We start from the raw sequence: 56255 nt of genomic DNA, 5'->3' as shown, positions 1-56255 counted from the left end.
CCGGCCGCGTACACCCTCAGCACGGTGGACTCGGCGCACACCGGCTCGATCCCGACGGCCGGTCCGGCGGGCGCGAGCACGATGGGCTTCGGCGGCGGCCGCCCGGGCGGCGGCGACGGCGGCGGCATGCCGGGCGGCCTCGGCGGCGGAATGCCGGGCCGGGGACAGCAGGGACAGCCCAACGGGAACGGGAACCCGCCGGGGCAGGGTCAGGGCTTCCCCGGCGGGGGGATGCCGGGCCGGAACGGCAGCACCCAGGGCCAGGGTCAGGCGCCGCAGAACGGGAACCGCTTCCCGGGCGGCGGCGCCATGGGCGAGGGCGGTCGCACGGGCGCCGGCGGTCTGCTGAACGGCGCTCAGGTCGGCTCCGCCGCCAGGAAGCTGCTGGAGGAGGACGCGGGTGACTACACCTGGGCAGCCGCCGCCATCGGCTCCCAGAACTCCGCGAGCTACCAGCTCGCCACCGGCGACCCCGTGATGGCGATCGGCGGCTTCAACGGCACCGATCCGTCCCCGACCCTGGCCCGGTTCAAGGAGTACGTGGCCGCAGGGAAGATCCACTACTTCATCGCCGGCGGCGGCATGGGCGGTGGCATGGGCGGCGACGGCAGCGGGTCGGCGTCGAAGATCAGCTCGTGGGTGCAGGCCAATTTCAAGAAGGTGACGGTCGGTTCGGCCACCTTCTACGACCTGACCCGGAGCGGCTGACGAAGGACGGCCGGGGCGGACCCGCCGTGCACCGCGGGGCCCCGGCCGTGCGGTGCACGGCGGGTCCGCCCACCCCGGCCGGCACATGGACCGCCTAAGAGCTCGCGACCCTGGGTATGCGTGGCGCTGCGGGCGGTGTGCGGCCGGCCGCGCCCACGCGGTGGAGCCCCGTACCGACACGGCCGCGCGCCCCGCGTCCGGGGCGGTGACCGGAGTTCGAGAGAGGTGCGTCGGTGGCCAGGACCGGTGACGGGTCGGCGCGGGGCAGTGTCTGGCTGGCGGCGAGGACACGGCGCGGCGGACGGGGCGGCCAGCCCTCGGGCCTGGACCGGGAGCGGATCACCGCGGCCGGCGTGCGGCTGCTGGACGCCGAGGGCATGGCGGGGTTCTCCATGCGGCGGCTGGCCGCCGAGCTGAACGTCACCGCGATGTCCCTGTACTGGTACGTCGACACCAAGGACGACCTCCTCGAACTCGCCCTGGACGCCGCCTACGGCGAACTCGTGCTGCCGGACCCGGAGGACGGCGGCGCCGACTGGCGCGAGCAGCTGCGGGCACTGGCCGGCGAGTACCGGGCGCTGCTGGTGCGCCACGCCTGGCTGTCGCCGCTGGCGGGGCGCTACCTCAACATCGGCCCCAACTGGCAGGCGTTCTCCCACGTGGTCCAGCGGGTCGTCCGCCGCGCCGGACTGCCCGCGCACGGCGTCACCGGCGCCATCTCGGCCGTCTTCCAGTTCGTGTACGGCCACGGCACGGTCGAGGCCCACTTCCGGGCCCGGACGGCGGACACGGGGCTGACCGCGGACGAGTACTACCGCCAGGCCGTGAGCCTGGTCGAGCAGGACCCGGGGACCGCCGAGATGTTCCGGGAGTCCCGGGAACTGATGGCGGCCCGGGGCGGCGACACGGTCGACGAGATGATGGACCGGGACTTCCGTTTCGCCCTCGACCTGCTGATCGCCGGCATCGAGGCGATGGTCGCCAGGGGCTGACCGCGACCGGCCGGCCGCCGCCGGCGGGCCGGTCGCGGGCGCCGGCTAGTCGCCCTCCACCAGCCGGGCCGGGAAGCCGCCGGTCGCCACCGGGCCCCAGCGTTCCGGCGTCACCCGGATGATCGACTTGCCCTGCTTGCGCATCGCCTCGCGGTACTCGTCCCAGTCCGGGTGCTCACCGGCGATGTTGCGGTAGTACTCGACCAGGGGCTCGACCGAGTCGGGGGTGTCGATGACCTCGGCCGTGCCGTCGATCTGGACCCACGGCCCGTTCCACTCGTCGCTGAGGACGATCAGGCTGACCCGGGCGTCCCGCTTGGCGTTGCGGGTCTTGGCGCGCTCGGGGTAGGTGGAGGCCACGATCCGGCCCGAGTCGTCCACCCCGCAGGTGAGCGGGGAGCCCTGGGGGCTGCCGTCGGCCCGGCGGGTGAGCAGGATGGCGCGGTGCCGGGGGCGTACGAAGTCCAGCAGCTCGGCCTGCGATACACGGGTGTTCGTCGCGATGTTCGGTGCCATGGAGGCAGCCTAGGGCGAGCGGGGCCCGGTGAGCCTGACCCTGTCGGGCACAGGCTCGTCCGGGCGTCACTTCACCGCAACGGAGCAGCTAAAGTGCTGTTGTCGTGTGCTCGCAGTCAGGAATGTGCTGCGGAGCTCTCCTGAGCATGGCCGTATGGCCGTGACATCCGAGAGGTTCGTGGTGGCTTCCCCTGACTTTTTCGACGTGACCCGCTCTCCGGCCGGCCTGGAGCTGGCGGAGGCGCTCACGCTGGCGGCTCGGCAGCTGCACGAGACCACCACCCCGCAGGCCACGCTGCGCACCGCCGTCCGGCTGGCCGTGGAGCTGCTGCCCGGCGCCGAGCACGCCGGCGTCCTGGAGATCGACCGTGGTGAGGGCCGCCGTACGGTCGCCTGGACCGACGACATCGTGCGGGACGCCGAGGCCCCCGAGCTGCCGCACTGGGAACGGCTGTGGACCTCGCCGGTGGTGCGGCTGCCCGAGGGCGACGGCGACGGCGGCGACGACGAGAGCGGGAGCGAGGACGAGCGGGGGCCGGGACCGCTGTCGGACCTGGGGCTGCGCTCGGTGCTGTCGCTGCGGCTGCGCGCCGACCGGCGCCGGCTCACCGTGCTCACCGCCTACTCCGGCAAGCCGAAGGCCTTCGACGACACCACCGCCCGCCTCGGCCGCCTCTTCACCGCGCACGTCAGCCTCGCCCTGAACTCGGTGACCGTGCAGGAGCAGCTCACCGAGGCCATGCACACCAGGGACCTGATCGGCCAGGCCACCGGCGTGCTCATGGAGCGCCTGGAGATCGACGCGGCGGCGGCCTTCGAGAGCCTGGTGCGCGCGTCCCAGCGGGAGAACGTCAAACTGCGGGACCTGGCCCGGCGCATCGTGGGCGCCACGGAGAACTGAGCCGCCCGGAACGACGCCGACGGCCCGCCGCCACTGCGAGTGGCGGCGGGCCGTCGGCCGTTCCCGTCAGGCGGCGGGCAGTGCCTCGCCCTGGACCGCCTGGATGTCCAGCTCGACCCGGAGGGTCGTGCCGATGGCGGCGATGCCCGCCTGGAGGACCTGGTTGTAGTTCATCGCGAAGTCCTCGCGGTGCAGTTCGGTGGTCGCGCGGAAGGCCGCCCGGGTGCCGCCCCACGGGTCGGCGCCGGTGCCGAGATAGGCCAGGTCCAGGTCGACCGGCCGGATCACGCCGTGCATCGACAGCTCGCCGTGCACGGTCCAGCGGTCCGGGCCGGCCACCGTCACGCCCGTGGAGCGGTAGCTGATCTCCGGATGCCGTTCGACGTCGAGGAAGTCCGCGGAGCGCAGGTGCGTGTCCCGCATGCCGTTGCCCGTGTCGACGGACGCGGCCCGGATGACCGCCTCGACGCGGGACTTGGTGACGTCGTCCGGCGCGATCTCGATGGTCCCGCCGAACTCCGTGAACCTGCCGTGCACGCTGGAGATGCCCAGGTGCTGGGCGACCGCGGCGACGGAGGAGTGCGCCGGGTCGATGGTCCACGGGCCGGGCGGCGGCAGTTCGGCGCCGTCCTGCCGGGCCAGCGTGACGGTGCCGACCTCGGCCCGCCCGCTCGCGGTGACGATGGCGCTGGAGGCGGCGGGCGCGTAGCCGACGGCGGTCACGATCACCGTGTACGCCCCCGGCGCCAGCTCGGTGACGTCCCGTACGGCGCCCTCGGCGTCCGCCTCGGCCCGCAGCACCTGCGCACCGGTCATGTCGGTCATCGTGACGACCGCGTGCGACACGGCCCATCCGTCCCGGGTACGGATCCTCGCGGACAGTCCCATCCCGTTTTCTCCCTGAAAAGCCAGATAATTCGGTCGTATGAGGCCGGCCCGTGACGGGCGCGTCTCCGCTCAAGGCGCGCGCCGTCACGGGCCGGGGGTCGAACTATTCGCCGGGGTGGGCGAGTTCGATGTCGTGGTCGTCGACTCCGGTGCCGTGCACCGACAGGGCGGTGGCCACCGGCGGGTAACCCGTCGCGATGACGGTGTAGTCGCCGCCGTCCAGGTCGGTGAAGGCGTACGCCCCGTCCGTCCCGGTGGTGGCCGTGCCGACCACGTTGCCCGCCTGGTCGACCAGGGTCACGCGGGCGTCGGCCAGCGGACCGTGCGGGGCCCGCACGACACCCTGCAGCCGGGCGCCGGCGTCCAGGTCGACCTCGATCCGGGTGATCCCGGCCGTGGCGACCTCGACCGGCAGGGCGCGCGGCCGGAAGCCGCTCGCGTTGACCGCGACGGTGACCGCGCCCGGCACCAGGTCGGTGAAGGCGAACTCGCCCTGCTCACCGCTGGCGGCGGTGGCCAGCAGGTCGCCGCGCACGTCGGTGACGATGACCATCGCGTCCTTGACCGGCAGCGCGTTGCCGGCCGAGCGGACCACACCGGTCAGCCCGCTGGTGCCGCTGAGCAGGATGTCGTAGGACAGCGGCTCCTCGCCGACCACGATCGTGGAGGCCTGCGGCTGGAAGCCGTCGGCGGAGGCGATCAGGACGTACGAGCCGGTGCCCGGCGCGTCCACCGCGTAGGAACCGTCGGCCTGGGCGACCGAGCGGCCGAGCTGGCGACCGGACAGCGAGATCAGCGTGACCGCTGCCTGCGGGACCGGGGCGCTCTCGGCGCCGCGGACGAATCCGTGCACCGGGGTGCCGCCGCCGGCGCCCGGCTCCGCGACCGTGGCGACCGCGGTCACCGGCTGCGCGGCGGCCGCCGGAGCGGCGCCTTCGGACCCGGTGCCGGTGGTCGCGGCGACCGCGGCCGGAACGGCCTGCGCCTCGGCGACGACCGGGGCGGCGGCCGGGTCCAGGGCGGGCGCGTCGGCGTCCGCGGCCTGGGCCAGGGCGCCCTTGGTCTTCAGCGGGACCTCCTTGATGAACAGCGTGATCAGGAAGGCGACGGCGGCGAGGGCGGCCGCGATGTAGAAGACGTCGGCGATGCCGTGGCCGTAGGCGCTCTCCAGCAGCGTCCGGATGGGCAGCGGCAGCTTGTCCATGTCCGGGATGGTGTCGGTGGAACCCGAGCCGGCCATGGCGGCCTGGTACTTGGGGCTCAGGGACCCGATGCCGTCCGTGACGTAGTGGGTGATCCGGCGGGACATCACCGCGCCGAGGGCGGAGACGCCGACCGCACCGCCGAGGGAGCGGAAGAAGGTGACCGTGGAGCTGGCCGAGCCGAGGTCCGAGGGCGCCACCTGGTTCTGCGTGGCGAGGACCAGGTTCTGCATCATCATGCCGATGCCGAGACCCAGCAGGGCCATGAAGATGGCCATCTTCCAGTAGTCGGTGTCGTACCGGATGCCGCCCAGCAGGGCCAGGCCGGCCGTCACCAGCACGCCGCCGCTGACCAGCCAGGCCTTCCAGCGGCCGGTGCGGGTGATGAACTGACCCGACACGGTCGAGGAGACGAACAGGCCGCCGATCATCGGGATGGTCAGCACGCCCGACATCGTCGGGGACTTGTCGCGGGCGAGCTGGAAGTACTGGCTGAAGAACACGGTGCCGGTGAACATCGCGACACCGACGAACAGCGAGGCGAGCGACGCCAGGGTGATGGTGCTGTTGCGGAACAGGCGCAGCGGGATGATCGGCTCCTTGGCCTTCGCCTCGACGAGGACGAAGAGCGCGCCGAGCACGACCGAGCCGCCGACCATCGCGTAGGTCTGCCAGGACACCCAGTCGTACTTGTCACCGGCGAAGGTGACCCAGATGAGCAGCAGGGAGACGGCCGCGGAGATGAGCGTCGCGCCGCCCCAGTCGACCTTGACCTCGCGCTTGACCACGGGGAGGTGCAGGGTCTTCTGCAGCACGATCAGCGCGATGACGGCGAAGGGGACGCCGACGTAGAAGCACCAGCGCCAGCCCAGCCAGGAGGTGTCGGTGATGACACCGCCGAGCAGCGGGCCGCCGACGGTGGCGACGGCGAAGGTGGCGCCGAGGTAACCGGAGTAACGGCCCCGCTCACGCGGGGAGATCATCGCCGCCATGACGATCTGGGCCAGGGCCGACAGACCGCCGACGCCGATGCCCTGCACCACGCGGCAGACGATCAGCATGCCGGGGTTCTGCGACAGGCCGGCCGCCATCGACGCGACGACGTAGATGACCAGGGCTATCTGGACGAGCGCCTTCTTGCTGTACAGGTCGGCGAGCTTGCCCCACAGGGGAGTGGCCGCGGTCATCGACAGCAGGGCGGCCGTGACCACCCAGGTGTAGGCGGACTGACCGCCGCCGAGGTCGCCGATGATCTCCGGCAGGGCGTTGGAGACGATCGTGGACGACAGGATCGCCACGAACATGCCGAGCATGAGCCCGGACAGGGCCTCCATGATCTGCCGGTGGGTCATCGGGGCTTGACCTGTGCCTCCCCCGTGCTTGGCGTGAGCCCGCACACCGGCTGGTGTGGTCGTTGCCATGGGCTTCCTTTACTTACGTGCTTGCGGGTGTACGGGTGGTCTCTTCGACTACGGGCGCGGGGATCCGGACCGGCGTCGAGCGGCAGTCGCCGAAGGACGCGCGCAGGCGCGCCATCAGCTCGATGAGCAGGCCGACCTCGTCGTCGGTCCAGTCGGCCAGCCGCTCCGCCAGCAGGTGCGTGGTCCGCCGGGACAGCTCGTCCAGCTGCTCCAGGCCCTCGGGCGTCAGGCGCAGGATGCGCGAGCGCTTGTCCGCGGGGTCCGGGAGCCGCTCGATCCAGCCGCGCGCGACGACGTGCGCGACGTGCCGGCTGGTGACGGACATGTCCACGGAGAGCAGCTCCGCGAGCTTGCTCATGCGCATGTCGCCGTGACGGCCGAGCAGGGTCAGCACGGCGGCCGCGCCGGCCGGGCACTCCGACGGCAGTATCCGTCCCAGGTCCCGTTTCACGGCGCCGAAGGCGCTGAACTGACGCACCAGCTCCTCGTACTGCGCCCGCTCGGCCATCGCACCTCCCGTATTCGTTGCTTAGGGCAACCATAGAGCCGGTTGGTTGCTGCAGGCAAACAAGTAGGGGCCCGTCGGCGCAAAAACTTGGCAAAGGCAAGTATTGCGAACGTAAACACGCTGGTCGGAGTGGCCGCCCGTGCCCCGTCCGTCCTGGTGGACCCCCACTTGGGTCGCACCCCCGGATTCGCTAGTGTCTCGGGCCATGGCTAACACCCAGGGCCCTCAGGGCAATTACGACCCCGCAGGCAGCACCCAGATGTTCCGCGCGTTCGTCGACGAGGGCCCCCAGGGCCGGCAGCAGCAGCAGCCCGCCTCGTCCGGACCCCGGGTCGGCCTGATCATCGGCATCGTGGCGGCCGTGGTCGTCGTCGCCGCCGTCGCCTGGCTCGCGCTCAAGTAGGACACCCGGCAGCCCGGACACACGAAGGCCGCCGACGCTGCCGCAACGGCGCGTCGGCGGCCCTGTCCGGGTGCCCGTCAGTCCGAGATGAGGCCCTCCCGCAGCTGGGCCAGGGTCCGGGTCAGCAGCCGGGAGACGTGCATCTGGGAGATGCCGACCTCCTCGCCGATCTGCGACTGGGTCATGTTGGCGAAGAAGCGCAGCATGATGATCCGGCGCTCCCGGGGCGGGAGCTTGGCCAGCAGCGGCTTCAGGGACTCCCGGTACTCCACGCCCTCCAGCGCGGTGTCCTCGTAGCCGAGGCGGTCGGCGAGGGAGCCCTCGCCGCCGTCGTCCTCGGGGGCCGGGGAGTCGAGCGAGGAGGCGGTGTAGGCGTTGCCGACCGCGAGGCCGTCGACCACGTCCTCCTCGGAGACGCCGAGCACGGCGGCCAGCTCGGTGACCGTCGGGGAGCGGTCCAGCTTCTGGGACAGCTCGTCGCTGGCCTTGGTGAGGGCCAGGCGCAGCTCCTGCAGCCGGCGCGGGACGCGCACCGACCACGAGGTGTCACGGAAGAACCGCTTGATCTCGCCCACGACCGTCGGCATCGCGAACGTCGGGAACTCCACGCCCCGTTCGCAGTCGAAGCGGTCGATCGCCTTGATCAGGCCGATGGTGCCGACCTGGACGATGTCCTCCATCGGCTCGTTGCGGGAGCGGAAGCGGGCCGCCGCGTAGCGCACGAGGGGGAGGTTGAGCTCGATCAGGGTGTCCCGGACGTAGGCACGCTCGGGGCTGCTCTCGTCGAGTGCGGCGAGCCGCAGGAACAGGGACCGGGACAGGGTCCGGGTGTCGATGTCCGCCGCGACCGGCGGGGCCGGGGCAGGAGCGGCGGCCGGGTCGGCCTGGGCCGGCACGGCGTCGAGGGCCGTGACGCCCTCGATGCCGTCGAGGACGTCGAGAGCGTGGAGCTCCTTGGGCGCTGCCTCGCTCGTGGGCGTGAGGACCTTCGAGCTGCCCTGGTCTGCGGACATGCCACCCCCTTTGGGTCGCGGGACGGTCGCGGCGGCGTCGCCTTTCGAGCAACGCAGCCCTCACCTGAATACCGGAGCCGGAGCTCCGGCAAACGCTCTTCCCGCAGAATGTCACATGTCGGCAACACGCTGTAGTGACATGTCGACATGCCAGCCGTGAATCGGCCCTGGAAAGAAGGGGTCTGACGGTCTTTCGGCGCACAACTGTCGGGATCCGCACCGATGGGGGATTCGCTCTTCCCGGTGAGTGATCGATCCCGCTTTCGATCCGCCGTGGGCTGGCCTTTTCCGGAGTGTGCTCCCGTGCGCCGGTTATGCCTCGATGCGATTCGCGGATCGCAGCCGCTGGAAGCTACGCGCGAGTAGCCGGGACACGTGCATCTGGGACACACCGAGTTCCGCGCTGATCTGCGACTGGGTCAGATTGCTGTAGTAGCGCAGGAGCAGAATTCTCTGCTCCCGTTCGGGGAGCTGGACCAGGAGGTGGCGGACCAGGTCGCGGTGCTCCACGCCGTCCAGCGCCGGGTCCTCGTAGCCGATGCGGTCCAGCAGGCCGGGCATCCCGTCCCCCTCCTGCGCGGCCTCCAGGGAGGTGGCGTGGTACGAGCGTCCCGCCTCGATGCAGGAGAGCACCTCGTCCTCGCCGATCCTGAGCCGCTCGGCGATCTCGGCGGTCGTCGGGGAGCGTCCGAAGGCCGTGGTGAGGTCCTCGGTCGCGCTGTTGACCTGCACCCACAGCTCGTGCAGCCGGCGCGGTACGTGGACCGTGCGGACGTTGTCCCGGAAGTACCGCTTGATCTCGCCGACCACGGTCGGCATCGCGAAGGTCGGGAACTGCACCCCCCGCTCCGGGTCGAAGCGGTCGATGGCGTTGATGAGGCCGATGGTGCCGACCTGGACGACGTCCTCCATCGGCTCGTTGCGGGAGCGGAAGCGGGCGGCCGCGTAGCGCACGAGCGGGAGGTTGGCCTCGATCAGCGCTCCGCGCACCCGGTCGTGCTCCGGCGTGCCCGGCGTCAGGTTCTTCAGCTCGGCGAAGAGCACCTGGGTCAGGGCGCGGGTGTCGGCGCCGCGGCGCTTCTCGGGGGTCGGAGGGGCGGGGCTGGGCACCTCGTCCTGGGGCGGCGCAGTACTGGCCGACACGGTCAACGCCACCTCTTCATCGGTCAGTCATCCGTCAAAAGCGGTCATAGCATCACAAGACATGTGCACTGTGTGCAAGCACCGTATAACGCCGTGTTGTGGCCAAGTAGCGCTCGGTTCGGGGCCCGAGACGCGCAAGAGCCCCCCGTCCTCGCGACGGGGGGCTCGGGGCGTGCGGGGGTCAGAACTCGTAGTCGGCGATCACCCACGTGGCGAACTCCCGCCACAGCGCGACGCCGGCCTGGTGGGCCGGGTGCTCGAGGTAGCGCCGCAGCGCGTCCCGGTCCTCGACCGCCGAGTTGATCGCGAAGTCGTAGGCGATGGGCCGGTCGCTGATGTTCCAGGCGCACTCCCAGAACCGCAGCTCCTCGATCCGGCCGCCGAGCGCCCGGAAGGCCGCCACGCCCGCCACGACCCGCGGATCGTCGCGCTCGACGCCCTCGTTGAGCCTGAACAGGACCAGATGACGGATCATGGGGTGTACCTCAGCTCTGTGCTCCGTCGGCGACCCAGGTCATGAAGTCGCCCACGGCCTTGGCCGCGTCCGATATGCCCTCGAAGCCTATCTGGACGTAGTCGGCCGCCTTGGCCGGGTCGGTGATGATCACGTACAGCGCGAAGACCGCGAGCACGTACACGGCGATCTTCTTGGCGTTCACCGCCACCGCGGCCTCCCCTGCCCCTGCTGCGACTCTTCGGCTGTCCTGTTGTCGGCGGTGAGTTTATCCGCCCGCTCGTGTGTTCAGGCCTGGTAATCGTGTGCGAGTCGTGACGGACCGGAACACGGGCCGGTGTCCGGGGAGTTGGGAATGCGACGAGAGGCCCGGTCCATCGGACCGGGCCTCTCGTGCGAAGCGGTAGCGGAGGGATTTGAACCCTCGGTGACTTGCGCCACACTCGCTTTCGAGGCGAGCTCCTTCGGCCGCTCGGACACGCTACCGAGGGAGACCTTACAGCAAGGTGGGGCGTGGTTTGAAATCGGAATTCAGCGGTCCCGGAAGAACTCCGTGAGCACCCGGGCGCAGTCCTCGGCCAGGACGCCCTCGACGACCTCCGGGCGGTGGTTGAGCCGCCGGTCGCGCACGACGTCCCACAGCGAGCCGGCCGCTCCGGCCTTCTCGTCCCGGGCGCCGTAGACCACCCGGTCCACCCGGGACTGGACCAGCGCGCCCGCGCACATCGTGCAGGGCTCCAGCGTGACGACCAGCGTGCAGCCGGCCAGCCGCCACTGCCCGAGCAGCGCGGCGGCCCGCCGGACGGCCAGGACCTCCGCGTGCGCCGTCGGGTCGCCGGTGGCCTCGCGCTCGTTGTGCCCGACGGCCAGCACCGTCGTGCCGTCCGGGGACAGCAGGACGGCGCCGACGGGGACGTCGCCGCCCTCCACCGCCCGCCGGGCCTCCTCCAGGGCGAGCCGCATCGCGGGCCGCCAGGGATCGCGCACCGGGTCCGGTGCGCCGGTGGTGTCCTCGGTGCTCAGCGGACGGTCTCCAGCACCTCCGAGGCGCCCAGGGCCTCGGCGATCGTGCCCAGGGCGTCGTCGGCCTCCAGGGTGCGCAGCTCCTTCTCCCCGATGCCGAGGTCGTCGAGGATCTCGCTGTCGCCCACCGGGCTGTGCGGCACCGCGTCGGAGGCGACGGCGTCCCCGTCGTCCTCGGCGTCGTCGGACTCGCCGTCCTCCGTGCCGTCGAGATCGAGCGAATCCAGGTCGGGGACGTCGTCCGCGCCCGGCTCCCGGCCCAGCAGCTCGTCGGTGAGCAGCAGCTCCCCGTAGGCGCTGCGGGCGGCGGCGGCCGCGTCCGAGACGTAGATGCGAGGGTCCTCCTCGCCGTCCACGCGGACGACACCGAACCAGGCGTCCTCCTGCTCGATCAGGACCAGCACGGTGTCCTCTTCGGGAGAGGCTTCCCGGGCCAGGTCGGCGAGATCCGACAGGGTCTCCACATCATCGAGCTCTGTGTCGCTCGCTTCCCACCCGTCTTCGGTGCGCGCGAGCAGTGCGGCGAAGTACACCGTGACTCTCCCACTGGTCATAGGCGTGCCGGTTGGGGGTCCCCCCGGCGGAGGTCTCTGAGCGGCCGGAGCCCGTGCTCCGGGCTCCGCCCAATCGGAATCGTGGCAGAAACAAGACGTTCAGGGGACGTCTTCGGCTCCCTGTGTCCGGCAGTTTCGATCGTGGATCCGTGGCCGGTCCACGCGTACGTCCGTTGCCGCCACCTGCGGATCGTACGCGGCCAGACCGGCGCTCACGCACGTCCACCCGGGCAACACCGGTTCGTTCACCGGTCTTTCCCACCGGCTGTCTTCCCACGGGTCTCTTCCCACCCGACCGTACGACGGAATCCCCCTACCAGCGGAAGGTTCGCATCCGCATGGCGTGGCGCAACCGGGCCGCCTTGGCCCGCCGGGGCTGGACGCGGTCGCGCAGTGCCCGGGCCTCGGCGAGATCGCGCAGGAACTGGGCGCGGCGGCGCCGGCGCTCGGCGTCCGTCTCGGGCCGCCGGGGGCCTGTGCTCCCGGCGTCCACGGCGGCGTCGGTCTCGTGATCAGGCAGGTCAGGCACAGTCACACCACCCCGGGTCCGTCCCTCCCACTTTCCCTCCGTCGGGCGGTTTGATGCCAGCGCGGAGTGCGGCCGAGCGCGGTTACTGTTAGGGACATGCGTCTCCACGTCGTCGACCACCCCCTGGTCGCTCACAAGCTCACCACGCTGCGCGACCAGCGCACCGACTCCGCGACCTTCCGCCGGCTCGCCGACGAACTGGTCACCCTGCTCGCCTACGAGGCCACGCGGGACGTGCGCACCGAGGCCGTCGACGTCCAGACGCCGGTCGCCCGGACCACCGGCGTCAAGCTCGCCCGGCCGCGCCCGCTGGTGGTGCCGATCCTGCGCGCCGGTCTCGGCATGCTGGACGGCATGGTCCGGCTGCTGCCGACCGCCGAGGTGGGCTTCCTGGGCATGATCCGCAACGAGGAGACGCTGCAGGCCTCCACGTACGCCTCGCGCATGCCGGAGGACCTCTCCGGCCGCCAGGTGTACGTCCTCGACCCGATGCTGGCGACCGGCGGCACGCTGGTCGCGGCCATCCAGGAGCTGATCAAGCGCGGCGCCGACGACGTCACCGCCGTGGTCCTGCTCGCGGCGCCGGAGGGCGTCGAGGTCATGGAGCGGGAGCTCGCGGGCACCCCGGTCACGGTCGTCACGGCGGCCGTGGACGACCACCTGAACGAGCAGGGCTACATCATCCCCGGCCTCGGGGACGCGGGCGACCGGCTGTACGGCGCGGCCGAGTAGAACCCGTCCGGCGTTCCGGGCCCGCCCCGGCCGGCGCCTCCCCGCCGGTGCGGGTGGGCGAGCCGGGGTCCGGGCCGCCGGCGTGATCCGCCGGACGGGCCCTGGACAGGGCCCTGTTCAGCAGCCCTTCTGCGACGCGGCGGTCGTCCGCTTCGGTTCGGTCAGCCGGGCCAGGGCCTGGTCGGCGGCGGCCCGCTGGGCCAGGCTGCCGAACTTGTCGCCGATGATCAGGTCGAGGCCGGCCCCCTTGCGGCCGGCCTCGGTGCGGCGCTCGGCGCCGGGCAGCTGGGTGGCGAGCACCGGCAGCGAGGTGTCCAGCGCGGTGGCGGGGCCGAGGAGCACTCCGGCGCCCTTGACCTTCTTGTCGTACTCCTTGGGCGCGTTGCCCACGTCGCCGATCTTGAAGCCGCGCTTCTTCAGCTCGTCCGCGGTGGCCTTGGCGAGACCGCTGCGGGTCGTCGCGTTGTAGACGTTCACGGTGATCGTGCGGGGCTCGGGCAGGGCCCTGGCGGGCGCGGCGGAGGCCTTCGCGACCGGGCACTCGGCCTTGGTGCCGGCCGCCGCGGACTTGTCGCCGCCGGTGAAGACGTCGATGAGCTGCAGGGTGCCCCAGCCGATCAGCCCGAGCGCGGCGACGGAGGCCACCGCGGCGGCCACCAGCCTGCCGCGCCGCCGGGGAGGGCGCATCCGAGGGTATTTGCCCCCCGTGATCCGGTACTGGCCGCCCATGCCGGGAGGAGTCAGCATGCTCATGAACGCAGCGTAGTGCGCCTGGGCGGCGATGCCTATTAGATGATCACCAGATGCAGCACAGCGGAACCCGAAAGGGGCAACGGGCGTGTCGTGCGGCTCAGTCGAGTTCGAGCACGCGCGCGTGCAGCACCTGGCGCTGCTGGAGGGCGGCGCGCACCGCTCGGTGGAGGCCGTCCTCCAGGTAGAGATCGCCCTGCCACTTCACGACGTGCGCGAAGAGGTCGCCGTAGAACGTCGAGTCCTCGGCCAGCAGGGTCTCCAGATCGAGCTGCTGCTTGGTGGTCACGAGCTGATCGAGGCGGACCGGGCGCGGCGCGACGTCCGCCCACTGCCGGGTGCTTTCCCGGCCGTGGTCGGGGTACGGCCGGCCGTTTCCGATGCGCTTGAAGATCACACGGAAAGCCTACCGGTCCAGACGTTCCGGGCGCAGCCATGGCGGCGCAGTGCGACGCTGGAAATGCCGGAGCGAAGAGGCTCATAACGGGTGCTATCGGAGACAGGGGCCGTGGATGAGTGACAGCGAGGCGCTGCCCGCCGAGGCCGAGCGGATCCGCGCCGGATACGGCTTCACCGGTCCCGCCCTCGATCTCGGCGCCCTGCTCTGGGACGGCCGGTGTCTCCCGGAGGCGCCGGTGCGCGTCCCGCTGCCCATGCTCAACCGGCACGGACTGGTCGCGGGCGCCACGGGCACCGGCAAGACCAAGACGCTCCAGCTGATCGCCGAGCAACTGTCCGCGCAGGGCGTGCCGGTGTTCCTCGCGGACGTCAAGGGCGACCTCTCCGGGATCTCCCGGCCGGGCGTGTCGAACGACCGGGTCCGGAGCCGCGCGGCCGAGACGGGCCAGAGCTGGACGCCGGCGGGGTTCCCCGCGGAGTTCCTCGCGCTCGGCGGGCTCGGCCACGGCATCCCGGTGCGGGCCACGATCACGAGCTTCGGGCCGGTGCTGCTGTCCAAGGTGCTCCGGCTCAACCAGACCCAGGAGCAGTCTCTCGGCCTGATCTTCCACTACGCCGACACCAAGGGCCTGGAGCTGGTCGACCTCAAGGACCTCAGGGCCGTGGTCGCCTTCCTCACCTCGGACGAGGGCAAGGCCGAGCTGAGGGACATCGGCGGGCTCTCCACCGCCACGGCCGGGGTGATCCTGCGTTCCCTGACCGCCTTCGAGGCGCAGGGCATGGCGGACTTCTTCGGCGAGCCGGAGTTCGACACGGCCGAGCTGCTGCGCACGGCGCCGGACGGGCGGGGCGTCGTCTCCGTCCTGGAACTCCCCGCCGTGCAGGACAGACCGCAGCTCTTCTCCACCTTCCTGATGTGGCTGCTCGCCGACCTCTTCCACGACCTGCCCGAGGTGGGCGACGCCGACCGGCCCAAGCTGGTCTTCTTCTTCGACGAGGCGCACCTGCTGTTCAGCGGCGCCTCCCGGGCGTTCCTGGAGTCGATCACCCAGACCGTGCGCCTGATTCGCTCGAAAGGGGTCGGCGTCTTCTTCGTCACCCAGACCCCGAAGGACGTGCCGTCCGACGTCCTCGGCCAGCTCGGCAACCGGGTCCAGCACGCGCTGCGGGCCTTCACGCCGGACGACCAGAAGGCCCTGAAGGCGACCGTGAGGACCTTCCCGGACTCCGCCTACGACCTGGAGGAGCTCCTCACCGGCCTCGGCACCGGTGAGGCCGTGGTGACCGTGCTCAGCGAGACCGGCGCCCCCACGCCGGTCGCCGCGACCCGGCTGCGCGCCCCGGAGTCCCTGATGGGCCCGGTGGACGGGCCGGAACTCGACCGGGCCGTGCGGGAGTCCGCGCTCCACGGACGTTATGCACAGGCTGTGGACCGCGAGTCGGCGTACGAGCGGCTGAGCGAGCGGCCGGCGCCCGGGGCGCCGGAACCGGGCCGGGCCCAGGAGGCCGGGGGCGCTGCGGAGGCCGCGCGCACCCGGGGGAAGAAGGCCCCGAAGGAGGAGCCGTCGCTGGTCGAACAGGTCGTGGGCAGCGGGATGTTCAAGTCGCTGGCCCGCTCGGTCGGCACCCAGATCGGCCGCGAGATCAGCCGCTCCCTGTTCGGTACCGCACGGCGGAGGCGGTGACCGCCTCCGCCGGCTGATCAGCGGCCGTCCTCCTTCGCCGGCCCCTGCGGTCGCGTGTCCGTCTTCTCCGGCCGGGCCGGCGCGCTGCGCCTGGCCTCCGCGCGCAGCAGGGCGCGCAGGACCGCGTACGGGTCTGTGGGCATGGTCGTTCCTCGCGTAGTGCTGACTGGACCGGGGGGAAGGGCCCGGTCAGCAGCGCAGGACCACCGTGCGCAGCAGGGAGACGGCGCCGGGCGGCCGCGGCACGGCGGGGCGCGCGGGCGCCGCCGTACGGGCGGGCGCCGGTGCGGGCAGGGGCGAGGGGCGTTCGTGGGCCCCGGCCGGGTGGGAGACGCGGGCGGCCGGGCGCGGCAGGGTGTCCAGGTGGTCGTGCTCCGAGGCGCCGGCCGACGCGGCCGACGCGGCCGGGGCGGGCACCGGCTGGGCCTGCACATGGGCGCCGGGCACCCACACCGCCAGGAGCAGCACGAGCACCCGCAGCCAGATGCGGCTGCGGGATTCACGTACGGTCCTGCTCACACCGGGTCTGTGCCCGCCCGGCCGCCCCGCCGCAGCACGCGCCGCCCGGGATACGCCCGTTCGGCCCACCGCCCCCGGTCTCACACCGTGCGCGGGACCTGCCGGGCCATGCCCCGGACGCGGATCGCGGTGACGATCTCCACGATGCCGACGATCACCAGCCACCAGCCGGCGAGCAGGGTCAGCACGGCGACCGAGGTGAAGGGCGAGTCGATCAGCACGATCCCGGCGACGAAGGTGACGATGCCGAGGAAGATCTGCCAGCCCCGGGCGGGCATCCGGGAGTCGGAGGCGGCGGCCAGGGTCTGGGTGATGCCCCGGATCAGCCAGGCGATGCCGATCCACAGGGCGAGCAGCAGGGACGACTGCATCGGCCCGCGGAAGCAGAACAGGCCCAGCAGGATCGACAGGGCGCCGCTGACGAAGGCGAGCACGCGCAGCGAGGTCCGCTGATGGGTGCCGAAGGCGGCGGCGAGCTGGAAGACGCCGCTGACGACGAGGTAGATCCCGAACAGCACCCCCGCGACGAGCAGGGAAGGGCCCGGCCAGACCAGCACCAGGACGCCGAGGACCAGGGAGGCGATCCCGGTGCCCAGGACGACCTGCCAGGCCGCCCGGGACAGGGCGTGCAGAGGCCCTTCCAGGGGCGGTTCGGGTTCGTGGTGGCCCTGGGGGGCGTGCCCCCCGTGGACGCTCCGGTCGTCGGGGGCGTGCCCTCCGTGGACGCTCCGGTCGTCGTACTCACGGTCCCAGGAGGGGCCGCCGCTGGGTGCCTCGGTCATGCTTCATGCTCGGATCGTCCCGGGCGGCCCCGCCACCCGGACTGGACCATCCGGCTGAGGCGCTACTTCCCCGCGGACTTCGCCGCCTTGGCGGCCTTGGCCGCCGCCTTCGCCTCCTGCTTGTGCGCCCGCACCCGGGTCAGCGACTCGGGTCCGGTGATGTCGGCGACGGACCGGAAGGAGCCCTCCTCCCCGTACGCCCCGGCGGCCTCCCGCCAGCCGGCGGGCCGCACGCCGAGCTGCTTGCCGAGCAGCGCCAGGAAGATCTGCGCCTTCTGCCGGCCGAACCCGGGCAGGTCCTCCAGCCGCTTCAGCAGCGCGGCCCCGTCGCCGGCGTCCCGCCAGACGGCCTCGGCGTCCCCGCCGTAGTGCTCGACCAGGAACTGGCACAACTGCTGGATCCGCTTGGCCATCGAGCCGGGGTAGCGGTGCACGGCGGGCTTCTCGGAGAGCAGCGCGGCGAACGCCTCCGGGTCCATGGCCGCGATCTCGTGGGCGTCCAGGTCCCGGGCGCCCATCCGGCCCGCGATGGTCGCCGGGCCCTTGAAGGCCCACTCCATCGGGATCTGCTGGTCCAGCAGCATCCCGGTCAGGGCGGCGAGGGGGCTGCGCCCCAGCAGCGCGTCGGCCTCGGGGTCCTGGGCGAGGTGCACGGTCGCGTCCATGGCTCGATGGTGCCCCGGCGGCGCGCCGGGCGCAGCCGGGCGCGGTCGTGCGGGCCGCTCCCCTCGGGCCGGCGGGGTGTCACGTACGATCTCCTTGACTTAGGCAAGGCTTACCTAAAGAGAAGAGGTGCTCCGAGGTGACCAGCGAGATCCACCGCGATGCCTGGGGCATCCCGCATCTGCGGGCCGCCGACGCCCGCGCCCTGGCCCGCGCCCAGGGCCGGGTGACCGCCCTGGACCGCGCCTGGCAGCTGGAGGTCGAACGGCACCGGGCCCGGGGCGCCTCGGCCTCCTTCCTGGGCGCGGCCGCCCTGCCCTGGGACGTGTTCGCCCGCCGCGCCCGCCTCGACGACACCGCCCGGCGCTGCTTCGTCGCGCTGGAGAGCCGGGACCCGGAGACGGCGGACTGGGTCCGGGCGTACGTCGACGGCGTCAACGAGGGACTGGCCGACGGCGCCCGCCGGGCGCCCGAGTTCGCGCGGTCCGGCCTCGCCCCGGGCCGCTGGGAGCCCTGGACCCCGCTCGGGGTCTGGCTCGCCACGCACATCCTGTTCGCCGGCTTCCCGGCCAAGCTGTGGCGCGAGGAGGCGATACGGCACCTCGGCCCCGAGTCGGTCGGCCTGTTCGCCACCGACGGCCCCGGCACCGCGGGCAGCAACAGCTGGCTCCTGTCCGGCGACCGCACCGGCACCGGGCGGCCCGTCCTCGCCGGTGACCCGCACCGCTTCATCGAGGACCCGGGCGTCTACCAGCAGATCCGCCTGGCCTGCCCGGAGTTCGACGTCGTCGGCCTCGCCGTCCCCGGCGTGCCCGGCGTCGCCCACTTCGGCCACACGGGCACCGTCGCCTGGGCCATCACCAACGCCATGGCCGACTACCAGGACGTCTACCGCGAGCGGCTGCGGCGCACCGGCGCGGGCGTGGAGGCCCTCGGCCCCGACGGGGTCTGGCGCCGGGCGCTGCGGCACACCGAGACCGTGGAGGTCGCCGGGGAGGCCCCGGTCGAGATCGAGGTGATCGAGACCGCGCGGGGGCCGGTGATCGCCGGCGGCCCGGAGGGCCTGGAGGCGGGCGTCACGGCCGCTCCGCCGCCGGGCCGCGGCGCCGGCGACGGGACCGGCCCGGCCGAGCCGCCCGTCGCCCTCGCCCTGCGCTATCCGCCCCGCGTCACGGAAGACCTCGGCTTCGGCTGTCTGCTCCCCCTCCTGCGCGCCCGCCGGGCCGGCGACGTCGACCGGGCGCTCGACGGCTGGGCCGAGCCGGTCAACGTCGTGCTGGCCGCCGACACCGAGGGCGGGCTGCTGCACCGGGTCGCCGGCCGCGTTCCCGTGCGCGCCGACGACAACCGGCTCCGGGTGGTCCCCGCCTGGCGGCCCGGCCACGAATGGCGCGGCTGGCACGAGACGCCGTACGCCCGACCGGACGGCGACGGCATCGCCGTGATGGCCAACCAGCGGCGGGGCCCGGCCGCTCCGCTCGGCGTCGAGTTCGCGCCGCCGCACCGCGCCGACCGCATCCGCGCCCTGCTCCGGGAACGGCCCACCTGGTCAGCCGCCGACCTGCACACCGTCCACACCGACACGTTCCTCGCCTCGGCCGGTTCGCTGCTCGACCGCGTCGCCGCCCTCGACGGCCTCGGCCCCGAGGCGGCCCGCCTCCGCGACCGGCTGCTGGCCTGGGACCGCCGCATGGACGCCGGCAGCACCGGCGCCGCCGCCTACGCGGCGGTGCGCACCGCGGTCGTCCGCCGGCTCGCCGCGCACCCGGCGTTCGCCGCCCTCACCGAACCGCCCGCCTACCCCGAGGTCCTGCTCCCCTGGCTGGCCCTCGTCCCGCGCGTCGGCCACGCCCTCGAACACCTGCTGGCGGCCGAGGAGCTGTACGGCGTCGACCGGGACGCCGTCGTACGGGACGCCTTGACGGAGACCGCCGCCGCGGAGCCGGCCGGCGCCTGGTCGGACACCCACCGGCTCGCCCCCTGGAGGGCGCTGCCGGCGCGGGAGCCGCACCCGGAACCGGGCCTGGCCGGCGACCACGACTGCGTGCTGTGCACCTCGGCCGTCCCCGGCCTCACCGACCTCGCCGCCCGCGGCCCGGCCGCCCGCTACGTCTGGGACCTCGCCCGCCGCGAGGACAGCCGCTGGGTGGTCCCGTTCGGCGCCGACGGCGTCCCCGGCGCACCGCACCACCGCGACCAGCTCCCCCTGTGGCTCGAGGGGGAACTCGCCCCGGTCGTCACCGACTGGGCCCTGCTCACCCCCGAGGAAACCCAGGAGAACGATGTCTGACTTGTTCGAACGGCACATCGACGGCTACGGCACCGTCCGCGTCCGGCCCCTCGATCCGGCGGGCGACGCGCGGGTCGTGCACGCCTGGGTGCGCGAGGAACGCGCCGCGTTCTGGGGCATGACCGGTCTGACCCGCGCTCAGGTGACCGAGGTCTACGCCCACATGGCGACCCTCGACACCCACCACGCCCACCTCGTCACCAAGGACGGCGCACCGGCCGCCCTGCTGCAGACCTACGAACCCGGCGCCGACCGGGTCGGCGAGTGCTACCCGGTCCGCCCCGGCGACATCGGCGTCCACGTGCTCCTCGCCCCCGCCGGACCCGCCGGGCGGCGCCCCGGCTGGACCTCGGCCCTGCTCACCGGGATGACGGCGTACGCCCTGCTGGGGCTCGGCCGCCGCCGGATCGTGGTCGACCCGGACGTCCGCAACACCGGGGCGGTCGAACGCTTCCGGCGCCAGGGCTTCACACCCGGCCCCGAGGTCGTGCTGCCCGAGGTCGTCCTCCCCGACGTGCACCTGCCCGAGAAGCGCGCCCGGCTGGCCTTCCTGGAACGGGAGGCGGCCTTCCCCGGCGATCCGGTGTGATCCGCCGGCCGGTGCGGTGAGCACGGCGGCCGATCGCCGCGTACGTATGTGGAGGGCTGACGTGACCCGGAGCGCATGCGGCCGCCCGGGCCGGGGGACGGAGGGCTGAAGTGCGCGACGCACACCGGTGGCTGCGGCGGCTGACGGTGCTCGGCACGGGCCTGCTCCTGCTCCTGCTCGGCACCGCGGTCCCCGCCTCGGCCCACGCCGCCCTGCGCGGGACCGACCCCGCCGACGGGACCGTCCTGAAGTCCGCCCCGCGCCGGGTCACGCTGACCTTCACGGAGTCCGTCGGCCTGCTCACGGACTCGTTCCGCGTCTACGACCCGGAGAACCACCGCCTGCGCACCGGCGAGGCGGACCACGCCCCCGGCCGCTCCGACACGGCCCGCGTCCCGCTGCCCGCCAGGCTCGCGACCGGCACCTACACGGTGACCTGGCGGGTGGTCTCGGCGGACAGCCACCCGGTGTCCGGGGCGCTCACCTTCTCGGTGGGCGAGCGCACGGCGGCGCCGGCCGCCCCGCTCCCGGACCGCGTGGAGAACCGGGCCACGACGGGCCTCTACGACATCGCGCGCTACCTCGCCTACCTGTCCGTGACGCTCCTGCTCGGCACGGCGGCGTTCACGGCGTACTGCCGGCCGCCCGGCCGCGCCCGGCTGCGCCGTCCGGCACTGGCCGCCTGGGGCGTCCTGCTCGTCTCGACCGCCGCTCTCTTCCTGCTGCGGGCGCCCTACGAGGAGGGCACCTCGCCCACGGGGGCGTTCGCGCTGTCCTCGCTCACCCGCACGGCCACGACCCGGCCCGGTGAACTCCTGCTCGCCCGCCTGACCCTGCTGCTCCTCGCGGCCGCCTGCGTCCCGGCACTGCGCCGGGGCGCGTGGCGGCGCGTCCCCCGCCGGGCCCTGCTGGCCGCGGCCGCCGTCTTCTCCGTGGCCCTCTCCCTGACCTGGGCGGCGGCCGAACACGCCTCCGCGGGGACGCAGGTGCCGGTCGCCATCGCGTCCACGGCCCTGCACCTGCTGGCCATGGCCGCCTGGCTGGGCGGCCTCGCGGCCCTGCTGCTGACGCTGCGCCGGGACCCGGCGGCGGAGCCGGCCCCCGTGGGCACGCCGGAGCCGGTGGCGCGGACCGTCGCCCGCTTCTCCCGCCTGGCCTTCGCCTCGGTGACGGTCCTCGCGGTGACCGGCGTCTACCAGTCCTGGCGGGGACTGGGCTCCCTCCAGGCGCTCACCGGCACGACGTACGGACACGTCCTGCTGGCCAAGCTGGCGGCGGTGGCCCTGCTCCTCGCGGCCGCCTCCCGCTCCCGGCGCTGGACGGCCCGTCTGATGAGCCCGTCCCCGGCGGCCCGTCCGGCCCGCGTCCCCGAGCCGGCCACCGGCCCGCCGCTGCCGCCCGGGCCCCGGCCGGCGCCCGGCCCGGACACCCCGCCGGCCCCCGCCCCGCATCGGCTGCGCCGCACCGTGCTGGCCGAACTGGCCACGGGTGTCGTCGTCCTCGTCCTGACCACCCTGCTGACCAGCACCCTGCCGGGCCGGGCGGCGGCCGAGGCGGCGCGGTCCGACGCGGCGCCGGCCGGCATCCCGGCCGCCTCGGTCACCACGATCCCGTTCGACGTCGGCACCGCCGGCGGCCACGGCAAGGTGCAGATCACCCTCGACCCCGGAAGGGTCGGCACGAACTCCGTGCAGGCGGTGGTCTACGGCCCCGACGGCGGCCTGGCCTCCGTCCCCGAACTCCGCCTCACGATGACCCTCGCCGCCCAGCGGGTCGGCCCCCTGGACGCCCGGGTCACCGACCGCGGCGGCTACTGGGCGGCCGACTCCTTCGCCCTGCCGATGCCCGGGACGTGGACCATGAGGGTGACGGTCCGGGTGTCGGACGTGGACCAGGTGACCGTGTCGAGGACCGTACGGGTGGTGCGGTGACCGACCCGGGGGAGAGGGCGACATGGAGCACGGCGAGCGCGTGGACATCGAGCGGGTGGTCATCGAGGGTGTGGAGTTCGAGGCCGCTCTGACCGTCCGGTCGGACATCGGCCTGCTGGCCCTGCACGGCGGCAAGGAGGGCGGCACGGCGGAACTGGCCCGCGAGGCGGCGGCCCGCACCGGAGCGACCGCACTGGTCTTCACCCAGCCGGCCGGCACCCCGGTCCACATCCCCTCGCACCGGATGTCCGAGGCCCCGAGCGAGGCCCTGCGGGAGTTCCTCTCGCACGTGTCCCTCGCCGTCTCCCTGCACGGCCACCTGCGGCCCGACGCCCCCCGCTCGGTCTTCCTGGGCGGCGCCAACCGCGCGGCCGCGCTGGTTCTCGGCCGCCCGCTCGCCGTGCTCGCCCCCGCCTTCGAGACCGTGACCGCCCTGGAGCTGATCCCGGCCGGACTGCGGGGCCTCAACCCGCGCAACCCCGTGAACCTGACCCGCGCCGGAGGCGTCCAGGTGGAGCTCCCGCTGGCCGCGCGGACCTCGCGCCCGGAGGAGGACCGGGGAGCACCCGAGACACCCCCGCGGGCGGTGGCGGACGCCCTGGCCGCCGGCGTCGCGGAGCTGACGGCGCGGCGGCCCGGCTGACCGGCGGCGCGAGCACCGGGCCGGGTTCACGGCTCCAGGTCGTCGAACCGGGTTCACGGCTCCAGGTCGTCGAACCAGGTTCACGGCTCCAGGTCGTCGAACTGTTCGAGGAGGAAGTCGACCGGCGTGTGCCCGGCCGCGGCGGTGGCGCCGTCGTGCAGCTGCTGCTCCGTCCAGATCACCTTGCCGCGGCTGGTGTACCGGGTGCCCCAGCGCTGCGCGAACTGCGCGACCAGGAACAGGCCCCGACCGCCCTCGTCCATGGACGCCGCCCGCCGCAGCCGCGGCGAGGTGCTGCTGCCGTCCGACACCTCGCAGGTCAGACCGCGGCCGTGCAGCAGCCGCGCGGTGACCGGCGGCGCGCCGTACCGGATCGCGTTCGTGACCAGCTCGCTGAGGATCAGCTCCGTGGTGAAACCGGCCTCCTCCAGCCCCCACTGCGCCAGCGTCTCCCGGCAGCGCGCCCGCACCGAGGGGACCAGCGCCGGGTCCGACGGCACGTCCCACTCGGCCACCCGCGAGGGCGGGAACCGCCGGGTGCGGGCCGCCAGCAGCGCGATGTCGTCGGAGGAGTGGGCCGGCTTCAGGGTGTCGATCACCGTCCGGCAGGTCTCCTCCGGGGAGCGGTCCCCGGCCCCGTCCAGCGCCCGGCGCAGCCGCTCCATGCCGACGTCGATGTCCTGGCCGCGGTCCTCCACCAGGCCGTCCGTGTACAGCAGCAGCTGAGCGCCCTCCGGCAGGTAGAGCTCGGCGGTCTCGAACGGGTAGCCGCCCAGGCCGAGCGGCGCCGACGCCGGTACGCCCGGGCAGTCGACCGTGCCGTCCGGCTGCACGAGCACCGGTTCCGGGTGCCCCGCGCGGGCCACCGTGCAGGCCCCGGTCACGGAGTCGTAGACCGCGTACAGGCAGGTCGCCCCGGTCACGCCCTCGCCCTCCAGGCCCTCCGCCGCCCTGCTCTCCTCGTTGTCCATGCGGACGACCAGGTCGTCCAGATTCCCGAGCACCTCGTCCACGGGCAGGTCCAGCGTGGCGAAGTTGTGCACCGCGGTGCGCAGCCGGCCCATCGTCGCCGCCGCGTGCAGCCCGCGCCCCACGACGTCGCCCATGACCAGCGCCACCCGGGCGCCGGACAGCGGGATGACGTCGAACCAGTCGCCGCCCACCCCGCCCTCCGCGGGCAGGTACCGCCAGGCGACCTCCAGCGCGTCCTGCTCCGGCTGTCCGCGCGGCAACAGACTGCGCTGCAGCGTCACCGCCATCGCGTGCTCCCGGGTGAACCGGCGGGCGTTGTCGACGGCGACCGCCGCCCGCGCGGCCAGTTCCTCGGCGAAGGAGAGGTCCTCCGGCTCGAACGGCTGCGACTCGGCCCTGCGGTAGAAGTTGGCCACGCCGAGCGGCACGCCCCGGGCCCGCAGCGGCACCGACAGCAGCGAACGCAGCCCGCACTCCAGGGACTTCCGGGCCCGCTCCGGATCCTGCTCCCACCAGCCGGAGGCCTGCCGCAGGTCCGGCTCCAGCATCCCGTGCCCCTCCTGCAGGGTCCGCATCTGCGGGGCGAGAGGCGAGAAGCTGATCAACTCGCCGAGCCGGTACACCGGCACCTCTCCCCGGTCTCCGGCGATCGCCGCACGCCGCAGATGCCGCCAGCCCTCCGCCGTCGGCTCCCACCCGCGCAGCACCGCGTCCAGCAGGTCCACCGTCACCAGGTCGGCGAACCGCGGTACCGCCACATCGGCCAGCTCCTGGGCCGTACGCCCCACGTCCAGCGTCGTGCCGACCCCCACCCCGGCGTCGTACAGCAGGTTCAGCCGCTGCCGTGCCACATCGGCGCGGCCGGTGATCGCCGCCAGCTCCGTGGTGTCCCGCAGCGTCACCACGCTGCCCCCGCGTCCGCTCCGCGGGTAGGTGGGCCGCTTGTTCATCGCCAGCAGCCGGTCCCCCACGAGATGCACCGCGTCGGTGACCGCCTCCGGCGAGGCCAGCAGCCGCCGGACCGGCTCCGGCAGGTCCAGCTCCCGCACCGGACGGCCCCGGGCGTGGTCCGGCAGCCCGAGCAGCCTGGTCGCCTCCTCGTTGGCCAGCAGCAGCCGGCCCTCGGCGTCGGTGATCAGCACGCCTTCCCGCACCGCGTGCAGCACCGCCTCGTGGTGCTCGTACAGCTCCGCCAGCTCCCCGGGGGCCATGCCGCGCGTCTGCCGCAGCAGCCGCCGGGACACCAGGGTCGTCCCGGTCACGGCGAGCGCCAGCGCGACGGCGCCGGCGCCCAGGGTGATCGGCAGCTCCGGCATCGCCGTCACGTTCTTGACCGTGATCCCGGCGGAGACCAGGCCGACGATCTTGCCCTGGGCGTCGGTCACCGGGACCACCGCCTGCACGGCCATCCCCCGGCCCGTCGGCAGCGGCGGTCCGCCGGCCCGCTCGACGACCGTTTTGCCCTGCAGCGCCGGCCCGATGGTGCCGACGAACTTCTTGCCGATCTCGCTCGGGTAGGGATACGTGTAGCGGATGCCCTTGGTGTTCATGGCGACGACGAAGTCGACGCCGGAGCGCTTGCGGGCCGCCTCTGCCTTCGGCTGGAGCAGCACCGTCGGGTCCGGGCTGCGCAGCGCCCTGGCCACGCCGGGGGCGCTCGCGAACGACTGCGCCGCGACGACCGACTCCCGGCTGCCCTCCCGCAGCGCGTCCCGCTCCGCCTGCAGCACCACGGCCGTCACCGCGGCCACGACCAGCAGCACCACGATCACGACCTGCAGCAGGAGCACCTGACCGGCCACGCTGCGCAGATCCAGCAGGGAGGTACGGCGCCGTCGGGGACGTCCGGCGGACCAGTGCTCCGCCGAACCCTCAGGCTGCCCGGAAAATCCCTCCATATCCCCTTGATAGCACCACTGCCCGATCCCGGAGCGAGCGAGGCCGACGCGTCCCGGCCGAACCGCGCGTCACAGTGGTCGCGCCGCGCCCCGGGGACGCCGCGCCCGCCCGTCCGGTCCCCGGCGGAGTACGGTCGAGGTCCCCGAGGCGCCGTCCCGGCGCGACGGCGCCGTCCGGTGCCCGCCGCCGAAGGGCGGGGAGAGGGACCTTGCGATGAGCCGGGCGAGCAGCGCGCGGTCCGCGTCGGCCCGGCGGATGTGGCCGCTGTACGCGGCCGGGTTCACCACGGCCTTCGGCGCGCACGGGATCGCCGCGAGCCTCGGCAGCGACACCGAGGGCGCGGTCACCTCCCTGCTGGTGCTCGGTGGACTGCTCGCTCTCTACGACGGCGCCGAGGTCGTCCTCAAGCCGGTGTTCGGCACCCTCGCCGACCGGATCGGCGCCCGTCCGGTGCTGCTCGGCGGGCTCGCGGCCTTCGCCGCCGCGTCCGCGCTGTACGCGGCGGCGGACAGCCCGGGCTGGCTCTGGGCGGCGCGCCTCGGGCAGGGCGCCGCGGCCTCCGCGTTCTCGCCGTCCGCCTCCGCGCTGGTCGCCCGGCTGAACCCGGCGGCCGGACACGGCCGGGCGTTCGGCGGCTACGGCTTCTGCAAGTCCGTCGGCTACACGCTGGGCCCGCTGCTCGGCGGCGTGCTGGTCCGGGCCGGCGGCCTGCGGCTGCTCTTCGCCGTCCTCGCCGTGCTGGGCGCCGCGGTCGCCGTCTGGGCCGCCGCAGCCGTGCCCGTCGTGGCCCCGCTGCCCAGGGCCCGGCAGACGGTGCTCGACCTCGCCCGGCGGCTCGCCGACCCGGCGTTCCTCGTCCCGACGTCGGCGCTGGCCGCGGCGACCGCCGCGCTGTCGGCCGGGGTGGGATTCCTGCCGGTCTCCGGCCGGACCGCCGGGCTCGGACCGGTGGCCACCGGTGCCGCGGTGTCGGCGCTGGCCGGGTGCGCGGCGGTGGTCCAGCCGAAAGCGGGGCGGGCTCTGGACGAGGGGCGCCTCACCGCACGGGGCGGACTCACCGCGGGTCTGCTGCTGGCGGCCGCGGGCCTGGGCTGCGCCATGCTGCCCGGCCTCGCCGGCGTGCTGTCCGCGGCGGTCCTGATCGGCGCCGGCACCGGCCTGATCACTCCGCTGGGTTTCGCCGCCCTCGCCTCCTCGGCCCCGCCGGAACGCCTGGGCCAGACCATGGGCGCCGCCGAGCTCGGCCGGGAACTCGGCGACGCGGGAGGCCCGTTGCTGGTCGCGCTGGTCGCCTCGCGCACCACCCTCGACCACGGCTACGCGGCCCTGGGCGCCCTGCTCGCCCTCGGCGGGGCCCTGGGGCTCGCCCGCCGCCGCGCTGGCACAGAAAATCGAACACATGATTGAATTCGGTCATGCGAACGTTTCCCGACGACCTCGCGCAGGCGCAGAAGGAGTGGAGTGCCACGTACCGGCAGCTCGCCGAGCATCCTGGCCGCACGGATCTGCGCCGGCGTCTGTACCGGCTGTCGACCCGGACGTTCTTCCATCCGTACTGGCGGCACCGGCGCCCCGGCCCCGCCGCCTGGTGGGAGCTTCGGGAGCTGGGCCGGGCGGACGGGCCCATGAGCGAGCGGTACCGCCGATGACCGGCTGGGGCACGGGCGCCGACGCCCCGGACGACGCCGAGGGCATGCCGTCCGGACCGGTCCGCGTGACCGTGCATCCCCCGGCGCCCTCCGGCGGCCGGCGCGTCCGCGTGAACGGCGAGTTCCTGGGCCTCGCCCACAACGCGACCGACATAGCGGAGTTCCTCCGCCGGGCCGGCCTGGAGATCGACCCGTCGGACGTGCCCGGCGCCCCGTGGATCGACTGGCGCGGAGCCGGACCGGAAGGCTGGGACCCGGACGCGACCGCCTGACCCGGCGAAGCCGAGGGGCCGGCGCGGGCGGCCGGGACCACGGCGACGACTTCCCGGACCTGCCGCGCGTTCGCAGGCACGGTCGTCGACGGAAACCCGGCCGAAGGCCACTCGCCTGTCCTCGACGCCGCGGGCCCGGCCCCGGCGGCCGACCGGGCGGACAACGTCGAAGGGCCCCACTGCGAGCAGTGGGGCCCTTTGACATCGTGCCCGGTGAGGCACTGGCGGAGGATACGAGATTCGAACTCGTGAGGGGTTGCCCCCAACACGCTTTCCAAGCGTGCGCCCTAGGCCTCTAGGCGAATCCTCCGCCGGAAACATTACATGACCGAGGGGAGTGCTCGCGAACTCGTTCTCGCAGGCCGCCATCGGGTACTGTGGGCGCAGCCCCTCACGCGGCGCTATCTGACTGAACTCCCCCAGGGCCGGAAGGCAGCAAGGGTAGGTCGGCTCTGGCGGGTGCGTGGGGGGCGCTTGCGTTCCCGGGCGGGGCGGGCCGGTCCGGGGCGGGAACCTTGGGCGGGGTTGGTTGTCAGTGGACGCCTATAACCTCGTATGCGTGTCGTCTCTCGCGCTGTACCGCCGCTATCGCCCGGAGACCTTTGGCGAGGTCATCGGGCAAGAGCATGTCACCGACCCGCTGCAGCAGGCGCTGCGGAACAACCGGGTCAATCACGCGTACCTGTTCAGCGGGCCGCGTGGCTGCGGCAAGACGACCAGCGCGCGCATCCTGGCCCGCTGCCTCAACTGTGAGCAGGGTCCCACCCCGACGCCCTGCGGCGAGTGCCAGTCGTGCCGGGACCTCGCCAGGAACGGGCCGGGCTCGATCGACGTCATCGAGATCGACGCGGCCTCTCACGGTGGTGTGGACGACGCCCGTGAGCTGCGCGAGAAGGCCTTCTTCGGACCCGCGAGCAGCCGGTACAAGATCTACATCATCGACGAGGCCCACATGGTCACGTCGGCCGGTTTCAACGCGCTGCTGAAGGTCGTCGAGGAGCCCCCGGAGCACCTCAAGTTCATCTTCGCCACGACCGAGCCCGAGAAGGTCATCGGGACCATCCGGTCGCGGACCCATCACTACCCCTTCCGGCTCGTCCCGCCGGGCACCCTGCGGGACTACCTGGGCGAGGTGTGCGGACGGGAGGACATCCCGGTCGAGGAGGGCGTGCTGCCGCTCGTCGTGCGGGCCGGCGCCGGTTCCGTGCGTGACTCGATGTCCGTCATGGACCAGCTCCTCGCCGGCGCCGCGGCGGACGGTGTGACGTACGCCATGGCCACCTCCCTGCTCGGGTACACCGACGGGTCGCTGCTCGACTCCGTCGTCGAGGCCTTCGCCACCGGTGACGGGGCCGCCGCCTTCGAGGTCGTCGACCGGATCATCGAGGGCGGCAACGACCCGCGCCGGTTCGTGGCTGACCTGCTGGAGCGGCTGCGGGACCTGGTGATCCTGGCGGCGGTCCCGGACGCCGTCGAGAAGGGCCTCATCGACGCCCCGGCCGACGTGCTGGAGCGCATGCAGGCGCAGGCCTCCACCTTCGGCGCCGCCGAGCTGAGCCGCGCCGCCGACCTGGTCAACGAAGGCCTCACCGAGATGCGCGGCGCCAACTCCCCGCGCCTCCAGCTCGAACTGATCTGCGCCCGGGTGCTGCTCCCCGCCGCCTACGGCGACGAGCGGTCCCTCCTGGCCCGCCTCGACCGGCTGGAGCGCGGCGTCGCCTTCTCCGGCGGTGGCGGTGCGCCCGCCATGGGCTACGTCCCCGGTCCCGACGCCCACGCGGGCATGGCCCCGGGCGGTGCGCCCGCTCCGGCCGGCGGCGGTCCCGCCGCGGCCCGCGCGGCCGTACGGGGACCGGGCGGACAGCCCGCCGGCCCCGGCGTCCACGCCGGCCCGGGCGCCGGGGAGCCGCCGGCCCCCGCTCCCGCATCCGCTCCGGTTTCGGCCCCCGCCCCGGCGGCTCCCGCACCCGTGGCGCAGGCGCAGGCCCCCGCACCCGCTCCGGTGTCGCCCCCCGCCGCTCCCGAACCCCCGGCCCCCGCCGCCGCCCCGGCCCCCGCCGCCGCCCCGGCGCCCGGCGCCTGGCCGACCGCCGCTGCGGCCGGTGGCGGCCGGCGGCCCGGCGGCTGGCCCACGGCGGCCGCGACGGGCCCGCAGCAGGGTGGCGCCGCTCCGGCCCACTCCCAGCCGCAGCGCCCGGAGCCGACCGCGCCGGCGGCCGCCCCCGCGATGAGCGCCCCCGCCCCGGCGGCCCCCCAGGCCGGCGGGCTCGACCCCCGCGTGCTCTGGCCCAACATCCTCGAGGCCGTCAAGAACCGCCGGCGCTTCACCTGGATCCTGCTCAGCCAGAACGCCCAGGTGGCCGGCTTCGACGGCACCACCCTCCAGATCGGCTTCGTCAACGCCGGCGCCCGGGACAACTTCGCGAGCAGCGGCAGCGAGGACGTGCTGCGCCAGGCGCTGGCCGAGCAGTTCAGCGTGCAGTGGAAGATCGAGGCGGTCGTCGACCCCTCGGGCGGCTCCGCACCCCCGCCGTCCGGCGGCGCGCCGGGCTTCGGCGGAGGCGGCGGAGGCGCGGGCTACGGCGGCGCTCCCGCCGGCGGCTACGGCGCCCCGGCCGCCCCCCGTCCCGCGGCGCCCGAGCCTGCCGCGCCCGCGCCCGGCGCCTCCCGGGGCGGCGGCCAGCCCGCCCCGGCGCGGCCCGCCCCCGCTCCCCAGCCCGCCCGCGCCCCCGAGCCGCCCCCCGTCGCGCCCGAGGACGACATCCCCGAGGACGACGATCCCGACCTGGACGAGTCCGCGCTGTCCGGCCAGGGCCTGATCGTGCGGGAATTGGGCGCGACGGTGGTGGAGGAGTTCACCCACGAGTAGCGGGGCCCGTCCGGCGGCGGGTCCGGCCCGGCGTTCGTAGGAACCCACAGGAAACCCGCCCGGCGGGCTTCGGCGACCTTGCCAGTAGGCTGAGCCCCGTGAAGGTCCTCGTCATCGGCAGCGGTGCCCGCGAACACGCCCTGTGCCGCTCCCTGTCCCTCGACCCCGACGTCACCGCCCTGCACTGCGCTCCCGGCAACGCCGGCATCGCCGAGGTGGCGGAGCTGCACCAGGTCGACGCGCTCGACGGCAAGGCCGTGGCCGCGCTGGCCGCCGACCTCGGAGCCGGCCTCGTCGTCGTCGGCCCGGAGGCCCCGCTGGTCGCCGGGGTGGCCGACGCGGTGCGCGAGGCGGGCATCCCGGTGTTCGGCCCCTCCGGGGAGGCCGCGCGGCTCGAGGGTTCCAAGGCGTTCGCCAAGGACGTGATGGCGGCGGCCGGAGTGCCGACCGCCCGGTCGTACGTCTGCACCACCGAGGCCGAGGTCGCCGAGGCCCTGGACGCCTTCGGAGCGCCCTACGTCGTCAAGGACGACGGCCTCGCCGCGGGCAAGGGCGTCGTGGTCACCTCCGACCTGGACGCGGCCAAGGCGCACGCGGCGGCCTGCGACCGTGTGGTCATCGAGGAGTTCCTCGACGGCCCCGAGGTGTCGCTGTTCGCCGTCACCGACGGCCGGACCGTCGTACCGCTCCAGCCCGCCCAGGACTTCAAGCGGGCCCTGGACGGCGACGAGGGCCCCAACACCGGTGGCATGGGCGCCTACTCGCCGCTGCCGTGGGCGGACCCCAAGCTGGTCGAAGAGGTGCTGGAGACGGTGCTGCGGCCGACCGTGGACGAGATGCGGCGCCGGGGCACCCCGTTCTCCGGGCTGCTGTACGCCGGTCTCGCGATCACCTCGCGCGGCGTGCGCGTCATCGAGTTCAACGCCCGCTTCGGCGACCCCGAGACCCAGGTCGTGCTGGCCCGCCTGCGGACCCCGCTGGCCGGCGTGCTGCTCGCCGCCGCGAACGGCACCCTGGCCGACCTAGAGCCGCTGCGCTGGAGCGAGGACGCGGCCGTCACCGTCGTCGTCGCCTCGCACAACTACCCCGGCGCCCCGCGCACCGGCGACCCCATCACCGGTCTGGACGAGGTGGCCGCCGAGGACGCCCCGCACGCCTACGTCCTGCACGCCGGGACGAAGCGGGACGGCGACGCGGTGGTCAGCGCGGGCGGGCGGGTGCTCTCCGTCACGGCGACCGGCGCGGACCTGGCCGCCGCCCGTGAGCGGGCGTACCGGGCGGTGGACCGCATCCGCCTCGACGGCTCCCAGCACCGCACGGACATCGCGGCGCGGGCGGCGGGCGCCTGACCGGCCCCGCACCCTCCCGCACACCCAGGCCCCGGACCCCGAATCCGGGGCCTGTTCCTTGCTGTCTGTCGCCCACCTTTGACCAGAGCCATTCCATCGAGTGAGCAATCCCCCATACGGCTGACGGCGGCGGGGGCCCCAACTATGGTGCGGCGCAAGCGTTCCGGCACTTGGCCCACCGGCATTGCGATGTCAGTGACGGGTGCCACAGTGGGGGAGTGAGCAACGCCAGGACAGCGCGGGACCGGCAGGGAGGGGGTGAGGTCCGATCATGACCGGAACCGGAGTCGAGTTGGGCGCGCAGGCAGCGCGCTCGCGGGCCCTTGCCGTGCTGCGCGTCCGCGGCCGGGCCCTGGGGGTTGCCCTGCTGCCCGCGGCCGTCGAGGTGGTCCTGCTGACCGGCGGCGCCACCGGCCGGCTCACCGGCCCGGGCTGGGACACCGCCCGCTGGGCGGTGGGTGTGCCGGCCGCGCTCGTGCTGCTGGCCGCGACCGGCGTAGCGCTGGTGGTGGCCCGTGCCCGGCCGGCCGTGAGCCCCACGGTCCCGGTCGCCGAGAAGTCGGCCCCTGACCTGTACCGGCTGGTGCGCGACCTCGCCGACCGGCTCGACGTCCCCGCGCCCTCGGCCATAGCGCTGACCCCGGACTGCGACAGCTGGCTGGAGGACCGGGCCCACCCGGCCCACGGCCCGCCCCAGCGCCCGGCGCACGACAAAGCCGCCGGCCCCGGTCCCGGACCGGGCCCCGACGGCCGCCGGCGGGCCGCCCCCACCCCCGTCCTCGTCATCGGCTCCCCGTTCCTGTGGTGGATGCGCGTCGGCGAGCTGCGCGCGGTCCTCGCCCCGGTCGTCGCCGGTACGGGCCCTTCCGCGCACCCGGACATAGCCGCCGCCCGGCGCTTCGTCCGTGGTCTCGACGCGGCGGTGGCGGTCGCCTCGACGCCCGGCCGCTGTCCGCTGACCCGGGTCGTGTGCGCGACCCTCGGCTGGGTCGCCCGGCTGATGCTGCGCGGCTGCCGCGAGCACGCGGCCCTGATGGAGCGCGGGGTCGCCGCGGCCGCCGCCGAGCGCGCGCAGGCCGTGGACTACGGCCTGCGGATCGTCGCCCAGGAGCAGGTCGGCCTCGCCTACGCGGGCTGGGACCGGCTGCTGACCAAGGTGGCGCTGCCCGCCTGGCGCATGGGCCGCTGGCCCTCCCGGCTGGACGCGGGCGTGGTGTCCGCCCTGACCGAGCTGTCCCGGCGCGACCGTCTGGCCGAGGGCTTCGCCTCCCGGCTCGGTGAGCGCCCCGCCTGCGACCTGCTGGAGGAGCCCGGCACGGTGGACGAGGCCGCCTCCCTGCTCGCCGCCCGCCTGTTCCACGGCGGCCCGGCCGAGACCGGCCCGGACTGGGCGCCGGTGGACTGGCAGGCGTACCCGGAGGAGGTCGTCGACCGCACCTGGCGCGCCCACGCGGCCCGCCTGCACCGCGTCCTGGACACCCTCGGCGTCCGGCCCGCCCCTGCCGCCCCCGGCCAGGGAGGCCCCACGCTCGCCCGGGTCCTGGACCACCTCACGGAACACGGCCACCCGCCCGCCGGCTCCGCCTGCGACCCGGCCGGGAGCCCGGACGGCGGCCGGACGACGGCCTTGGAGCCGGACGCCGGCGACGAGCCGCCCGGGCCGGCCGCCGCCGCGGACGCGGGCACCTCCGCCGACGCCGGCACCCCCGTCGACACGGACCCCGTGCCGACCGGCCGTCCCACCGCGCCCGCCGAACCGACCGGCACCTCGGACCACGTCCTCCCCGCCGCCGAGGACCCCGCTCCCGGCACGGAGGACGACGCTCCCGGCACGGAGGACGACGACGACTCCGACCCCGGCACCGAGCGCAGCGCGGTTCTCGCCGCCGGGCTGAGTGCGGAGCTGGCGCGGGAGGAGGCCGCCGCGCCCAAGGGCGCGACCGCCGCCGGGCTGTTCCCGGACAGCTCGCTCTGGGACGACGGCGCCCTGCCGCTGTTCCCGCTCCAGCCCCCGCGCACCGGACGCGACCTGCTCGCCGATCACGTCACGGCGATGGTCTGCTGCGCCGCCGTGGACACGGCCGGTGCGACCCCCGCCCTCGACTGGCTGGACGGCCCCTCCCTGCTGCTGGACGGCGAGCGGGCCGCCGACCTCGGACCCAAGGTGCTGCACCTGATCGAGGAGGGCGACCCCGGCCCGCTCCGGGACTGGCTGAGCGCGTCCGGGATACGCCCGGAGAAGCCGGTCCGGCTCGTCTGAACCGCGCCCGGCGCCTCGCCCGGCGCTCCACCTGAGAGGCTTCGGCGGACCCGACGCCGTAACGGAGGGCAGACTTCCAGTTCAGGTCAATTCGCAACGAACAGTGACCAGGTCCGTGCGTTATGTGATGTGCTGGGACCGACCGCGCACATGGCAAAGGCATGCGACATACGACAGCACGACCGAGCAGCACGCACCACGCTGGCAACGGGGGCATGAGGGAGGGGAGCGTCCATGGCCTCGGACCACATCCGCCGCTGGGAGTCCGGAGCGCTCGCGCACGCCGTCACGGACCCCTTCGGCCAGGGACCGGTTCCCTGGCTGCGCGGCAGTGAGACGTACTTCGACGACACGGGGCACGTCGTGCCCTGGTACGTCGACCCGAGCCCGCAGCAGCCCGCGGGCGAGCGGCCGCGCGTCCCCGCGCCGCGCACGTCCGGGCCGGGGCCCCGCTCGGCCGACGACGTGTACCGCCAGATCAAGGGCTTCACCTCTTCCGGGGCGGTCGCGCCCGGCGAGGCGATCGACTTCCACATCACGGTCGACCCGCCGCAGCAGTTCGGCGTCGACATCTACCGGATCGGCCACTACGGCGGCGACGGCGCCTCGAAGATCACCACGAGCCCCCGCCTCTCCGGCATCGTCCAGCCCGCGCCGCTGGCCGCCGACCGCACGGTGTCCTGCCACCACTGGTGGCTCTCCTGGCGCCTCCAGGTGCCCGCGAACTGGGCGGTCGGCGCCTACGTGGCCGTCCTCACCACCGCCGACGGCTACCGCTCCCACGTCCCCTTCACGGTCCGCGACAACCACCCGGCCGATCTGCTCCTGCTCCTGCCCGACATCACCTGGCAGGCGTACAACCTCTACCCGGAGGACGGCCGCACCGGCGCCAGCCTGTACCACGCCTGGGACGAGAAGGGCTGTCTGCTCGGCGAGCCGGACGCGGCCACCACGGTCTCCTTCGACCGTCCGTACGCGGGCGCCGGACTGCCCCTGCACGTCGGCCACGCCTACGACTTCATCCGCTGGGCCGAGCGCTACGGCTACGACATCGCCTACGCCGACGCCCGCGACCTGCACGCCGGCCGCGTCGACCCGACCCGGTACCGGGGGCTGGTCTTCCCCGGCCACGACGAGTACTGGTCGGTGCCGATGCGCCGGGCCGTGGAGGACGCCCGGGACCACGGCACCTCCCTGGTCTTCCTGTCCGCGAACACCATGTACTGGCAGGTGGAGCTGGGTCCGTCCGCGTCCGGGGTGCCCGACCGGCTGCTGACCTGCCGCAAGCGCAAGGGCCCGGGGAAGCCGGTGCTGTGGCGCGAGATCGACCGGCCCGAGCAGCAGGTCGTCGGCATCCAGTACGCCGGCCGCGTCCCGGAGCCGCATCCGCTGATCGTCCGCAACGCGGGCCACTGGCTGTGGGACGCGACCGGGGCGCGCGAGGGCGACGAGATCGAGGGCCTCGTGGCGGGCGAGGCGGACCGTTACTTCCCGCGCACCCCGCTGCCCGAGCACGACGAGCGCATCCTGCTCGCGCACTCCCCCTACACCGACAACGACGGCGTCCAGCGGCACCAGGAGACCTCCCTGTACCGGGCGCCCTCCGGGGCCTGGGTGTTCGCCTCCGGCACGTTCGCCTGGTCGCCGTCCCTGGACCGGCCCGGCCATGTGGACCCGCGCATCCAGCGGGCCACGGCGAACCTGCTGGACCGCATCTGCAAACGGGACTGACCCTGGGCGCACCCCGATCACCCGCATACGGGAGAATCGAGGCACTTGGACAGAACCACGGGGAGGAACCGTGTCCGGATTCGTAGAAAAGCCCGAGCCGATCCAGGTTCCGGGCCTGGTGCACCTGCACACCGGCAAGGTGCGCGAGCTGTACCAGAACGAGGCGGGCGACCTCGTGATGGTCGCCAGCGACCGCATGTCCGCCTACGACTGGGTGCTGCCCACGGAGATCCCCGACAAGGGACGTGTCCTCACCCGGCTTTCCCTGTGGTGGTTCGAGCAGCTGCGCGACCTGGCCCCGAACCATGTGATCAGCACCGAGCTCCCCGAGCACGCCCCCGCCGACTGGGCGGGCCGCACGCTGGTCTGCAAGTCGCTGCGGATGGTCCCGGTCGAGTGCGTGGCCCGCGGCTACCTCACCGGCTCGGGCCTCGCCGAGTACGTCGAGTCCCGCACCGTCTGCGGACTGGCCCTGCCCGAGGGCCTGGTGGACGGCTCGGAGCTGCCCGCCCCGATCTTCACCCCGGCCACCAAGGCCGAGGTCGGCGAGCACGACGAGAACGTCTCCTACGAGGAGGTCGCCCGTCAGGTCGGCGCGGACACCGCCGCCCAGCTCCGGCAGTCCACGCTCGCCGTGTACTCCCGCGCCCGGGACATCGCCCGCGACCGCGGGATCATCCTGGCCGACACCAAGTTCGAGTTCGGCTTCGACGGCGACACGCTGGTCCTCGCCGACGAGGTGCTCACCCCGGACTCCTCGCGCTTCTGGCCGGCCGACCAGTGGCAGCCCGGCCGCGCGCAGCCGTCGTACGACAAGCAGTACGTCCGGGACTGGCTGACGTCCGCCGAGTCCGGCTGGGACCGCCGGAGCGAGCAGCCGCCGCCGGCGTTGCCGCAGCGGGTGGTCGAGGCGACCCGGCAGAAGTACGTGGACGCGTACGAGCGGCTGACCGGCACCGCCTGGTCCTGACGCGTCGTGCCCCGGAGAAGTTCCGGGGCACGAAGAAAGCCCCCGGCCGGAACCGGGGGCTTCTTCTCTGGAGCGGACGACGAGGCTCGAACTCGCGACCTCAACCTTGGCAAGGTTGCGCTCTACCAACTGAGCTACGTCCGCACTGCGCCGTGGCGCGAGAGCAACTATACCCAACCCGACGGGCGCGCGGGACGCACTGCCGCACGGCGGCCCCCGCACCGGAGGCCGCCGGATCCCGGCAGGGCGGGTCCCGCACGTCCGGCGAGTCGCCGGCGGGGGTCAACTCCACGTCGGCGCAGGGGATTGCGGGGTGCGTGGTGCGGGTGATGCGCCTGGGCCGTCGCACGCGGGCGTGCCCCGGTGCGGGCCGCGAGGATGTGGCAACCCTCACATGTCCGGCGCCCGGAGAGAACGTTCGGAAGAAGCGGGTGCACGAAAAAGCCCCGGTCCAGAAGACCGGGGCTTTTCTCCCGAGCGGACGACGAGGCTCGAACTCGCGACCTCAACCTTGGCAAGGTTGCGCTCTACCAACTGAGCTACGTCCGCACTGCCCCCGACCGGCTCCCACCGATCGGTGCGAGCACCAGCCTACCTGATCCACAGGAGTGGTCGGGACGACCGGTGCCAGAGCGGGTGACAGGAATTGCACACTGCGCCTTCCCCCTGGAAGGGGGATGTTCTACTACTGAACTACACCCGCACGGTCCGCGGGATCCGGCCTTCCGGCCTCGCCCCTCGGCGTGTCCCAGACATTAGCTGATCAGCAGGGGGGTAGCGCAAGTCGCCTCCCGGCGCGGCCAAGTGCACGGCCCCCAGGGCCCGCTGACGGACCCTGAGGGCTCGCCCCTTCGCGGGCCCTCACTGCGCGGCGCTGAACGCCTCGTAGACCTTCTTCGGGATGCGTCCACGCGCCGGCACGTCCATCTTGTTCGCCTGGGCCCAGGCGCGGACGGCCGCCGGGTCGGGAGCGACCTCCGTCTGCTTGTACGCCTTGCCGGACCGCGAGCGCTTGCGGCCCGCCTCCACGTAGGGCGCGAGCGCCTTGCGCAGTTCTCCGGCATTGGTTTCGTTCAGGTCGATCTCGTACGACTTGCCGTCGAGTCCGAAGGCGATCGTCTCCGCCGCTTCCGAGCCGTCGATGTCGTCAAAGAGCGTGACCACGACCTTTTGCGCCACGAATATCGGTCCCTTCGTGCGGCACGTCGATACAGCTCATCCAGCGATGACGTGCCGAGTATCGGCTATTGCCAATTCATTTGTACAGTGCCCGGCAATGCAAAGTGAAGCCCGACTAAATCCGCCCGCGTGTCCCCGTGCAATAGATGTCGTGGGTGGGTCTGTGGAACTTTCCCAGAACTTTTCGCGAGGGAGCGCCCCTGTCACCCGATCGTGATGCGGCTCACGTAGTTTCCTACAACTCTACTCGCGTAGAAATTTTGTGCGGGTAGTCTGAAGGAACCTGCTCAGCACCACACACCGGGAGTGCCAGTGGCACGCGTCGTAGTCGACGTCATGCTCAAGCCGGAGATCCTCGACCCCCAGGGCCAGGCGGTCCAGCGTGCGCTGCCGCGCCTGGGTTTCGAGGGGATCTCGGACGTCCGTCAGGGAAAGCGTTTCGAACTGGAAGTTGACGGGCCGGTCGACGAGGCCGTGCTCGCCCGCATCCACGATCTTGCGGAATCCTTCCTCGCCAACACGGTGATCGAGGACTTCATCGTCAAGGTGGAAGAGGGTGCGGAAGTCGCGGAGGCGGCCAAGTGACCGCTCGTATTGGCGTCGTCACTTTCCCGGGAAGCCTTGATGACCGGGACACCCAGCGCGCGATCCGCATCGCGGGTGCCGAACCGGTCGCGCTGTGGCACAAGGACAAGGACCTCAAGCAGGTCGACGCCGTGGTGCTGCCCGGCGGTTTCTCCTACGGCGACTATCTGCGGGCCGGCGCCATCTCCCGCTTCTCGCCGGTGATGGAGACGGTCATCGAGCAGGCGAAGGCCGGACTTCCGGTCCTCGGCATCTGCAACGGCTTCCAGGTCCTCACCGAGGCCCACCTCCTGCCGGGCGGCATGCTCGGCAACGACCACCTCCACTTCATCTGCCGCGACCAGAGGCTGCGGGTGGAGAACGCGGAGACGGCGTGGACCGGCGACTACCGCCAGGGCCAGGAGATCCACATCCCGCTGAAGAACATGGACGGCCGCTACGTGGCCGACCAGTACACGCTGGACAAGCTGGAGGCGGAGGGCCGGGTCGCGTTCCGGTACCTCGACGTCAACCCGAACGGCTCGCTCAACGACATCGCCGGCATCACCAACGAGGCCGGGAACGTCGTCGGCCTGATGCCGCACCCCGAGCACGCCGTCGAGCCGCTGATCGGTACGGGCCGTACCGACGGCCTCCCCTTCTTCACCTCGATCCTCAAGAAGCTGGTCAACGCATGAGCCGGACGCCTCTGGACACGGTCGAGCACGCGGCCGCGACCCCCGACGTCGAGCTGCCCTGGGCCGAACTCGGCCTCAAGAAGGACGAGTACGAGCGGGTGGTGGAGATCCTCGGCCGCCGCCCGACCGGCGCCGAACTCGCCATGTACTCGGTCATGTGGTCCGAGCACTGCTCGTACAAGTCCTCCAAGGTCCACCTGCGCCAGTTCGGCGAGAAGGCGCCCCAGTCGGACGCGCTGCTCGTCGGCATCGGCGAGAACGCCGGCGTGGTCGACGTCGGCCAGGGCTACGCGGTCACCTTCAAGGTCGAGTCGCACAACCACCCGTCGTACGTCGAGCCCTACCAGGGCGCGGCCACGGGTGTCGGCGGCATCGTGCGCGACATCATCGCGATGGGCGCGCGCCCGGTGGCCGTGGTCGACCCGCTGCGCTTCGGCGCGGCCGACCACCCCGACACCAAGCGCGTGCTGCCCGGCGTCGTCGCCGGCATCGGCGGCTACGGCAACTGCCTGGGCCTGCCCAACATCGGCGGCGAGGTCGTCTTCGACGCCTGCTACCAGGGCAACCCGCTGGTCAACGCCGGTGCCATCGGTGTGATGCGGCACGAGGACATCCACCTCGCCAAGGCGTCCGGCGCGGGCAACAAGGTCATCCTGTACGGCGCCCGGACCGGCGGCGACGGCATCGGCGGCGCCTCCATCCTCGCCTCCGAGACCTTCGACGACGCCAAGCCCTCCAAGCGCCCCGCCGTCCAGGTCGGCGACCCCTTTCAGGAGAAGCTCCTCATCGAGTGCACCCTGGAGGCGTTCAAGGAGAAGCTGGTCGTCGGCATCCAGGACCTCGGCGCGGCCGGTCTGTCCTGCGCCACGTCCGAGCTGGCCTCGAACGGCTCCGGCGGCATGCGCGTCACCCTCGACGACGTACCGCTGCGCGACTCCACGCTCTCGCCCGAGGAGATCCTCATGAGCGAGTCGCAGGAGCGCATGTGCGCGGTGGTCGAGCCGGAGAAGGTGGACCGGTTCCTCGAGATCTGCGACAAGTGGGACGTCATCGCCACCGTCATCGGCGAGGTCACCGACGGCGACCGGCTGGAGATCTTCTGGCACGGCGGCAAGATCGTCGACGTCGACCCGCGCACGGTCGCCCACGAGGGCCCGACCTACGAGCGCCCGTACGCCCGCCCGTCCTGGCAGGACGAGCTCCAGGCGGACGACGCGAACAAGCTGCCGCGGCCGGCGACGGGCGAGGAGCTGAAGGACCAGGTCCTGAAGCTGGTCTCCTCCCCCAACCAGGCCTCCAAGAAGTGGATCACCTCGCAGTACGACCACTTCGTGCAGGGCAACACCGTCCTCGCCCAGCCCGAGGACTCCGGCATGATCCGCATCGACGAGGAGACCGGTCTCGGCGTCGCCATCGCGACGGACGGCAACGGCCGGTACGCGAAGCTGGACCCGTACACGGGGGCCCAGCTCGCCCTCGCCGAGGCCTACCGGAACGTAGCGACGACCGGCGCCAGGCCGCTCGCCGTCTCCGACTGCCTGAACTTCGGCTCGCCCGAGGACCCGGCGGTGATGTGGCAGTTCGCGGAGGCCATCCGCGGGCTCGCGGACGGCTGCCTGCAGCTCGGCACGCCGGTGACCGGCGGCAACGTCTCGCTCTACAACCAGACCGGTGAGGCGGCCATCCACCCGACGCCGGTGGTCGCCGTCCTCGGCGTCATCGACGACGTGGCCCGCCGCACCCCGGTCGCCTTCCAGGAGGACGGCCAGCTCCTGTACCTCCTCGGCGACACGCGTGAGGAGTTCGGCGGCTCGGCCTGGTCCCAGGTGGTCCACGACCACCTCGGCGGCCTGCCCCCGAAGGTCGACCTGGAGCGCGAGCGGCTGCTGGCCGAGATCCTGATCTCCGCCTCCCGCGACGGCATGATCGACTCCGCGCACGACCTGTCCGACGGCGGTCTGGTCCAGGCGGTCGTGGAGTCGGCGCTGCTCGGCGGGAAGGGAGCGCGCCTGGTCGTCCCGGACGGCCTGGACGCCTTCACCTTCCTCTTCTCCGAGTCGGCCGGCCGCGCCGTCGTCGCCGTGCCGCGCTCGGAGGAGGTGCGCTTCAACGACATGTGCGGCGCACGCGGCCTCCCGGTCACCCGCGTCGGCGTCGTGGACGGCGACTCGGTCGAGGTCCAGGGCGAGTTCGCGCTCACCCTCGCCGAACTGCGCGAGGCCCACGAGGCGACGATCCCGGCCCTCCTGGCGTAACCCCTCACCCGCGCCCTCGCAGGCCCCGCCCGGCCCCCCGGACGGGGCCTGCACGCGTTCCCGGGTCGCCGAGCGCCCCGCGCCCCTGTGGAGTGGCTGAGGAGCGCCCGACCGGTGCCGTACGGGTCCCGGCGACCCCGGAAGCAGGCCTTCGGCCCGGCCCGGAAGAGCGCCCGGGAGAGACCGGCGCGACGGCGAGTCGCCCAGCCGTGGCCACCGACGCCCCCGGACGCGGTCGAGCCGCCCGCGGTGCGTCGGAGGAGGGCCGGCGCCCCGGGCCGCGCACCGCCTGGCTTCCTCGGCTCCGCCTGCCGTGCTTCGGAGGACGGCCTGAAGCCCCGTGCGGCGGGGCGAGTGGCTCACCGGGCGAAAACCGGCTGATCCCGGGCCCTCTGGCGGCATAGGGTCACTGGCATGTCTCCGGCCAAGAGGCGTGCTCGCGCCTATGACCCCGCCAGGACCCGCGCCGCGGTCCTCGCCCAGCTCGGCAACGTACGGGAGGCCGTCCGGGGCCTGGGCCCCGAGCAGCTCGCCCTGCCCACCCGGCTCGGCTCGTGGACCGTACGGGAGCTGGTCGCGCACATCGGCATGGCCGTCACCGCGGTCCACCGGGCCGCGGAGCTGCCGGCCCCGCCGAAGCAGGACGTCCCGGTCGCCGAGTGGCCGTTCGCCACCGCCGCGAACTCGGCCGCGATCGACGAGTTCACCCGCGGCCTGGTCACCGAGCGGCCCGACCTCGACGCCTACCTCGCCGAGGTCGACGCGGGCCTGCGCACCCTGCTCGACGCCCACCCCGGCGGCCGGCTCCTGCGGACCAACGCCGGCGCCCTCCCACTGGACGACTACCTCGTCACGCGGGCCGTGGAACTCGTCGTGCACACCGACGACCTCAACGCCGCCGTGCCCGGCCTGGAGACGCCCTTCGACCGCCAGGCGCTGGCCGCCGCCACCCGGCTCCTCGCCGACGCCCTCGCCGTGAAGGCCCCCGGCGCCTCCACGGAGGTGCGGGTGCCGCCGTACGCCGTGGTGCAGTGCGTGGAAGGGCCCCGGCACACCCGGGGGACCCCGCCCAGCGTCGTGGAGACCGATCCGCTGACCTGGATCCGGCTGGCCACCGGCCGGCTGGACTTCGCGGACGCCGTCGCCGGGGCGCTGGTCAGCGCCAGCGGAGAGCGGGCCGGCATCGGGGAGCTGCTGCCGCTCATGGCGTGACGGAACCGGCGGCCCGGGTGCCGCGTCGAATCCGTATGAACCGGTACAAGCAGCGCATGTCCCTGGCAGCGGCCGCCGTGCTCGTCCCGCTCACGGTGGCCTGTGGCAGCACGCCCGCCGGGCAGGCGAACAGCGGCTCGGCCGGCGCACGGCACACCGTGACCGGCGTCGACTGGCGGGTCGACGGCCTCACCGCAGGCGGCGCCACCCTGCGGGCGCCCGCCACCGCGCGCCTGCGGATCGACGCCGACGGGAAGGCGGCCGGCAACCTCGGCTGCAACGGCTTCGGCGCCCGGGCCACCGTCCACGGCGACCGGATCACGTTCGGCGACATCCGCTCCACCAAGATGGCCTGCGGCGAGGACCGCATGACCTTCGAGCGCGCCTTCGCCCGCTTCCTCACCACCGGCACCATCACCGCCAGGGCGGCGGACGGGAAGCTGACGCTCACCGACGGCGACGGCGACCGGCTGCACCTCAGCCGCGCCACCCGCGAATGATGTGCGACACCTCACTCGCGCACCCCGCAGAAAGCCGTGGAGTGCGACCCGGGGGAGCGGGCCCACGCCCGATCCTCACCGCATGACAGAGCGCTGACCTGCGAAAACCGGGAAACCGCCAAGGTGATCGGTAAACGCCGCTCCAGGGTGGCCGGGCATCCCCAATTCGGACCAGTGGTCGACCTCGCCTACACTCGGAGCCGTGCCACGTGGTGACGGTCGACTCAATCACGATCTGCTTCCCGGCGAGAAGGGCCCCCAGGACGCTTGCGGCGTCTTCGGTGTCTGGGCTCCGGGTGAAGAGGTCGCAAAGCTCACTTACTTCGGGCTCTACGCCCTCCAGCACCGGGGTCAGGAATCCGCGGGAATCGCGGTCAGCAACGGCTCCCAGATCCTCGTCTTCAAGGACATGGGCCTGGTCTCCCAGGTCTTCGACGAGACCTCGCTCGGTTCGCTCCAGGGTCACATCGCGGTCGGACACGCCCGCTACTCGACCACCGGCGCATCCGTGTGGGAGAACGCCCAGCCGACGTTCCGCGCCACCGCGCACGGCTCGATCGCGCTCGGCCACAACGGCAACCTGGTCAACACGGCGCAGCTCGCCGAGATGGTCGCCGACCTGCCCAAGGACAACAACGGCCGCTCCACCCGGGTCGCGGCCACCAACGACACCGACCTGCTGACGGCCCTGCTGGCCGCGCAGGTCGACGAGGACGGCAAGCCGCTGACCATCGAGGAGGCCGCCCACGCGGTCCTCCCGCGGGTCAAGGGCGCCTTCAGCCTCGTCTTCATGGACGAGCACACCCTCTACGCCGCCCGTGACCCGCAGGGCATCCGCCCGCTGGTCCTCGGCCGGCTGGAGCGCGGCTGGGTGGTCGCCTCCGAGTCCGCCGCCCTCGACATCTGCGGCGCCAGCTTCGTGCGGGAGATCGAGCCGGGCGAGTTCGTCGCCATCGACGAGAACGGCCTGCGCACCTCCCGATTCGCGGAAGCGAAGCCCAAGGGCTGTGTGTTCGAGTACGTGTACCTGGCCCGCCCGGACACCGACATCGCCGGCCGGAACGTGTACCTCTCCCGCGTGGAGATGGGCCGCCGCCTCGCCAAGGAGGCCCCGGCCGAGGCCGACCTGGTCATAGCGACCCCGGAATCCGGCACCCCGGCCGCCATCGGCTACGCGGAGGCCTCCGGCATCCCGTTCGGCGCCGGCCTGGTGAAGAACGCCTACGTCGGCCGGACCTTCATCCAGCCCTCGCAGACCATCCGCCAGCTCGGCATCCGCCTGAAGCTGAACCCCCTGAAGGAAGTCATCAAGGGCAAGCGGCTGGTCGTCGTCGACGACTCCATCGTGCGCGGCAACACCCAGCGGGCCCTGGTCCGCATGCTGCGCGAGGCGGGCGCGGCCGAGGTCCACATCCGGATCTCCTCCCCGCCCGTGAAGTGGCCCTGCTTCTTCGGCATCGACTTCGCCACGCGCGCGGAGCTGATCGCCAACGGGATGACCATCGACGAGATCGGCACCTCGCTCGGCGCCGACTCGCTGGCCTACATCTCCATCGACGGCATGATCGAGGCGACCACCATCGCCAAGCCGGACCTGTGCCGCGCCTGCTTCGACGGCGAGTACCCGATGGACCTGCCGGACCCGGAGCTGCTCGGCAAGCAGCTGCTGGAGACCGAGCTCGCGGCCGGCCCGGCCGCCACGGCCGCCTCCGACGCGATCCGGCGCCCGTAACACCCCTGCAGTACGACACGAAAGCTCTCACAGTCATGTCTGAGACAACTGGTGCCAGCTACGCAGCGGCGGGCGTCGACATCGAGGCGGGCGACCGCGCCGTGGAACTCATGAAGGAGTGGGTGAAGAAGACCCGGCGCCCCGAGGTGCTGGGCGGCATCGGCGGCTTCGCCGGGCTCTTCGACGCCTCCGCCCTCAAGCGCTACGAGCGCCCGCTGCTCGCCTCCGCCACCGACGGCGTCGGCACGAAGGTCGACATCGCCCGCCGGCTGGGGGTCTACGACACCATCGGCCACGACCTGGTCGCGATGGTCATGGACGACATCGTGGTGTGCGGCGCCGAGCCGCTGTTCATGACGGACTACATCTGCGTCGGCAAGGTGCACCCCGAGCGTGTCGCGGCGATCGTGAAGGGCATCGCGGAGGGCTGCGTCCTGGCCGGCTGCGCCCTGGTGGGCGGCGAGACGGCGGAGCACCCGGGTCTGCTGGGCGAGGACGACTTCGACGTCGCCGGCGCGGGCACCGGTGTCGTGGAGGCCGACCGGCTGCTCGGCCCGGATCGTATCCGCAAGGGTGACGCCGTGATCGCCATGGCGTCCTCCGGGCTTCACTCCAACGGGTACTCCCTGGTCCGCCATGTGCTGCTGGACCGCGCGGGCCTGGCCCTCGAGTCCGAGGTGGCCGAGCTGGGCCGCACCCTCGGCGAGGAGCTGCTGGAGCCCACCAAGATCTACTCGCTGGACTGCCTGGCCCTGACCCGCACCACCGAGGTGCACGCGTACAGCCACGTCACCGGCGGCGGACTCGCGGCCAACCTGGCCCGGGTCGTCCCCGACGCGCTGCACGCCGTGGTCGACCGCTCCACCTGGACCCCGGGCGCGGTGTTCGACCTCGTCGGCCGGACCGGCGACGTCGAGCGCCTGGAGCTGGAGAAGACGCTCAACATGGGCGTCGGCATGATCGCGATCGTTCCCGAGGAGTCGACGGACGTGGCCCTCGCGACCCTGGCCGACCGCGGGGTCGACGCGTGGGTCGCCGGTGAGATCACCGAGCGCGGCGACAAGGAGACCGGCGCCGAGCTGGTCGGGGACTACGCGGTCTGAACCCGCGGACAGCACAGAAGCCGGTCGGTGGCTGTGCCACCGACCGGATACGTGCTCAAAGCAAGGTCAAGCGCCGCGACGATGTTGTGAAGGACCCTCGTCCTCGTCCTCGTCGTCCTCATAGAGGTCGGCGTAGCGCGAGTACAGGTCGTCGTCTTCGTCCTCATCGTCCTCGAACGGCTCGCCGTTCGGCGGCTGGCTCGAAGTCGATGCGCCCAGTTCATTGGCCAGACGTGACAGGTCAGTCCCACCGCTGTTGTACTTCAGCTGGCGGGCGACCTTTGTCTGCTTGGCCTTGGCCCGGCCGCGCCCCATGGCTCGACCCCCTCGGTGACGGGGCTCGACGGCCCCAGAGTCTGACACGCGTTCATGATCGGAACGGGCCCTCCGTGGAGAGGCCGGTCCGTAGGGCTTCCACGGTACCTGAGCCCGCGCCCATACGGTACGTCGCCCGCAGCACGCGCGTGTGCACAGGACCCTCGAGGCGCCCCGTCCTCGCTGGTCAATGGCGATTTTAACCACTTATCGGGGTACGACCCGCCGACGGAAGTGAGAGTTCTCTCCACGTTCCCGCCGGCGGGTACCGCTCACCTGTGCGATCGGACGTCCGATCGCGGCGACCGGAGTCCTGCGGGGGCCCGGATCAGCGGCCCGCGCGGGCCTCGGCCATCCGCTGCTCGGCGATCCGGTCGGCCGCCGCGGCCGGCGGAATGCCGTCGTCCTTCGCACGTGCGAAGATCGCCAGGGTGGTGTCGAAGATCTTCGCCGCCTTGGCCTTGCACCGGTCGAAGTCGAACCCGTGCAGCTCGTCCGCCACCTGGATGACCCCGCCGGCGTTCACCACGTAGTCCGGCGCGTAGAGGATCCCGCGGTCGGCGAGGTCCTTCTCCACGCCCGGGTGGGCGAGCTGGTTGTTGGCCGCGCCGCAGACCACCTGGGCGGTGAGCACCGGCACGGACAGGTCGTTCAGGGCGCCGCCGAGCGCGCACGGGGCGTAGACGTCGAGCCCCTCGACCCGGATCAGCGCCTCGGTGTCGGCGACCGCCGTCACCTCGGGGTGCTGGTCGAGGACGCGCTGGACGGCCTCCGCGCGCACGTCCGTGATCACGACCTCGGCGCCCTCGTCCAGCAGGTGCCGGACCAGGTGGTGCCCGACCTTGCCGACGCCGGCGATGCCGACCTTGCGGCCGCGCAGCACCGGGTCGCCCCACAGGTGCTGGGCGGAGGCGCGCATGCCCTGGTAGACGCCGAAGGCGGTGAGCACGGAGGAGTCGCCGGCGCCGCCGTTCTCGGGGGAGCGGCCGGTGGTCCAGCGGCACTCGCGGGCGACGACGTCCATGTCGGCGACGTACGTGCCGACGTCGCAGGCGGTGACGTAGCGACCGCCGAGCGAGGCGACCATGCGACCGTAGGCGAGCAGCAGCTCCTCGGTCTTGTCGCGCTCCGGGTCGCCGATGATCACGGCCTTCCCGCCGCCGTGGTCCAGACCGGCCATGGCGTTCTTGTACGACATCCCGCGCGCGAGGTTCAGGGCGTCGGCGACGGCCGCGGCCTCGGTGGCGTAGGGGTAGAAGCGCGTACCGCCGAGGGCCGGGCCCAGAGCGGTGGAGTGGAGGGCGATCACGGCCCTGAGACCGCTGGCGCGGTCCTGGCAGAGCACGACCTGCTCATGGCCGCCCTGGTCCGACTGGAACAGGGTGTGCAGGACATCAGCAGGCGCGCCGGTTACGTCGGTCACTGTGGTGACTCCTGTGTAAGTAGCGGCGAGTGGGGTGCGGCCCCGTACGGGTGGCGGGGTCGTGGCATGAGCGTAGAGCCTCGGGTCCCTCACCATCCGCGCAGTGTTCAGGATCACTCTCTGGGGCCGTGTACGCACGTATCGCCGTGAAACGATTTGGTGTGGTTTCGAGCCGGGCCCGATGGGGAGGGAGCAGGCGTGCCCAAGGTGTCCTCGGTGGTCGTCCCGTATGCCGCGTACCTGCGTGTCTACGAGCCGCTGACCGCCTTCCCGGAGCCGGAACGCACCCACTGGGCCCGCTACGCCCGGCGCCCGGACCGCCCCTCCTACCAGGACGAACTGCGCCGGTCGCTCGCCGACTTGCTGCCCACCCCGCCGGTCCCGGTACCGGTGCACGAGAGCGGCGACGCCTTCGTGCTGGAGACCGACGGGGTGCTCTGCGTCTGCCCCTGGCGGACCCGGCTGCGCGGCTGGCTGGCCCTGGAGGGCCTCGGCGAGGAGCTGCCCCCGCCCGTGCTGGACGCGGTGCTGCCGCCGGTGGTGCGGCGCCAGGCCGCCCAGGACTACGAGCGCTGGCTGGCCCGCAACCCCGACGCCCGCCCCTGGATCCGCACCGCGACCTGGCAGATCCCGCTGAACTGGTTCGTGCTGGTCGCCGACGAGGAGCGGCGGTACGACGAGGCGTCCGGCGAGGTGCCGGCGATGCTGCGCTACCGCACCCCGATGGTGCAGGCCCGGCGGCGGGTGGCCCGGGCGCTGCGCACGCTGAAGGACACCATCGAGGAAGGGCCGCTGATCGACGGGCTGGTGGACGTCGGCCGCTGGCTGGAGGAGTTCCACCCGCGCTCGGTGGTCGAGCTGGACTACGGCGGCCTGGTGCACGCGGTGCCGGCCGGGGAGCTGGCCGACGACCACTCGGCGGCGGACGTGGCGGACGGCATCGAGGCGCTGCGCCGCGGCGACGGGGCGGCCGCCGGTGAGGCGTACGGGCGGCTGGTGGAGCGGTGGCGGACGGTACGGGACCGGCGCTCCGCGAACTGAGTGACGTACGTCACGGTCCGAATCGCCCCGAACAGCGTACGGTTCAGGTCACTTGGACCACCTGACGGGATGTTGGTCCCGATCCGGGCTTATGTCCCAAGGGTGATGGACAGCACTTACAAGTGCCTTGCCCTGGTTGCCACCCCTCATGCCAAAATAGGACAAGGAGTCCGGGGAGGGCTCCTCCGCTCAACTATGCTCCATCATGGGCGGATTCTCCGCATTGCACGCTATAGGGGGTCTGGTGACTCCTGATCGCCGCTGTGACTGATCGTCACAGAGGCGTGACTGTCCGCTATGGCATGGTCCATCGGCTTCCGTCGCTGATGAACACCTGGGAGGGCAATTCCATCGGTTTGGCCGACGCGGCTGGACAGATGGTGTAGTTGTAGTGCCGAGGACAAGCCGTTCGTCCTATAACCGACTCGACCCGCGTCCACCATTTCGGGCAACGCGGGTCAAGGTGCAGAATTTAGAGGAAAGAACCGAGAAGGTTCGGTTCTCCCGAGGAGGCCGCTCATGACCGCTCGCACCCCTGATGCCGAGCCGCTGCTGACCCCGGCTGAGGTCGCCACCATGTTCCGCGTCGACCCCAAGACGGTCACGCGGTGGGCGAAGGCCGGCAAGCTCACGTCGATCCGTACGCTCGGCGGGCACCGCCGCTACCGCGAAGCCGAGGTCCGCGCACTGCTCGCGGGCATCCCGCAGCAGCGCAGCGAGGCCTGAACAACTGAAAACAGGGCGAAACGGTCGTTCCCCCAACAGGCCGAGGCGCCCGAAACCCTAGCTCCAAGCGACGCGGGACCTGCCCCAACAGGGCCCACGCCCAAGCCGAAGAGAACGTTGTTGGCAGCGACACAGGGTGCGTCGTAGATCGCGCTGGACTCCGCCGGGTCCAGCGCGATCTTTTTTGTGCGCTGATCCGGGGCCGGTGCGGCGGTTGTGAGCGTCCTTGTCGGACTCTGGGGAGGGCTGTCGGATCGGCTGTGTGCGCACTCCGACGGCGGTGCAATTGCACATATTAAATCGACCCGTTGTATGAGGGGGGTAAGTTCCGCAGTTTTGAAAACTCATGCGGTGACTCCCGTCACACGCCAGGGTGCTTGAAGCCTGCGGCACGCGTGCGCTATTGGGGCCCCGCGTGCTCCAGCACCCCCCGCACACACGGGTGTTGGACCGCCCGGGCGAGGATCAGGCGCTGCGCGGCCGCTCCTCCGCGACGGGCTCCTCGTCCACGTCCTGGGGATAAGGGCCGGCGTCCAGCACCAGCCGCAGCAGGCGATGACAGACCGGGCAGTGGCGCGTGAGATGCCCGTAGGACGAGGCGGCCGACAGATGCGCCCGCAGCAGCGCCCGCGTCTCGTGCCTGGCCGATGCCGCCATACGCCACCTCCACGGGCCCCCGGGACGGAACACGCCCTGCCTTCTGGGTACCGAGCGCGGAAGACGCCGTCAAGGGCGCGGGCGGCCCCTCAGGGCCCGGAGAGCGGCAGGGGAGCGGCCGGGGCGGGGCCGGAGCCGCGCCCGGCGGCGGCACGCGGGCAGCGCTCGGGCAGCGCGACGGCAAAAAGAAGAAGGGCCCCTCTCGGGGCCCTTCTCACTTGCGGTCCTGACGGGATTTGAACCCGCGGCCTCCACCTTGACAGGGTGGCGAGCACTCCAAACTGCTCCACAGGACCAGGTTTCGCGGCACTCGGTGTTGCGCTGTGCTGCGAGAAGGACTGTACAGGAGGGTGAGCCCCCTGGTCGAACTCACCCACCGTATCCGCCCGGCTACGGAGCCGCCGCGTCGATCGCCTTCACGATCCGCTTGTCCGAGACCGGGTACGCCGTGCCCAGCGCATGGGCGAAGTAGCTCACCCGCAGCTCCTCGATCATCCAGCGGATGTCCAGCACCTGCCGCGGCACCGGCCGCCCCTGCGGGAGCTGCTCCAGCAGCCAGGCGTACTCGTCCTGCATCTCGTGGACCTTCTCCATACGGGTGGTGTCCCGCTGGACGCCCGTCGGCATCTGCTGCAGACGCCGGTCCGCCGCCACCAGGTAGCGCATCAGGTCCGGCAGCCGCCCTATCCCCGCCCACGTCACGAAACCGGGCTTCACCAGCGCGTCCAGCTGCTTGCGGACGTCCGCCAGGTTCGCCAGCAGCGCGGGGCTGCGCACGGCCTTCAGACGGCGCTCACAGGCCTGCCAGGCCGCCAGCACCTGCTGCACCTGCCCGACCGCACGGACCGTCGTGTCGACGATCTCCGCGCGCACCTTGTCGTACAGCTTCCGGTACGACTCCTCGTCCCACACCGGCCCGCCGAAGTCCCCGATCAGCTTGTCCGCCGCCGCCATCGCGCAGTCGTCGAAGAGCGCCTGCACGGAACCGTGCGGATTGGCGGACAGAGCCAGCTTCTGCGCGTTCGTGAGGCGGTCGCTCGCGAACTTCGCCGGATTCACCGGGATGTTGCGCAGGATCAGCCGGCGGGTACCCCGCCACATCGCCTCCGCCTGCTCCTCCTCCATGTCGAACAGCCGCACCGAGACCGTGTCGCCGTCGTCCACCAGCGCCGGATACGCCTTCACCGGCTGCCCCGCCCGGCGCGTCTCGAAGACCCGGCTCAGCGCGCCGATCGTCCAGTCCGTCAGACCCGAGCGCTCCAGCGACTCCCCGCCCTGCCGGGAGGCCGTGGCCGCGGCGGCCTGCGACAGCGCCTTGCGCGCCTTCGGCTTCAGACTCAGCCGCAGCGCCTCCAGGTCCTTGTCCTCGGCGAGCTTGCGCCGCCGCTCGTCGACGATGCGGAAGGTGATCCGCAGATGGTCCGGAACCTTCGACCAGTCGAAGTCCTCCGCGTCGAACGGCACACCGACCATGCGCCTCAGCTCACGCGCCATCGTCACCGTCAACGGCTCCTGCAACGGCACCGCCCGCTCCAGGAACGCCCGGGCGTAGTTCGGCGCCGGCACGTAGTTGCGGCGGACCGGTTTCGGGAGGGAACGGATCAGCTCCGTCACCACCTCCTCCCGCAGGCCCGGGATCTGCCAGTCGAAGCCCTCGTCGGTGACCTGGTTCAGCACCTGCAGCGGAATGTGCACCGTGACGCCGTCCGCGTCCGCACCCGGCTCGAACTGGTACGTCACCCGGAACTTCAACGGCCCCTGCCGCCAGGTGTCCGGATAGTCGGCCTTGGTGACCGCCTCCGCCGACTCCCGGATCAGCATCTCCCGCTCGAAGTCCAGGAACTCCGGCTGCTCGTGTCGCTTCCGCTTCCACCAGGAGTCGAAATGCGCCCCGGACACCACGTGTTCGGGCACCCGCTGGTCGTAGAAGTCGAACAGCGTCTCGTCGTCCACGACGATGTCCCGGCGCCGCGCCCGGTGCTCCAGCTCCTCGACCTCGCTGAGCAGCCTGCGGTTGTCGGCGAAGAACTTGTGGTGCGTACGCCAGTCGCCCTCCACCAGCGCGTTGCGGATGAACAGCTCCCGCGAGACCTCCGGGTCGATCCGGCCGTAGTTCACCTTCCGCTGGGCGACGATCGGCACGCCGTACAGCGTCACCTTCTCGAACGCCATCACCGCCGCCTGGTCCTTCTCCCAGTGCGGCTCGCTGTAGGTCCGCTTCAGCAGATGGCCCGCGAGCGGCTCCACCCACTCCGGCTCGATCTTCGCGTTGACCCGGGCCCACAGCCGGCTCGTCTCCACCAGCTCAGCCGACATCACGAACCTCGGCTGCTTGCGGAACAGCGCCGAACCCGGGAACACCGCGAACTTGGCGTTGCGGGCGCCCAGATACTCGTTCTTGTTGCCGTCCTTCACGTCCTTCATCCCGATGTGGGACAACAGGCCGGCGAGCAGGGACACATGGATCCGGTCGGCCGGGGCCTCCTCCTCGGCGAGGTGGATGCCCATCTGCTTGGCCACCGTGCGCAGCTGGGTGTAGATGTCCTGCCACTCGCGGATCCGCAGGAAGTTCAGGTACTCCTGCTTGCACATCCGCCGGAACGAGCTGGAACCCCGCTCCTTCTGCTGCTCACGGACGTACCGCCACAGGTTCAGATACGCCAGGAAGTCGCTCGTCTCGTCCTTGAACCGGGCGTGCTGCTGGTCCGCCTGGGCCTGCTTCTCCGCCGGACGCTCCCGCGGGTCCTGGATCGACAGCGCGGCCGCGATCACCATCACCTCGCGGACGCAGCCGTTCCGGTCGGCCTCCAGCACCATCCGCGCCAGCCGCGGGTCGACCGGCAGCTGGGCCAGCTTGCGCCCGGTGTCCGTCAGCCGCTTGCGCGGGTCCTTCTGGTCCGGGTCCAGCGCGCCCAGCTCCTGCAGCAGCTGCACACCGTCGCGGATGTTGCGGTGGTCCGGCGGATCGATGAACGGGAACTTCTCGATGTCGCCGAGGCCGGCCGCGGTCATCTGCAGGATGACGCTCGCCAGGTTCGTCCGCAGGATCTCCGCGTCCGTGAACTCCGGCCGCGCGAGGAAGTCGTCCTCCCCGTACAACCGGATGCAGATGCCGTCCGAGGTACGGCCGCAGCGGCCCTTGCGCTGGTTGGCGCTCGCCTGCGACACCGGCTCGATGGGCAGCCGCTGCACCTTCGTACGGTGGCTGTACCGGGAGATCCGGGCGAAACCGGGGTCGATCACGTACTTGATCCCCGGCACCGTCAGGGACGTCTCCGCGACGTTCGTCGCCAGCACGATCCGGCGCCCGGTGTGCGGCTGGAAGACCCGGTGCTGCTCGGCGTGCGACAGCCGCGCGTACAGCGGCAGGATCTCCGTGAACCGGTAGTTCTTCCTGGTCAGAGCGTCCGCTGTGTCCCGGATCTCCCGCTCGCCCGACAGGAAGACGAGGATGTCGCCCTTCCCCTCCGCCATCAGCTCCTCGACGGCGTCGGTGATCGCGGTGATCTGGTCCCGGTCCGCGTCGTCCGAGTCCTCCTCCAGCAGCGGCCGATACCGCACCTCCACCGGATACGTCCGCCCACTGACCTCCACGATCGGCGCGTCACCGAAATGCCGGGAGAAGCGCTCGGGATCGATGGTCGCGGACGTGATGACGACCTTCAGATCCGGCCGGCGCGGCAGCAGCTGCGCCAGATAACCCAGCAGGAAGTCGATGTTCAGGGACCGCTCGTGGGCCTCGTCGATGATGATCGTGTCGTAGGCCCGCAGCTCACGGTCCGTCTGGATCTCCGCGAGCAGGATGCCGTCCGTCATCAGCTTGATGAACGTGGCGTCCTGGTTCACCTGGTCCGTGAAACGGACCTTCCAGCCGACGGCCTCCCCGAGCGGCGTCCGCAGCTCCTCCGCGACCCGCTCGGCGACCGTGCGCGCGGCGATCCGGCGCGGCTGCGTGTGCCCGATCATGCCGCGCACACCACGGCCCAGCTCCAGGCAGATCTTCGGGATCTGGGTCGTCTTGCCCGAACCCGTCTCACCGGCCACGATCACGACCTGGTGATCACGGATGGCGGCCGCGATCTCGTCCTTCTTCTGACTGACCGGCAGTTGCTCCGGATAGCCGACGGCGGGCACACGGGAGCGCCGCTCGTCCATCCGGGCCTCGGCCCTGGCGACCTCGCCCTCGATCTCGGCGAGGACGGCCGCGCGGGCCTCCGGCTTACGGATCTTGCGCGCGCCCTCGAGCCGCCGGCCGAGCCGGTGCGCGTCGCGCAGCGAAAGCTCGGTCAGACGGGGGGCGAGGGAGCCGAGGGCGGGGGCGGGATGCGTAGACATACGCGGTCCAGGATCTCACCTCACGGAAATCCCTGGCGAACGATTTGCCCGCGGGCCGCGCCGGGGCCCTCCGCGCGCCGCGTGCGGGGCGGGCGGCCGCCTGCCGCCGGAGAGGAGGCCGATGAACTAGCGTGAGCGATATGTCCGATTCGCCGCACGGCGCCCACGGCCGGCCGCCCACCTGGGCCGAACGCTGGGCCGCCTTCCGCGAATCACCCTTCCTGCCCGCCACCGTCCTGCTGCTGATCCTCGCCGCCGTGGCCGGACTCTTCGCCGGCTCCTACACCTACGCGATGGCCAGCCCCACCCCGCACACCATCCCCACCGCCGTCGTCGGCCCCCACGACGAACCGGCCGCCCGGCGGTTCATCGACGGCATGGAACACGCCCTGGACGCCTCCCTCGCGCTCCACCCCTACGCCAACCGGCCGGACGCCGTGCGGGCCGTCGACGAACAGAAGGTGTTCGCGGTCTTCGAGGCGCCCGCCGACGGCCGCACGATCATCCTGGACGTCTCCTCCGCCTCCGGGGCGTCCGTCTCCCAGCTCCTCGCCCAGGCCGCGGTGCAGGTCAGCGAGGCCACCGGCACCACCGTGAAGGTGCGGGACCTCAAGCCCCTGCAGCGGGGCGACCCGCGCGGCCTCGCCCTCTTCTACATCTCACTCGCCGCGGTGATCATCGGCTTCGTCGGCTCCATCCAGCTCAGCGTGCACGCACGGGCCCTGAACCCGGCGGAACGCATCGCCTACACCGCTGGATACAGCGTGCTGGGCGGGTTCACCATCGCCGCGGTGGTGGACTGGCTGCTCGGCGCACTGGACCTGCCGTTCGCGGAGTCCTGGCTGATCCTCGCCCTGACGATGTTCGCCAGCGGCATGGTGTTCACGATGTTCAACACCCTGGTCGGCCGCTGGGCCATGCTGCCCACCTGGGGACTGATGGTCCTCCTCGGCAACCCCTCGTCCGGCGGCGCCGTCTCCTGGCCCCTGCTGCCCTCCCCGCTCGGCGTCATCGGCCGCTGGCTGCCGCCGGGAGCCTCCGTGAACGCCCAGCACACCGCCGTCTACTTCCGCGGCCACCAGCACGCCTTCCCGTTCCTCGTGCTGGTGGGGTGGGCCGTCGTCTCCGGCGCGGTCTTCCTCATCTGGCGCCACCGCCACCCGGGCGGCCGCCAGACCCCGCCCGGCGAAGCTCCGCCCGCCCCCGGCGCGGACAGGCCCTAGGTGTATTGATCACGAGCGTTGTTGACACCGGTGGGTCTTGAACATAGCGAAGACCTCCGATGTGGTGGAGCTGTCTAGGAACA

51 protein-coding genes, 6 tRNA genes and 1 other RNA gene (1 of these 58 running past the window's edge) are annotated in these 56255 nt (G+C 72.7%); 29 read left to right on the top strand and 29 right to left on the bottom strand.

The features are described from left to right. Window positions 1-708 carry the end of a glycosyltransferase family 39 protein gene (locus ACFYU0_RS12105; RefSeq protein WP_389300058.1) on the top strand. The gene continues 1470 nt to the left of window position 1, outside the view, so 708 of the gene's 2178 nt are visible here — the last part of the coding sequence; its start codon lies off the left edge, out of view; it ends in the stop codon at window positions 706-708. A 233-nt stretch (window positions 709-941) separates the two neighbouring features. Next, complete coding sequence (locus ACFYU0_RS12100; protein WP_389300055.1) at window positions 942-1700, top strand: TetR/AcrR family transcriptional regulator; 759 nt, start codon at window positions 942-944, stop codon at window positions 1698-1700. A gap of 45 nt (window positions 1701-1745) precedes the next feature. Here the strand turns inward: ACFYU0_RS12100 and ACFYU0_RS12095 are convergent, their stop codons facing one another. Further along, the gene (locus ACFYU0_RS12095; protein WP_389300052.1) at window positions 1746-2216 is read right to left on the bottom strand and encodes a PPOX class F420-dependent oxidoreductase; all 471 of its coding nucleotides are present in this window, start codon (window positions 2214-2216) and stop codon (window positions 1746-1748) included. Between the two features lie 205 nt (window positions 2217-2421). On the opposite strand from ACFYU0_RS12095, the gene ACFYU0_RS12090 reads away from it, so the two are divergent. Then, window positions 2422-3117: an ANTAR domain-containing protein gene (locus tag ACFYU0_RS12090; RefSeq protein ID WP_389300049.1), complete on the top strand. Its 696-nt coding sequence runs from the start codon at window positions 2422-2424 to the stop codon at window positions 3115-3117. A gap of 66 nt (window positions 3118-3183) precedes the next feature. On the opposite strand, the gene ACFYU0_RS12085 is transcribed toward ACFYU0_RS12090, so the two are convergent. The 3 genes from ACFYU0_RS12085 to ACFYU0_RS12075 form a co-directional block, all read right to left on the bottom strand. Beyond that, window positions 3184-4005: a YceI family protein gene (locus ACFYU0_RS12085; RefSeq protein ID WP_389300047.1), complete on the bottom strand. Its 822-nt coding sequence runs from the start codon at window positions 4003-4005 to the stop codon at window positions 3184-3186. A gap of 103 nt (window positions 4006-4108) precedes the next feature. After that, on the bottom strand, window positions 4109-6628 hold the full coding sequence (locus ACFYU0_RS12080) for an MFS transporter (protein WP_351661498.1): 2520 nt from the start codon (window positions 6626-6628) through the stop codon (window positions 4109-4111). Window positions 6629-6641: 13 nt separating this feature from the next. Continuing rightward, window positions 6642-7136, bottom strand: a complete 495-nt coding sequence (locus ACFYU0_RS12075; RefSeq protein WP_351661497.1) for a MarR family transcriptional regulator — start codon at window positions 7134-7136, stop codon at window positions 6642-6644. 205 nt (window positions 7137-7341) lie between these two features. On the opposite strand from ACFYU0_RS12075, the gene ACFYU0_RS12070 reads away from it, so the two are divergent. Continuing rightward, on the top strand, window positions 7342-7539 hold the full coding sequence (locus ACFYU0_RS12070; RefSeq protein WP_351661495.1) for a hypothetical protein: 198 nt from the start codon (window positions 7342-7344) through the stop codon (window positions 7537-7539). Window positions 7540-7616: 77 nt separating this feature from the next. On the opposite strand, the gene ACFYU0_RS12065 is transcribed toward ACFYU0_RS12070, so the two are convergent. The 8 genes from ACFYU0_RS12065 to ACFYU0_RS12030 form a co-directional block, all read right to left on the bottom strand. Continuing rightward, window positions 7617-8552, bottom strand: a complete 936-nt coding sequence (locus ACFYU0_RS12065; RefSeq protein WP_351661493.1) for an RNA polymerase sigma factor SigF — start codon at window positions 8550-8552, stop codon at window positions 7617-7619. Between the two features lie 312 nt (window positions 8553-8864). Next, window positions 8865-9701 carry an RNA polymerase sigma factor SigF gene (locus ACFYU0_RS12060; protein ID WP_389300883.1) on the bottom strand — a complete coding sequence of 279 codons (837 nt, stop codon included), beginning with the start codon at window positions 9699-9701 and terminating at the stop codon, window positions 8865-8867. 175 nt (window positions 9702-9876) lie between these two features. Continuing rightward, window positions 9877-10170 (bottom strand): Dabb family protein, encoded by a 294-nt coding sequence (locus tag ACFYU0_RS12055; protein ID WP_389300042.1) that lies wholly within the window; start codon window positions 10168-10170, stop codon window positions 9877-9879. A 10-nt stretch (window positions 10171-10180) separates the two neighbouring features. Next, entirely contained in the window at window positions 10181-10360 is a 180-nt protein-coding gene (locus tag ACFYU0_RS12050) for a hypothetical protein (protein ID WP_351661487.1), read from the bottom strand. A 190-nt stretch (window positions 10361-10550) separates the two neighbouring features. Next, window positions 10551-10635: transfer RNA gene (locus ACFYU0_RS12045), tRNA-Ser, on the bottom strand. Window positions 10636-10680: 45 nt separating this feature from the next. Continuing rightward, entirely contained in the window at window positions 10681-11112 is a 432-nt protein-coding gene (gene tadA, locus ACFYU0_RS12040; RefSeq protein ID WP_351662147.1) for a tRNA adenosine(34) deaminase TadA, read from the bottom strand. Window positions 11113-11168: 56 nt separating this feature from the next. Continuing rightward, window positions 11169-11705 carry a hypothetical protein gene (locus tag ACFYU0_RS12035; protein ID WP_389300880.1) on the bottom strand — a complete coding sequence of 179 codons (537 nt, stop codon included), beginning with the start codon at window positions 11703-11705 and terminating at the stop codon, window positions 11169-11171. Between the two features lie 334 nt (window positions 11706-12039). Then, window positions 12040-12255 (bottom strand): hypothetical protein, encoded by a 216-nt coding sequence (locus ACFYU0_RS12030; RefSeq protein WP_389300038.1) that lies wholly within the window; start codon window positions 12253-12255, stop codon window positions 12040-12042. 96 nt (window positions 12256-12351) lie between these two features. Here ACFYU0_RS12030 and upp point away from each other — a divergent pair, with 96 nt between their 5' ends. Continuing rightward, window positions 12352-12987 (top strand): uracil phosphoribosyltransferase, encoded by a 636-nt coding sequence (upp, locus tag ACFYU0_RS12025; RefSeq protein WP_351661484.1) that lies wholly within the window; start codon window positions 12352-12354, stop codon window positions 12985-12987. Between the two features lie 117 nt (window positions 12988-13104). On the opposite strand, the gene ACFYU0_RS12020 is transcribed toward upp, so the two are convergent. Both ACFYU0_RS12020 and ACFYU0_RS12015 read right to left on the bottom strand, forming a co-directional pair. Then, entirely contained in the window at window positions 13105-13740 is a 636-nt protein-coding gene (locus ACFYU0_RS12020) for a LytR C-terminal domain-containing protein (RefSeq protein WP_389300036.1), read from the bottom strand. Window positions 13741-13837: 97 nt separating this feature from the next. Beyond that, window positions 13838-14134 (bottom strand): type II toxin-antitoxin system VapB family antitoxin, encoded by a 297-nt coding sequence (locus ACFYU0_RS12015; protein ID WP_004943146.1) that lies wholly within the window; start codon window positions 14132-14134, stop codon window positions 13838-13840. A 115-nt stretch (window positions 14135-14249) separates the two neighbouring features. On the opposite strand from ACFYU0_RS12015, the gene ACFYU0_RS12010 reads away from it, so the two are divergent. Continuing rightward, window positions 14250-15821 carry a helicase HerA-like domain-containing protein gene (locus ACFYU0_RS12010; RefSeq protein WP_389300033.1) on the top strand — a complete coding sequence of 524 codons (1572 nt, stop codon included), beginning with the start codon at window positions 14250-14252 and terminating at the stop codon, window positions 15819-15821. 17 nt (window positions 15822-15838) lie between these two features. Here the strand turns inward: ACFYU0_RS12010 and ACFYU0_RS12005 are convergent, their stop codons facing one another. The 4 genes from ACFYU0_RS12005 to ACFYU0_RS11990 all read right to left on the bottom strand — a co-directional run bounded on the left by ACFYU0_RS12005 (window position 15839) and on the right by ACFYU0_RS11990 (window position 17787). Further along, window positions 15839-15964, bottom strand: coding sequence for a hypothetical protein (locus ACFYU0_RS12005; RefSeq protein WP_351661478.1), 126 nt, complete (start codon window positions 15962-15964; stop codon window positions 15839-15841). Between the two features lie 46 nt (window positions 15965-16010). Continuing rightward, window positions 16011-16340 (bottom strand): hypothetical protein, encoded by a 330-nt coding sequence (locus ACFYU0_RS12000; protein WP_389300030.1) that lies wholly within the window; start codon window positions 16338-16340, stop codon window positions 16011-16013. Between the two features lie 80 nt (window positions 16341-16420). Then, window positions 16421-17122 (bottom strand): HdeD family acid-resistance protein, encoded by a 702-nt coding sequence (locus ACFYU0_RS11995; protein ID WP_389300027.1) that lies wholly within the window; start codon window positions 17120-17122, stop codon window positions 16421-16423. A 62-nt stretch (window positions 17123-17184) separates the two neighbouring features. Further along, entirely contained in the window at window positions 17185-17787 is a 603-nt protein-coding gene (locus ACFYU0_RS11990) for an HhH-GPD-type base excision DNA repair protein (protein ID WP_351661469.1), read from the bottom strand. Window positions 17788-17924: 137 nt separating this feature from the next. On the opposite strand from ACFYU0_RS11990, the gene ACFYU0_RS11985 reads away from it, so the two are divergent. The 4 genes from ACFYU0_RS11985 to ACFYU0_RS11970 all read left to right on the top strand — a co-directional run bounded on the left by ACFYU0_RS11985 (window position 17925) and on the right by ACFYU0_RS11970 (window position 23238). Next, window positions 17925-20075 (top strand): penicillin acylase family protein, encoded by a 2151-nt coding sequence (locus ACFYU0_RS11985; RefSeq protein ID WP_389300024.1) that lies wholly within the window; start codon window positions 17925-17927, stop codon window positions 20073-20075. After that, window positions 20068-20664: a GNAT family N-acetyltransferase gene (locus ACFYU0_RS11980; protein ID WP_389300022.1), complete on the top strand. Its 597-nt coding sequence runs from the start codon at window positions 20068-20070 to the stop codon at window positions 20662-20664. Before ACFYU0_RS11985 ends, ACFYU0_RS11980 begins: the two co-directional genes overlap by 8 nt. 110 nt (window positions 20665-20774) lie before the next feature. Beyond that, window positions 20775-22595, top strand: coding sequence for a copper resistance protein CopC (locus ACFYU0_RS11975; protein WP_389300019.1), 1821 nt, complete (start codon window positions 20775-20777; stop codon window positions 22593-22595). 22 nt (window positions 22596-22617) lie between these two features. Continuing rightward, on the top strand, window positions 22618-23238 hold the full coding sequence (locus tag ACFYU0_RS11970) for a poly-gamma-glutamate hydrolase family protein (protein ID WP_389300016.1): 621 nt from the start codon (window positions 22618-22620) through the stop codon (window positions 23236-23238). Between the two features lie 80 nt (window positions 23239-23318). Here the strand turns inward: ACFYU0_RS11970 and ACFYU0_RS11965 are convergent, their stop codons facing one another. Then, a complete protein-coding gene (locus ACFYU0_RS11965; RefSeq protein ID WP_389300013.1) occupies window positions 23319-26108 on the bottom strand; it encodes a SpoIIE family protein phosphatase in 2790 nt (929 codons plus the stop codon). Window positions 26109-26364: 256 nt separating this feature from the next. Between ACFYU0_RS11965 and ACFYU0_RS11960 the strand changes: the two genes are divergently transcribed. The 3 genes from ACFYU0_RS11960 to ACFYU0_RS11950 are packed head-to-tail and all read left to right on the top strand — an operon-like array spanning window position 26365 to window position 28030. After that, the gene (locus ACFYU0_RS11960) at window positions 26365-27516 is read left to right on the top strand and encodes an MFS transporter (RefSeq protein WP_389300877.1); all 1152 of its coding nucleotides are present in this window, start codon (window positions 26365-26367) and stop codon (window positions 27514-27516) included. An 8-nt stretch (window positions 27517-27524) separates the two neighbouring features. Then, on the top strand, window positions 27525-27758 hold the full coding sequence (locus tag ACFYU0_RS11955) for a hypothetical protein (RefSeq protein WP_351661450.1): 234 nt from the start codon (window positions 27525-27527) through the stop codon (window positions 27756-27758). Beyond that, window positions 27755-28030 carry a hypothetical protein gene (locus ACFYU0_RS11950; protein WP_351661447.1) on the top strand — a complete coding sequence of 92 codons (276 nt, stop codon included), beginning with the start codon at window positions 27755-27757 and terminating at the stop codon, window positions 28028-28030. The genes ACFYU0_RS11955 and ACFYU0_RS11950 overlap by 4 nt, the downstream gene beginning before the upstream one ends. A 222-nt stretch (window positions 28031-28252) precedes the next feature. Here ACFYU0_RS11950 and ACFYU0_RS11945 read toward each other — a convergent pair. Continuing rightward, window positions 28253-28340: transfer RNA gene (locus tag ACFYU0_RS11945), tRNA-Ser, on the bottom strand. Window positions 28341-28412: 72 nt separating this feature from the next. Here ACFYU0_RS11945 and ffs point away from each other — a divergent pair. From ffs to ACFYU0_RS11915, 6 genes are all read left to right on the top strand, one after another. Next, an RNA gene (gene ffs / locus ACFYU0_RS11940) (signal recognition particle sRNA small type) lies at window positions 28413-28511 on the top strand. Window positions 28512-28589: 78 nt separating this feature from the next. After that, window positions 28590-30899: a DNA polymerase III subunit gamma and tau gene (locus tag ACFYU0_RS11935; protein ID WP_389300008.1), complete on the top strand. Its 2310-nt coding sequence runs from the start codon at window positions 28590-28592 to the stop codon at window positions 30897-30899. A gap of 98 nt (window positions 30900-30997) precedes the next feature. Beyond that, window positions 30998-32248 (top strand): phosphoribosylamine--glycine ligase, encoded by a 1251-nt coding sequence (gene purD / locus ACFYU0_RS11930; protein WP_351661441.1) that lies wholly within the window; start codon window positions 30998-31000, stop codon window positions 32246-32248. Window positions 32249-32519: 271 nt separating this feature from the next. Continuing rightward, the gene (locus tag ACFYU0_RS11925; RefSeq protein WP_389300005.1) at window positions 32520-34508 is read left to right on the top strand and encodes a hypothetical protein; all 1989 of its coding nucleotides are present in this window, start codon (window positions 32520-32522) and stop codon (window positions 34506-34508) included. 234 nt (window positions 34509-34742) lie between these two features. Then, window positions 34743-36239: a N,N-dimethylformamidase beta subunit family domain-containing protein gene (locus tag ACFYU0_RS11920; RefSeq protein WP_351661435.1), complete on the top strand. Its 1497-nt coding sequence runs from the start codon at window positions 34743-34745 to the stop codon at window positions 36237-36239. 70 nt (window positions 36240-36309) lie between these two features. Next, on the top strand, window positions 36310-37209 hold the full coding sequence (locus ACFYU0_RS11915; RefSeq protein WP_351661432.1) for a phosphoribosylaminoimidazolesuccinocarboxamide synthase: 900 nt from the start codon (window positions 36310-36312) through the stop codon (window positions 37207-37209). A 68-nt stretch (window positions 37210-37277) separates the two neighbouring features. Here the strand turns inward: ACFYU0_RS11915 and ACFYU0_RS11910 are convergent. The 4 genes from ACFYU0_RS11910 to ACFYU0_RS11895 all read right to left on the bottom strand — a co-directional run bounded on the left by ACFYU0_RS11910 (window position 37278) and on the right by ACFYU0_RS11895 (window position 38388). Continuing rightward, window positions 37278-37353 (bottom strand) — tRNA-Gly (locus ACFYU0_RS11910). 332 nt (window positions 37354-37685) lie between these two features. Continuing rightward, window positions 37686-37758, bottom strand: a tRNA-Gly gene (locus ACFYU0_RS11905). Between the two features lie 82 nt (window positions 37759-37840). Continuing rightward, a tRNA-Gly gene (locus ACFYU0_RS11900) sits at window positions 37841-37912 on the bottom strand. Between the two features lie 158 nt (window positions 37913-38070). Beyond that, on the bottom strand, window positions 38071-38388 hold the full coding sequence (locus tag ACFYU0_RS11895) for an Lsr2 family protein (RefSeq protein ID WP_250404435.1): 318 nt from the start codon (window positions 38386-38388) through the stop codon (window positions 38071-38073). 312 nt (window positions 38389-38700) lie between these two features. Between ACFYU0_RS11895 and purS the strand changes: the two genes are divergently transcribed. The 7 genes from purS to purM all read left to right on the top strand — a co-directional run bounded on the left by purS (window position 38701) and on the right by purM (window position 46452). Then, window positions 38701-38973, top strand: a complete 273-nt coding sequence (gene purS / locus ACFYU0_RS11890) for a phosphoribosylformylglycinamidine synthase subunit PurS (RefSeq protein ID WP_250404436.1) — start codon at window positions 38701-38703, stop codon at window positions 38971-38973. After that, window positions 38970-39650, top strand: coding sequence for a phosphoribosylformylglycinamidine synthase subunit PurQ (purQ, locus tag ACFYU0_RS11885; protein WP_351661428.1), 681 nt, complete (start codon window positions 38970-38972; stop codon window positions 39648-39650). The genes purS and purQ overlap by 4 nt, the downstream gene beginning before the upstream one ends. Next, window positions 39647-41905, top strand: coding sequence for a phosphoribosylformylglycinamidine synthase subunit PurL (purL, locus tag ACFYU0_RS11880; protein WP_389299996.1), 2259 nt, complete (start codon window positions 39647-39649; stop codon window positions 41903-41905). Before purQ ends, purL begins: the two co-directional genes overlap by 4 nt. A gap of 414 nt (window positions 41906-42319) precedes the next feature. Beyond that, window positions 42320-43117, top strand: a complete 798-nt coding sequence (locus tag ACFYU0_RS11875) for a sterol carrier family protein (protein WP_389299993.1) — start codon at window positions 42320-42322, stop codon at window positions 43115-43117. Between the two features lie 56 nt (window positions 43118-43173). Then, window positions 43174-43617 carry an META domain-containing protein gene (locus tag ACFYU0_RS11870; protein WP_389299991.1) on the top strand — a complete coding sequence of 148 codons (444 nt, stop codon included), beginning with the start codon at window positions 43174-43176 and terminating at the stop codon, window positions 43615-43617. A gap of 202 nt (window positions 43618-43819) precedes the next feature. Beyond that, window positions 43820-45349 (top strand): amidophosphoribosyltransferase, encoded by a 1530-nt coding sequence (gene purF, locus ACFYU0_RS11865; protein ID WP_351661416.1) that lies wholly within the window; start codon window positions 43820-43822, stop codon window positions 45347-45349. A 35-nt stretch (window positions 45350-45384) separates the two neighbouring features. Beyond that, a complete protein-coding gene (gene purM / locus ACFYU0_RS11860) occupies window positions 45385-46452 on the top strand; it encodes a phosphoribosylformylglycinamidine cyclo-ligase (RefSeq protein WP_351661414.1) in 1068 nt (355 codons plus the stop codon). Window positions 46453-46518: 66 nt separating this feature from the next. Here purM and ACFYU0_RS11855 read toward each other — a convergent pair whose 3' ends face one another. Together ACFYU0_RS11855 and ACFYU0_RS11850 are read right to left on the bottom strand one after the other, a co-directional pair. After that, window positions 46519-46767, bottom strand: a complete 249-nt coding sequence (locus ACFYU0_RS11855; RefSeq protein WP_199211120.1) for a DUF3073 family protein — start codon at window positions 46765-46767, stop codon at window positions 46519-46521. Between the two features lie 328 nt (window positions 46768-47095). Further along, complete coding sequence (locus tag ACFYU0_RS11850; protein WP_351661410.1) at window positions 47096-48190, bottom strand: amino acid dehydrogenase; 1095 nt, start codon at window positions 48188-48190, stop codon at window positions 47096-47098. A gap of 198 nt (window positions 48191-48388) precedes the next feature. Here ACFYU0_RS11850 and ACFYU0_RS11845 point away from each other — a divergent pair, with 198 nt between their 5' ends. Together ACFYU0_RS11845 and bldC are read left to right on the top strand one after the other, a co-directional pair. Then, window positions 48389-49231 carry a hypothetical protein gene (locus ACFYU0_RS11845; RefSeq protein ID WP_389299987.1) on the top strand — a complete coding sequence of 281 codons (843 nt, stop codon included), beginning with the start codon at window positions 48389-48391 and terminating at the stop codon, window positions 49229-49231. A 519-nt stretch (window positions 49232-49750) separates the two neighbouring features. After that, window positions 49751-49957, top strand: a complete 207-nt coding sequence (gene bldC, locus ACFYU0_RS11840; protein ID WP_003949541.1) for a developmental transcriptional regulator BldC — start codon at window positions 49751-49753, stop codon at window positions 49955-49957. A 465-nt stretch (window positions 49958-50422) separates the two neighbouring features. Here bldC and ACFYU0_RS11835 read toward each other — a convergent pair whose 3' ends face one another. The 3 genes from ACFYU0_RS11835 to hrpA all read right to left on the bottom strand — a co-directional run bounded on the left by ACFYU0_RS11835 (window position 50423) and on the right by hrpA (window position 54949). Then, a complete protein-coding gene (locus ACFYU0_RS11835; RefSeq protein WP_389299985.1) occupies window positions 50423-50614 on the bottom strand; it encodes a DUF6274 family protein in 192 nt (63 codons plus the stop codon). A gap of 221 nt (window positions 50615-50835) precedes the next feature. Next, window positions 50836-50910, bottom strand: a tRNA-Asp gene (locus ACFYU0_RS11830). Window positions 50911-51004: 94 nt separating this feature from the next. Further along, complete coding sequence (gene hrpA, locus ACFYU0_RS11825; RefSeq protein WP_389299982.1) at window positions 51005-54949, bottom strand: ATP-dependent RNA helicase HrpA; 3945 nt, start codon at window positions 54947-54949, stop codon at window positions 51005-51007. 140 nt (window positions 54950-55089) lie between these two features. Between hrpA and ACFYU0_RS11820 the strand changes: the two genes are divergently transcribed. Beyond that, window positions 55090-56172, top strand: a complete 1083-nt coding sequence (locus ACFYU0_RS11820; protein WP_389299980.1) for an ABC transporter permease — start codon at window positions 55090-55092, stop codon at window positions 56170-56172. Window positions 56173-56255: the final 83 nt, after the last annotated feature.

This window comes from Streptomyces sp. NPDC003720, assembly GCF_042875075.1.
Taxonomy (GTDB): domain Bacteria; phylum Actinomycetota; class Actinomycetes; order Streptomycetales; family Streptomycetaceae; genus Streptomyces.
This window is presented reverse-complemented; position numbering and strand designations above follow the sequence as displayed.

What these genes read in the sequence shown, in the direction of transcription:
- purL (WP_389299996.1), top strand. Translation starts at nt 39,647, where the DNA reads ATGAGCCGGACGCCTCTGGACACGGTCGAGCACGCGGCCGCGACCCCC.
- ACFYU0_RS12005 (WP_351661478.1), bottom strand. Translation starts at nt 15,964, where the DNA reads ATGCCCACAGACCCGTACGCGGTCCTGCGCGCCCTGCTGCGCGCGGAG.
- purM (WP_351661414.1), top strand. Translation starts at nt 45,385, where the DNA reads ATGTCTGAGACAACTGGTGCCAGCTACGCAGCGGCGGGCGTCGACATC.
- ACFYU0_RS11920 (WP_351661435.1), top strand. Translation starts at nt 34,743, where the DNA reads ATGGCCTCGGACCACATCCGCCGCTGGGAGTCCGGAGCGCTCGCGCAC.
- ACFYU0_RS11820 (WP_389299980.1), top strand. Translation starts at nt 55,090, where the DNA reads ATGTCCGATTCGCCGCACGGCGCCCACGGCCGGCCGCCCACCTGGGCC.
- ACFYU0_RS12095 (WP_389300052.1), bottom strand. Translation starts at nt 2,216, where the DNA reads ATGGCACCGAACATCGCGACGAACACCCGTGTATCGCAGGCCGAGCTG.
- ACFYU0_RS12020 (WP_389300036.1), bottom strand. Translation starts at nt 13,740, where the DNA reads ATGAGCATGCTGACTCCTCCCGGCATGGGCGGCCAGTACCGGATCACG.
- ACFYU0_RS11960 (WP_389300877.1), top strand. Translation starts at nt 26,365, where the DNA reads ATGTGGCCGCTGTACGCGGCCGGGTTCACCACGGCCTTCGGCGCGCAC.
- ACFYU0_RS11980 (WP_389300022.1), top strand. Translation starts at nt 20,068, where the DNA reads ATGTCTGACTTGTTCGAACGGCACATCGACGGCTACGGCACCGTCCGC.
- ACFYU0_RS12085 (WP_389300047.1), bottom strand. Translation starts at nt 4,005, where the DNA reads ATGGGACTGTCCGCGAGGATCCGTACCCGGGACGGATGGGCCGTGTCG.
- ACFYU0_RS11925 (WP_389300005.1), top strand. Translation starts at nt 32,520, where the DNA reads ATGACCGGAACCGGAGTCGAGTTGGGCGCGCAGGCAGCGCGCTCGCGG.
- ACFYU0_RS12065 (WP_351661493.1), bottom strand. Translation starts at nt 8,552, where the DNA reads ATGTCCGCAGACCAGGGCAGCTCGAAGGTCCTCACGCCCACGAGCGAG.
- ACFYU0_RS12010 (WP_389300033.1), top strand. Translation starts at nt 14,250, where the DNA reads ATGAGTGACAGCGAGGCGCTGCCCGCCGAGGCCGAGCGGATCCGCGCC.
- ACFYU0_RS12055 (WP_389300042.1), bottom strand. Translation starts at nt 10,170, where the DNA reads ATGATCCGTCATCTGGTCCTGTTCAGGCTCAACGAGGGCGTCGAGCGC.
- ACFYU0_RS12080 (WP_351661498.1), bottom strand. Translation starts at nt 6,628, where the DNA reads ATGGCAACGACCACACCAGCCGGTGTGCGGGCTCACGCCAAGCACGGG.
- ACFYU0_RS11965 (WP_389300013.1), bottom strand. Translation starts at nt 26,108, where the DNA reads ATGGAGGGATTTTCCGGGCAGCCTGAGGGTTCGGCGGAGCACTGGTCC.
- ACFYU0_RS12075 (WP_351661497.1), bottom strand. Translation starts at nt 7,136, where the DNA reads ATGGCCGAGCGGGCGCAGTACGAGGAGCTGGTGCGTCAGTTCAGCGCC.
- ACFYU0_RS11870 (WP_389299991.1), top strand. Translation starts at nt 43,174, where the DNA reads ATGTCCCTGGCAGCGGCCGCCGTGCTCGTCCCGCTCACGGTGGCCTGT.
- ACFYU0_RS11995 (WP_389300027.1), bottom strand. Translation starts at nt 17,122, where the DNA reads ATGACCGAGGCACCCAGCGGCGGCCCCTCCTGGGACCGTGAGTACGAC.
- ACFYU0_RS11955 (WP_351661450.1), top strand. Translation starts at nt 27,525, where the DNA reads ATGCGAACGTTTCCCGACGACCTCGCGCAGGCGCAGAAGGAGTGGAGT.
- ACFYU0_RS11835 (WP_389299985.1), bottom strand. Translation starts at nt 50,614, where the DNA reads ATGGCGGCATCGGCCAGGCACGAGACGCGGGCGCTGCTGCGGGCGCAT.
- upp (WP_351661484.1), top strand. Translation starts at nt 12,352, where the DNA reads ATGCGTCTCCACGTCGTCGACCACCCCCTGGTCGCTCACAAGCTCACC.
- ACFYU0_RS11855 (WP_199211120.1), bottom strand. Translation starts at nt 46,767, where the DNA reads ATGGGGCGCGGCCGGGCCAAGGCCAAGCAGACAAAGGTCGCCCGCCAG.
- bldC (WP_003949541.1), top strand. Translation starts at nt 49,751, where the DNA reads ATGACCGCTCGCACCCCTGATGCCGAGCCGCTGCTGACCCCGGCTGAG.
- ACFYU0_RS11970 (WP_389300016.1), top strand. Translation starts at nt 22,618, where the DNA reads ATGGAGCACGGCGAGCGCGTGGACATCGAGCGGGTGGTCATCGAGGGT.
- ACFYU0_RS12070 (WP_351661495.1), top strand. Translation starts at nt 7,342, where the DNA reads ATGGCTAACACCCAGGGCCCTCAGGGCAATTACGACCCCGCAGGCAGC.
- ACFYU0_RS11875 (WP_389299993.1), top strand. Translation starts at nt 42,320, where the DNA reads ATGTCTCCGGCCAAGAGGCGTGCTCGCGCCTATGACCCCGCCAGGACC.
- hrpA (WP_389299982.1), bottom strand. Translation starts at nt 54,949, where the DNA reads ATGTCTACGCATCCCGCCCCCGCCCTCGGCTCCCTCGCCCCCCGTCTG.
- ACFYU0_RS11950 (WP_351661447.1), top strand. Translation starts at nt 27,755, where the DNA reads ATGACCGGCTGGGGCACGGGCGCCGACGCCCCGGACGACGCCGAGGGC.
- ACFYU0_RS11990 (WP_351661469.1), bottom strand. Translation starts at nt 17,787, where the DNA reads ATGGACGCGACCGTGCACCTCGCCCAGGACCCCGAGGCCGACGCGCTG.
- tadA (WP_351662147.1), bottom strand. Translation starts at nt 11,112, where the DNA reads ATGCGGCTCGCCCTGGAGGAGGCCCGGCGGGCGGTGGAGGGCGGCGAC.